This is a genomic window from Rahnella sp. BCC 1045 (assembly GCF_019049615.1).
GTDB classification, from domain to species: domain Bacteria; phylum Pseudomonadota; class Gammaproteobacteria; order Enterobacterales; family Enterobacteriaceae; genus Rahnella; species Rahnella contaminans.
Window position 1 is genome coordinate 1 of record NZ_JAFMOZ010000113.1, and the last position, 57,671, is coordinate 57,671.

Annotated in this window: 46 protein-coding genes (1 of these 46 running past the window's edge); 23 read left to right on the forward strand and 23 right to left on the reverse strand. The window is 53.6% G+C overall.

All coding sequences use genetic code 11. The features are described from left to right. Window positions 1-46 precede the first annotated feature (46 nt). Both J1782_RS07305 and J1782_RS07310 read right to left on the reverse strand, forming a co-directional pair. Window positions 47-1,342, reverse strand: coding sequence for a type II toxin-antitoxin system HipA family toxin (locus J1782_RS07305; RefSeq protein ID WP_165059884.1), 1,296 nt, complete (start codon window positions 1,340-1,342; stop codon window positions 47-49). Window positions 1,343-1,345: 3 nt separating this feature from the next. After that, entirely contained in the window at window positions 1,346-1,597 is a 252-nt protein-coding gene (locus J1782_RS07310) for a helix-turn-helix domain-containing protein (protein ID WP_217152781.1), read from the reverse strand. 207 nt (window positions 1,598-1,804) lie between these two features. Between J1782_RS07310 and J1782_RS07315 the strand changes: the two genes are divergently transcribed. Further along, window positions 1,805-2,515, forward strand: coding sequence for a GntR family transcriptional regulator (locus J1782_RS07315; RefSeq protein ID WP_152326716.1), 711 nt, complete (start codon window positions 1,805-1,807; stop codon window positions 2,513-2,515). Here the strand turns inward: J1782_RS07315 and J1782_RS07320 are convergent. Then, complete coding sequence (locus J1782_RS07320) at window positions 2,512-3,711, reverse strand: enolase C-terminal domain-like protein (RefSeq protein WP_217152782.1); 1,200 nt, start codon at window positions 3,709-3,711, stop codon at window positions 2,512-2,514. The genes J1782_RS07315 and J1782_RS07320 overlap by 4 nt on opposite strands. 322 nt (window positions 3,712-4,033) lie before the next feature. Between J1782_RS07320 and J1782_RS07325 the strand changes: the two genes are divergently transcribed. Continuing rightward, window positions 4,034-5,422 (forward strand): PTS transporter subunit EIIC, encoded by a 1,389-nt coding sequence (locus J1782_RS07325; RefSeq protein WP_217152801.1) that lies wholly within the window; start codon window positions 4,034-4,036, stop codon window positions 5,420-5,422. Between the two features lie 2 nt (window positions 5,423-5,424). Here the strand turns inward: J1782_RS07325 and J1782_RS07330 are convergent, their stop codons facing one another. Further along, window positions 5,425-6,276: a fumarylacetoacetate hydrolase family protein gene (locus J1782_RS07330; protein ID WP_208950722.1), complete on the reverse strand. Its 852-nt coding sequence runs from the start codon at window positions 6,274-6,276 to the stop codon at window positions 5,425-5,427. Window positions 6,277-6,434: 158 nt separating this feature from the next. On the opposite strand from J1782_RS07330, the gene J1782_RS07335 reads away from it, so the two are divergent. Then, window positions 6,435-7,358, forward strand: a complete 924-nt coding sequence (locus tag J1782_RS07335; protein ID WP_165059887.1) for a LysR family transcriptional regulator — start codon at window positions 6,435-6,437, stop codon at window positions 7,356-7,358. Window positions 7,359-7,386: 28 nt separating this feature from the next. Here J1782_RS07335 and J1782_RS07340 read toward each other — a convergent pair whose 3' ends face one another. The 10 genes from J1782_RS07340 to J1782_RS07385 form a co-directional block, all read right to left on the reverse strand. Further along, complete coding sequence (locus tag J1782_RS07340; protein WP_152326818.1) at window positions 7,387-8,352, reverse strand: ABC transporter ATP-binding protein; 966 nt, start codon at window positions 8,350-8,352, stop codon at window positions 7,387-7,389. Window positions 8,353-8,366: 14 nt separating this feature from the next. Continuing rightward, window positions 8,367-9,371: an ABC transporter ATP-binding protein gene (locus J1782_RS07345; protein WP_217152783.1), complete on the reverse strand. Its 1,005-nt coding sequence runs from the start codon at window positions 9,369-9,371 to the stop codon at window positions 8,367-8,369. After that, complete coding sequence (opp4C, locus tag J1782_RS07350) at window positions 9,368-10,315, reverse strand: oligopeptide ABC transporter permease (RefSeq protein ID WP_165059889.1); 948 nt, start codon at window positions 10,313-10,315, stop codon at window positions 9,368-9,370. The genes J1782_RS07345 and opp4C overlap by 4 nt, the downstream gene beginning before the upstream one ends. Next, complete coding sequence (locus tag J1782_RS07355; RefSeq protein ID WP_152326710.1) at window positions 10,315-11,274, reverse strand: ABC transporter permease; 960 nt, start codon at window positions 11,272-11,274, stop codon at window positions 10,315-10,317. Before J1782_RS07355 ends, opp4C begins: the two co-directional genes overlap by 1 nt. Window positions 11,275-11,325: 51 nt before the next feature. Continuing rightward, a complete protein-coding gene (locus J1782_RS07360) occupies window positions 11,326-12,945 on the reverse strand; it encodes an ABC transporter substrate-binding protein (protein WP_244370450.1) in 1,620 nt (539 codons plus the stop codon). A 407-nt stretch (window positions 12,946-13,352) separates the two neighbouring features. Continuing rightward, complete coding sequence (locus J1782_RS07365; RefSeq protein ID WP_104925214.1) at window positions 13,353-14,339, reverse strand: replication initiation protein; 987 nt, start codon at window positions 14,337-14,339, stop codon at window positions 13,353-13,355. A gap of 1,371 nt (window positions 14,340-15,710) precedes the next feature. Continuing rightward, window positions 15,711-15,920: a plasmid partition protein ParG gene (locus tag J1782_RS07370; RefSeq protein ID WP_101078106.1), complete on the reverse strand. Its 210-nt coding sequence runs from the start codon at window positions 15,918-15,920 to the stop codon at window positions 15,711-15,713. After that, window positions 15,917-16,543 carry a ParA family partition ATPase gene (gene parA, locus J1782_RS07375; RefSeq protein ID WP_014341720.1) on the reverse strand — a complete coding sequence of 209 codons (627 nt, stop codon included), beginning with the start codon at window positions 16,541-16,543 and terminating at the stop codon, window positions 15,917-15,919. The genes J1782_RS07370 and parA overlap by 4 nt, the downstream gene beginning before the upstream one ends. A gap of 1,386 nt (window positions 16,544-17,929) precedes the next feature. Beyond that, complete coding sequence (locus tag J1782_RS07380; RefSeq protein WP_165059893.1) at window positions 17,930-19,015, reverse strand: ABC transporter ATP-binding protein; 1,086 nt, start codon at window positions 19,013-19,015, stop codon at window positions 17,930-17,932. 250 nt (window positions 19,016-19,265) lie between these two features. Beyond that, a complete protein-coding gene (locus J1782_RS07385) occupies window positions 19,266-20,822 on the reverse strand; it encodes a PLP-dependent aminotransferase family protein (protein WP_217152784.1) in 1,557 nt (518 codons plus the stop codon). 145 nt (window positions 20,823-20,967) lie between these two features. Between J1782_RS07385 and J1782_RS07390 the strand changes: the two genes are divergently transcribed. The 8 genes from J1782_RS07390 to J1782_RS07425 all read left to right on the forward strand — a co-directional run bounded on the left by J1782_RS07390 (window position 20,968) and on the right by J1782_RS07425 (window position 30,419). Further along, entirely contained in the window at window positions 20,968-22,236 is a 1,269-nt protein-coding gene (locus J1782_RS07390) for a 4-aminobutyrate--2-oxoglutarate transaminase (protein ID WP_217152785.1), read from the forward strand. Window positions 22,237-22,244: 8 nt separating this feature from the next. Beyond that, entirely contained in the window at window positions 22,245-23,699 is a 1,455-nt protein-coding gene (locus J1782_RS07395; RefSeq protein WP_217152786.1) for an NAD-dependent succinate-semialdehyde dehydrogenase, read from the forward strand. A 269-nt stretch (window positions 23,700-23,968) separates the two neighbouring features. Beyond that, on the forward strand, window positions 23,969-24,997 hold the full coding sequence (locus tag J1782_RS07400) for an ABC transporter substrate-binding protein (protein WP_217152787.1): 1,029 nt from the start codon (window positions 23,969-23,971) through the stop codon (window positions 24,995-24,997). Window positions 24,998-25,167: 170 nt separating this feature from the next. Further along, window positions 25,168-26,433: an ABC transporter permease gene (locus tag J1782_RS07405; RefSeq protein ID WP_165059899.1), complete on the forward strand. Its 1,266-nt coding sequence runs from the start codon at window positions 25,168-25,170 to the stop codon at window positions 26,431-26,433. Between the two features lie 12 nt (window positions 26,434-26,445). Then, entirely contained in the window at window positions 26,446-27,285 is an 840-nt protein-coding gene (locus tag J1782_RS07410; RefSeq protein ID WP_371819750.1) for an ABC transporter permease, read from the forward strand. 86 nt (window positions 27,286-27,371) lie between these two features. Beyond that, the gene (locus J1782_RS07415) at window positions 27,372-28,106 is read left to right on the forward strand and encodes an SDR family NAD(P)-dependent oxidoreductase (RefSeq protein WP_152326703.1); all 735 of its coding nucleotides are present in this window, start codon (window positions 27,372-27,374) and stop codon (window positions 28,104-28,106) included. Then, window positions 28,099-29,166 carry a phosphotransferase gene (locus J1782_RS07420; protein ID WP_217152788.1) on the forward strand — a complete coding sequence of 356 codons (1,068 nt, stop codon included), beginning with the start codon at window positions 28,099-28,101 and terminating at the stop codon, window positions 29,164-29,166. Before J1782_RS07415 ends, J1782_RS07420 begins: the two co-directional genes overlap by 8 nt. Continuing rightward, on the forward strand, window positions 29,160-30,419 hold the full coding sequence (locus J1782_RS07425) for an aspartate aminotransferase family protein (protein WP_217152789.1): 1,260 nt from the start codon (window positions 29,160-29,162) through the stop codon (window positions 30,417-30,419). The genes J1782_RS07420 and J1782_RS07425 overlap by 7 nt, the downstream gene beginning before the upstream one ends. Before the next feature lie 2 nt (window positions 30,420-30,421). Here the strand turns inward: J1782_RS07425 and J1782_RS07430 are convergent, their stop codons facing one another. Then, the gene (locus J1782_RS07430) at window positions 30,422-31,093 is read right to left on the reverse strand and encodes a GntR family transcriptional regulator (RefSeq protein ID WP_101078088.1); all 672 of its coding nucleotides are present in this window, start codon (window positions 31,091-31,093) and stop codon (window positions 30,422-30,424) included. A 292-nt stretch (window positions 31,094-31,385) separates the two neighbouring features. Here J1782_RS07430 and J1782_RS07435 point away from each other — a divergent pair, with 292 nt between their 5' ends. Genes J1782_RS07435 through J1782_RS07450 form a run of 4 tightly spaced genes read left to right on the forward strand, consistent with a single transcriptional unit; the run spans window position 31,386 to window position 36,107 of the window. Continuing rightward, window positions 31,386-33,767, forward strand: a complete 2,382-nt coding sequence (locus J1782_RS07435; RefSeq protein ID WP_217152790.1) for a DMSO/selenate family reductase complex A subunit — start codon at window positions 31,386-31,388, stop codon at window positions 33,765-33,767. Next, window positions 33,764-34,384: a DMSO/selenate family reductase complex B subunit gene (locus J1782_RS07440; RefSeq protein ID WP_152326699.1), complete on the forward strand. Its 621-nt coding sequence runs from the start codon at window positions 33,764-33,766 to the stop codon at window positions 34,382-34,384. Before J1782_RS07435 ends, J1782_RS07440 begins: the two co-directional genes overlap by 4 nt. A 2-nt stretch (window positions 34,385-34,386) precedes the next feature. Further along, a complete protein-coding gene (locus J1782_RS07445) occupies window positions 34,387-35,235 on the forward strand; it encodes a DmsC/YnfH family molybdoenzyme membrane anchor subunit (protein ID WP_217152791.1) in 849 nt (282 codons plus the stop codon). Beyond that, on the forward strand, window positions 35,235-36,107 hold the full coding sequence (locus J1782_RS07450; protein ID WP_217152792.1) for a 4Fe-4S binding protein: 873 nt from the start codon (window positions 35,235-35,237) through the stop codon (window positions 36,105-36,107). Before J1782_RS07445 ends, J1782_RS07450 begins: the two co-directional genes overlap by 1 nt. Window positions 36,108-36,140: 33 nt before the next feature. Here the strand turns inward: J1782_RS07450 and J1782_RS07455 are convergent, their stop codons facing one another. Further along, window positions 36,141-37,613, reverse strand: coding sequence for a sugar porter family MFS transporter (locus J1782_RS07455; RefSeq protein WP_152326815.1), 1,473 nt, complete (start codon window positions 37,611-37,613; stop codon window positions 36,141-36,143). 345 nt (window positions 37,614-37,958) lie between these two features. On the opposite strand from J1782_RS07455, the gene fabV reads away from it, so the two are divergent. After that, window positions 37,959-39,155: an enoyl-ACP reductase FabV gene (gene fabV / locus J1782_RS07460; protein ID WP_217152793.1), complete on the forward strand. Its 1,197-nt coding sequence runs from the start codon at window positions 37,959-37,961 to the stop codon at window positions 39,153-39,155. Window positions 39,156-39,516: 361 nt separating this feature from the next. Here the strand turns inward: fabV and J1782_RS07465 are convergent, their stop codons facing one another. The 3 genes from J1782_RS07465 to J1782_RS07475 form a co-directional block, all read right to left on the reverse strand. Beyond that, the gene (locus J1782_RS07465; protein ID WP_152326695.1) at window positions 39,517-39,819 is read right to left on the reverse strand and encodes a TM2 domain-containing protein; all 303 of its coding nucleotides are present in this window, start codon (window positions 39,817-39,819) and stop codon (window positions 39,517-39,519) included. A gap of 197 nt (window positions 39,820-40,016) precedes the next feature. Then, entirely contained in the window at window positions 40,017-40,322 is a 306-nt protein-coding gene (locus J1782_RS07470) for a DUF1471 domain-containing protein (protein WP_165059914.1), read from the reverse strand. Window positions 40,323-40,620: 298 nt separating this feature from the next. Next, a complete protein-coding gene (locus J1782_RS07475) occupies window positions 40,621-40,881 on the reverse strand; it encodes a helix-turn-helix transcriptional regulator (RefSeq protein WP_152326694.1) in 261 nt (86 codons plus the stop codon). 741 nt (window positions 40,882-41,622) lie between these two features. On the opposite strand from J1782_RS07475, the gene J1782_RS07485 reads away from it, so the two are divergent. Continuing rightward, window positions 41,623-42,120: a ferritin-like domain-containing protein gene (locus J1782_RS07485; RefSeq protein ID WP_152326693.1), complete on the forward strand. Its 498-nt coding sequence runs from the start codon at window positions 41,623-41,625 to the stop codon at window positions 42,118-42,120. 48 nt (window positions 42,121-42,168) lie between these two features. Then, window positions 42,169-42,684, forward strand: coding sequence for a ferritin-like domain-containing protein (locus J1782_RS07490; RefSeq protein WP_152326692.1), 516 nt, complete (start codon window positions 42,169-42,171; stop codon window positions 42,682-42,684). Window positions 42,685-42,762: 78 nt separating this feature from the next. Here J1782_RS07490 and J1782_RS07495 read toward each other — a convergent pair whose 3' ends face one another. Then, window positions 42,763-46,485, reverse strand: coding sequence for an autotransporter domain-containing protein (locus tag J1782_RS07495; RefSeq protein WP_217152795.1), 3,723 nt, complete (start codon window positions 46,483-46,485; stop codon window positions 42,763-42,765). 391 nt (window positions 46,486-46,876) lie between these two features. Beyond that, window positions 46,877-49,078, reverse strand: a complete 2,202-nt coding sequence (fhuE, locus tag J1782_RS07500; RefSeq protein WP_217152796.1) for a ferric-rhodotorulic acid/ferric-coprogen receptor FhuE — start codon at window positions 49,076-49,078, stop codon at window positions 46,877-46,879. Between the two features lie 411 nt (window positions 49,079-49,489). On the opposite strand from fhuE, the gene J1782_RS07505 reads away from it, so the two are divergent. Continuing rightward, window positions 49,490-51,133 (forward strand): methyl-accepting chemotaxis protein, encoded by a 1,644-nt coding sequence (locus J1782_RS07505; RefSeq protein WP_217152797.1) that lies wholly within the window; start codon window positions 49,490-49,492, stop codon window positions 51,131-51,133. A 19-nt stretch (window positions 51,134-51,152) separates the two neighbouring features. Then, on the forward strand, window positions 51,153-52,484 hold the full coding sequence (locus tag J1782_RS07510) for a sugar ABC transporter substrate-binding protein (protein WP_254302968.1): 1,332 nt from the start codon (window positions 51,153-51,155) through the stop codon (window positions 52,482-52,484). A 62-nt stretch (window positions 52,485-52,546) separates the two neighbouring features. Here J1782_RS07510 and J1782_RS07515 read toward each other — a convergent pair whose 3' ends face one another. After that, window positions 52,547-53,938 carry an aldehyde dehydrogenase family protein gene (locus J1782_RS07515; RefSeq protein ID WP_217152798.1) on the reverse strand — a complete coding sequence of 464 codons (1,392 nt, stop codon included), beginning with the start codon at window positions 53,936-53,938 and terminating at the stop codon, window positions 52,547-52,549. A 100-nt stretch (window positions 53,939-54,038) separates the two neighbouring features. Between J1782_RS07515 and J1782_RS07520 the strand changes: the two genes are divergently transcribed. From J1782_RS07520 to J1782_RS07530, 3 genes are all read left to right on the forward strand, one after another. Further along, window positions 54,039-54,923 (forward strand): LysR family transcriptional regulator, encoded by an 885-nt coding sequence (locus J1782_RS07520; RefSeq protein WP_152326687.1) that lies wholly within the window; start codon window positions 54,039-54,041, stop codon window positions 54,921-54,923. Window positions 54,924-55,459: 536 nt separating this feature from the next. Further along, window positions 55,460-55,867, forward strand: coding sequence for an H-NS family nucleoid-associated regulatory protein (locus J1782_RS07525; protein WP_217152799.1), 408 nt, complete (start codon window positions 55,460-55,462; stop codon window positions 55,865-55,867). Between the two features lie 216 nt (window positions 55,868-56,083). Further along, the gene (locus tag J1782_RS07530) at window positions 56,084-56,617 is read left to right on the forward strand and encodes a cytochrome b (protein ID WP_217152800.1); all 534 of its coding nucleotides are present in this window, start codon (window positions 56,084-56,086) and stop codon (window positions 56,615-56,617) included. A gap of 342 nt (window positions 56,618-56,959) precedes the next feature. Here the strand turns inward: J1782_RS07530 and panE are convergent, their stop codons facing one another. Next, on the reverse strand, window positions 56,960-57,671 hold the 3' portion of the coding sequence (panE, locus tag J1782_RS07535; RefSeq protein WP_152326684.1) for a 2-dehydropantoate 2-reductase. Its footprint extends 206 nt past the window's final position; only the last 712 of its 918 coding nucleotides appear in the window; the start codon falls outside the window, past its right edge — the gene reads right to left on this strand; it ends in the stop codon at window positions 56,960-56,962.

Consider the following 57,671-nt stretch of genomic DNA (forward strand, 5'->3'; position numbering starts at 1 on the left):
GGTGTGAACTGGCGGGCTTTTTTGTTTGGGGATGTTTATGGGGTGTTCAGGGAAGCCTTGATGCCTGACTCTTTAATCCTGCGAATATTGCTTCGCTGATTTTTACAGGAAAACCGGCGGGCAATAAAGCCGCGACGTCCTTAATCACCTGCGGAGTTTTTTCTTTCATTTCCGCCATCATACGGACCACACTCTCTTGCGGAAAATCGACCCGCTGCGCCGTTGTGCCAAAATGCCGGGGAAGGATCCTGTCCCAGTGAAAATGCCGGTTTTTCCCCAGAACAGCCATCGCCATTTTGGCTTTTTTCGCCGGTATACCTTGCGGATGCATAAGCGGGAAAGCAGACATCACGTCATACAGTGGCGTCATCCGGTATGCGCTTCCGGGTTCAATATACACGCTAAAGTTCTTCGCATGACCGTCAATGGCAGCGAGCATCCAGAACAGAATCTGACTCTTAAAAAACAGTTCCCGATCACGTAAAACCTGCTGTGATCCAAGCAGAAGTTTCATTGCCGCCGCGATGCCCGGACCACCATCAGACTGGTATTTCAGCGCCGGAGCCACGCCCAGCGCCTGACAGAAATCTTCCTGCGGCAACCGCATCAGCCAGGAACCATCCTGTGACCAGCGGCGGTCAAAACGCTCAACGACCAAAACCTTCTGAGCGCCAAAACTGGCAATCTCAGACCGTGCAACCGGGAATCCAAACTTTTCGGCTATCTTCAGGCACAGCCATTCATTTTCAACACTTTCGCTTAAATCGATTCCATTGTTTGCTATATAGCCAATGGGAAGTTTAAGAATATGGCTCGTCGGCGTGCTCCCCTGCGGACGATGCCACTGGTCGCGATACCATAACAGGGCTGTTTTTTCCTGAGCTCCGGCCAGCGAAATACGAAAGTCATCGACTTCCGCTTCCATGCCCAAAGGGGCTTCTTTATAGCCCTGAAGAAGATGTTCCACTTCTTCATCGCTTAGCGGTTGGGCATGAATTTCAGTTACCGGCGTGACCTGGCTGTTCTCCGGATACAACTGAACTGCACCGACACAATCGCCCCCAATGCGAGAAAGCAAATCGAAAGGCTGCTTCGTCGGAATGGCAAAACGCGCCTGAATACGGCTTCGGATTTGCTCATTATCGGGGAGAAGGTTATCAAAAAAGTTGTATACCACGGCACCACGAAACTTTGCAGTTTGCAGCGGAAGCGATAACGAAATAGCACGAGCTCCCGCCCGGTTCAGCCAGCTTTCGTGATACACAAATGACATTTCACCGCCACTGGCTTTCTCTAACGTCCCCACCGTAATGCCATTTAACGCGAGCGTTAACTTATCCATGTATTACCACTCCTGATCCCACGACGTTTTGTCCTGTGGATCACTGTTTCTTGGTGCTATCTGCAGCTCTAAATCCAGCGCAGCGAGCAGTTTAAACAGTGTTTCCAACCGCGTTCCATCCGGGTAATTTTCAAATTCAGAAACCGTGGACTGTTTCAGGCCTATTGTCTCAGCGGTTTTACTCTGGCTCAGTTTGCGCTTTTTACGCTCATTCCGCAGTGCATTGGCCAACATTTTTGTTGAAGTTATATTCATATTATCCTCCCTGGCGGATATTTTCAGTATATCCCCTGTAAGGGATAAATCAATTTCTATCCTCTAAAGCGGATAATATTAAAATATCCTCTACACCCTGTAAGCTGTAAAAATCTAATACAGCCTTCAGGCTGTAATTTGCCCTTTCTGCCTGTCGTATGTTTCAATGCGTTCCCGATCTCCCTGTCTCAAATAAGCCAGACGCCCATGAAAAAAAGTGAATTTATCGCTCAGGATTTACTGAGCAAAATTTATCAGAACAGCGGATCGTTGCCGGAAAAGCTGCCACCGGAACGCCAGCTGGCGGAAGAATACGGGGTTTCGCGGTTTACCGTGCGCAAGGCGCTGGAAAAACTGGTGAGTATCGGTGCGGTCCGCATCGTGCAAGGCTCGGGGATTTATATCAATGCGGGCGTCAGCAGTAATCCGCTGGTATACAACTCGATTACCGAGAAGAAATTCACCGAAATCAGTTTCAAAATGCTGGAGTTACATAAGCGGCGGCCTGACCGCGAAGAACAGCAGGTTTTCGATATAACCGCGGATGATTTTATCTGGGCGTTTACTCGTCTGCGACGCATCAGCCAGCGCAACGTACAGATTGAGTATTCGCGGATGCCCGCCGAAGGTTTTTCGGATCTGAATCAGAAAACGATCGAGCATTCCATTCAGCAATACGTTCTGAATAAAGGCTTCGCGATTTCGCATTCCCTCACCCGTTATCAGGCGGTCAGCGTCAGCAAAGAGCAGGCGCAGCTGCTGGGCTGCAAGAAAGGCATCGCCGCCATGCAGATCACCAACAGAGGGATTTTGCAGGGCGGCCGCGTTTACGCGTTCAGCGATATCCTCGACATCGATTATTCATGTACTTACGTCATCCCGTTTAATCAGGATAATCTGGCGTTTCGTCAGACTTAAGGCGTGTGGATCGCGCCGTCGGGCAGGCGGCTTTGCGTCCATTCATGCGGGCGATACACCACCGGAAATTCATTCGCCGCCTCGCTGTTGAAATCCACGCCGATCCCGGCTTCTTCACACGGATAAAAATACCCGTTCTCCGGGGCCTGTGCGCCGGGGAAAACCTGCTGCGTATTGGCCGGATACGCGACAAATTCCTGAATAGCCGCATTATGCAGATGAATATTCAGGTGCGTATTCACCGCCGCGCCGACCGGCGTCATGTCCGGCGGGCAATGCCAGGCCAGACGCACGCCAAAACTCTGGCAAAAATGCGCCAGTTTTAAAGCCGGTGTGATACCGCCGATTTGTGAAACGTGACAGCGTATAAAGTCGATCCTGCGATTAATGATCAGATCCTTCCATTCCGCCGGATTATTGAATAATTCGCCGGTTGCCAGCGGCACGGCGGTCTGGCTGCGGATCTGCGCCAGCCACTCGTTCTGATCGGGCGGCAAAATATCTTCAATAAAGTAAGGCCGGTATTGTTCCACCGCTTTGGCAAACTGCACCGCCTGTTGCGGGAACAGGCGCTCATGAACGTCGTGCAGAATGTGGAACTGATTGCCGTACCTTTCACGCAGCGCTTTAAACATGGCGAGCGTGTTATCCATGTACTGATCCTGATCGTAATACGCGCCCGCCGCCGGTTCGCGCGTGGTGTGGAAATCGCGCGCGTTGCCACCGTAAAAGCCCAGCTGGCAACGGATGTGGCGATAACCTTCGCCCAGAAGACGATCCACTTCGCCGTAGAGATCTTCCAGCGTTTCCCCCGCCGCGTGGCTGTACGCGGTGACCGCATCTTTCGATTTACCGCCGAATAAATGATACAGCGGCATATTCGCCAGCTTGCCTTTGATATCCCACAGCGCCATATCGATGCCTGCGATGGCGTTGTTGATCACTGGCCCGTTACGCCAGTACGCGTTCACCATCATCATCTGCCACAAATCTTCGATGTGATTCGCATCGCGGCCTAACAGCAGCGGTTTGAGGTATTCATCGACCATCAGTTTCACCGCCAGCGGACGCTGCTGGAATGTGGCGCAGCCGAGGCCGAAAACACCGCAGTCAGTTTCAATTCTGACGACCACCAGATTATGGCGATCGGGGCGCGTTATCTGGCATTCAATATGCGTAATCAGCACAGGTTTCATGGAAAATCCTTAATAATGGCCTTCAGCTCTTTTAAGGAAAAGAGTGCGGGAATATTCGTATTGCGGTTATTTCACCGTATTTTACGCCCGGCTGTAAACCTTAATTTCATGCATTTATTTTGGTATGAAAGAACGGTCATTTACTGAAAAAAACCAGACCAATTATCATAAAACCCCGTCTGACCAGGCTTTGAGGGCGGATTGTGTGACCGGGATCCTGTTTTATTGGTTTGTTTTTAAAAACCACGCTCATTACACTCCCTTCCCATCTGAGAATAAAAATACAATTTCCGTCGCGGGGTTCAGGGTGAATACAGAAATAATGCAGTCCGTTATTAAAGGCGTCGGCGGTGCAGAAAATATTAATAAAATCTGGCATTGCATGACCCGTCTGCGTTTTGATTTAGCCGACGAAAATAAAGTGGCGTGGGATGAGATAAAAAATCTGCCCGGCGTTTTGGGTGCGCAAAGCCAGAGCGGTCAGGTGCAGATTATTGTCGGGCCGAAAGTGAATACCTGGTACGAAGCGATTGTTTCGCAGCTGGATCCGGCGTCAAAGCCAACAGGAAATGTTTCCACAAATGCGCGCAAAAGTCTGATCTCGATGTTCATGGATACGGTGTCCGGCGTGTTTGGCCCGATCGTTCCGGCCATTGCGGGCGCGGGAATGATCAAAGGTTTGCTGGCCGGTTTAATCGCCCTCAAGGTGATTTCGGCGAAAAGTGAAACCGTGATGATCATCGATCTGATTGCCAGCGGCGTTTTCTATTTTCTCCCGTTCTTCCTCGCTGTCTCTGCCGCGAGAATCTTCAAAACCAATGAATATCTGGCTGCCGCAGTCGCCGCCTGTCTGATGTATCCGACGCTGATTGACGCCGCAAAAGCGCTCGCCAGCCATACTGCGGATGCGCCAACGGCGTTGTATTTCATGGATATCTTGCCGGTTTCGGTATTTAACTATTCGGCCAGCGTGATTCCGGTGATTTTCTCGGTGCTGGCGCTGAGCTACATTCACCGCTGGGTGGACAAAATCATGCCGGACGTGCTGAAAACCGTTTTCACGCCAACGCTGACGTTATTTATTGCGGCGCTGGTTTCACTGACGGTGATTGGCCCGGCCGGAATTTACCTCGGTAAACTGCTGGCGCTGGGTATTCAGGGGCTGTTTGAAGTGTCATCGGTGTTCGCCGGTTTTATTGTTGGCGCGATCCGCCCGGCGGCGATCCTCACCGGAATGCACCACGCCATGACGCCAATTGCCTTGCAGAACTTCACCGATCAGGGCTGGGACATGCTGATGCCGATGATGTTTATGGCCAACATGGCGATTGCCGGTTCGACCTTCGCGATTTATTTCCATGTGAAAACCCGCGAGCAAAAATCAGTCGTGCTGTCGGCGGCGATTTCCGGGCTGCTGGGGATCACTGAACCGGCGCTGTTTGGCGTGCTGACACGCTATAAAAAAGCGTTTATCGCCACCACGATCAGCAGTTCTGTGGCGTCGGCGTTTATTGCATTCTTCGGGGTGCGGTTGTACGGCTATATTCTGTCGAGCATTTTCAGCCTGCCCGCCTACATCGGTCCGTACTTCATTTATATCGTAATGGGCGTGGTGTTATCGCTGGGGCTGTCATTTACGCTGACATATCTGATGGTCGTTAAAAACAAAGACACCGGAAAATCGGTGCCTCTGGTCAGTCAGGTGCGTTAAATTCAGGCGGCGGCGCTGGCTGCTGCCTGGATTTTATTAGTCAAACGACCGATGTTCTCAATTTCCACTTCAATCGTGTCATTGGCGTTCAGGTACAACGGCGGTACGCGGCTTTTGCCCACGCCGCCCGGTGAACCGGTCATGATCACATCCCCCGGCGAAAGCTGCGTAAACGTGCTGATATAGGCAATCATCTGCGGAATGGTATGCACCATATTAGCCGTGGTGTCGTTTTGCACCAGCCGGTCGTTCAGCCAGGTTTTAATGCTCAGATTCTGCGGATCGCCCACTTCATCCGGCGTCACCAGCCACGGCCCGAACGCGCCGGTGGCAGGCCAGTTTTTCCCGGCGGTGTACCACTTATGCTGCCAGTCGCGCACCGAGCCATCCATATAACAGCTGTAGCCCGCAATGAAATCCAGCGCATCTTCGGCCGGAATATTGCGGCCGGTGCGGCCGATAATGATCGCCAGTTCCCCTTCGTAATCGAACTGGCTGGAAGAGGCGGGTTTGATAATGATGCCGTTATGGCCAACCTGCGAATCGGCGAAGCGGACAAATAACGTCGGCGCGTCGCTGGTTTCATTGAACTCTTTGCGCTTTTCGGCGTAGTTCATGCCGACGCCGAAGATTTTGCCCGGACGGTCAATCACCGGCAGAAAGCTGATGTCGCTCAGCTGAAGATCGGCCGGAAGCTGCGCATAGCGCTGCAATTCGTCAAGCTGATGATGCGCCATGAATTCGTTAATATCCCGGCAACCTGAGTGACGGCCGACATCAATAATGCCGTCTGTCTGGAAGATGCCGAAGCTTTTGGTGTGTTCTTTACTGAGGGTGAAATTAACAATTTTCATAGATGCGCTTAGTTTCTTATTTTACATAAAACAGGTGAATTCACTGGCGTTCAGATTGCGGAGACGCTCACGCCCCTGCAAAGATCGCGAGATTATTGACCGCGCCTCTCATGCCTTCTACTATATTTTTTTACCAAATCGATGAATTTCAGGAATGTATGATTAATAACAGGGACTTAGATTATTTCGTCACCGCTGCGGAGATGATAAATTTGAGACTTGCGTCACAAAATTTAAATATTACGCAGCCCGCGCTATCGAAATCCATCACCCGTTTGGAGAAAGAACTCGGCATTAAATTGTTTAAAAGAGCCGGCCGGGGTCTGGAGCTGACCGAGGCGGGTCGCATTCTTTATCAGCGGGGCTTGGCGCTGCAAAATTCCTATCATGAGATGGCAGAAGTTATGACGGAACTGAGCAGCGGCGCGGGCGGGATTGTGCGTGTCGGCGTGTCGGGTTCCGCGACACAATTTTTACTGCCGGAAATCTGCAAAACGCTGCAATTACAGGTTCCCAACGTAAAACTGGAAATCCAGATCGGCATGAACGACGTGCTGTTTACGCTGATGGAGCGCCACGTCATCGACATTATTATCGGGCCGCTGGTGAACTATGAAAGCCCGGTGGTTCAGGTGCCGGTTACCGCCGATCGCGTGGTCGTCGCGGCGTCACGCGACCATCCGCTGGCGGGCAGGCCGGTTTCGCTGCGCGACATGAGCCGTTACGGCTGGATTTTACCGGCCAAAACCGTGTCGATGCGCCAGTGGCTGGACAAGATGTTCTATGAAAATCATTGCCCGCTGCCGGACGTTAAAGTGGAAATCAGCTCGCTGGCGTCAGTGCCCGGTCTGATCGCCAAAAGTGGCCTGCTCAGTTTTCTTTCTGAAAACATTCTGGTCGAGGAAGAGTTTATCTCCCGCCTGATCCGGATTGATAACGATCAACTGATGATGCCGCGTCGTGTGGGCATTACCTGGCGGGAAGGCGCATTTCTTTCACCCGCGACGCAAAAGGTAATTGAAGTGACGCAAAACGTCGGGAAGAAAATGCAGAGTGAAGCCCGCCGCATGCTGGAAGACTAGGCCAGCCGCGGCGGGAAAGAGCCGGAAATTACACCAGATGGCAGGCGACGCGGTGGCCGCTTTCCACTTCACGCAGTAACGGAATTTCAGCGCGACAACGTTCGGTCGCGCGCGGGCAGCGGGTATGGAAGCGGCAGCCGGACGGCGGTTTTGACGGATCCGGAATTTCACCGCTGACCATTGCCACCGGCTCACTGTCAGGATCAAGCGTCGGCACGGCGGCCAGTAACGCCTGCGTGTACGGATGCAAAGGCTGGCGGAATAAAGCATCGCGGCTCGCGGTTTCCACCAGTTGCCCCAGATACATTACCGCCACGTCGTCGCACAGATGTTCCACCACGCCCAGATCATGTGAGATAAACAGAAACGTCACACCGTGATCGTCGCGTAAATCCGAGAATAAATTGATGATCTGCGCCTGAATCGAGACGTCGAGCGCGGAGATCGGCTCATCGGCAATAATGAATTCCGGTTGCAGGATCAGCGCCCGCGCAATGCCAATACGCTGGCGTTGCCCGCCGGAAAACTCATGGGGAAAGCGGTTGTAATGCAGCGGCGACAGCCCGCAGATTTTCATCACTTCCACCACTTTGCCGTGCAGTTCAGCGCGTGAGCAGAGTTTATGTTCCAGCATCGCTTCGCCGATCGCGTCACCAATACGAATACGCGGATTCAGCGAACTGTAGGGATCCTGAAACACCAGCTGGATTTTCGGTCGCAGCGCTTTAAGCTGTTTCGGCTTGAGCCGGTGCAGGTCTTCACCACGAAACTTCACGCTGCCCGCCGTTTTGTCGTACAACCCGAGAAGCGTTCTGCCGACGGTGGTTTTGCCGCTGCCGGATTCGCCCACCAGCCCGAAAATAGTGCCTTTGCGGATGTTAAAACTGACACCATCTACCGCGCGCAGCTGGCCGGTTTCCTGCCCGAATACGCCGTCGCGGATCGGAAAGTGTTTCTTCAGGCCATCCACTTCTATCAGGTAGTCAGTACTCATCAGATTTTCAGCACTCATGGCTGCAACTCCTTCTGCGTCATTTCATTTGCCGGACTCAGCCCGCTGTAAAAACAGGCCGCCTGCCGCGACCGCCCTTCCAGCGGTGGGATCCCCTGACGACAGCGGTCGGTGGCACGTTCACAACGCTCGGTAAAAGCACAGTACGGCGGCAGCGCAGCCAGATCCGGCACCTGACCGGGAATGGAATACAACCGCCGGCGACGCTCGCCCGGCGTGGGCCGCGACGCGATCAACCCCTGGGTGTACGGATGCAGCGGATTGCGCAGTACCTCCGCCGTTGCGCCCTGCTCAACAATTTTCCCGGCGTACATCACCACCACGTGATCGGCCATCTGCGCGATCACACCCAAATCATGCGTAATGAGCATCAGCGCCATGTGATTTTGCCGCGCCTGATCGCGTAACAGCCGTAAGATCTGCGCCTGCACGGTGACGTCCAGCGCGGTGGTCGGCTCGTCCGCAATCAGCAACTGCGGCTTACAACTGAGCGCCATCGCAATCATGATGCGCTGTAACATGCCACCCGAAAGCTGGTGCGGATAACTGGTCATCAGGCTTTCCGCGCGCGCCAGACCAACGTCGGTGATCATCTTCGTTGCCTTTTCCCAGGCCGATTTTGGCGATTCCCCGAGATGGCGGATCAGCGGCTCAACCAGCTGCTCACCAATGGTCAGCACCGGATTGAGCGCGGTCATCGGTTCCTGGAAAATCATCGCCAGCTGGTTGCCGCGTAGATCCGCCATTTGTGATGCGCGCAGTTTCAGTAAATCACGCCCCTGAAACAGGATTTCGCCGCCATCAATGCGCGCGGCCTGTGGCGGCAGTAATCCCATCAGCGACATCGCCGTGACGCTTTTTCCGCAACCGGATTCGCCCACAATGCCGACGGTTTGCCCGGCCTGAACGTCAAACGTGACGTCCTGCACTGCACGCACACGCCCCTGATCGCTGGAAAAAGACAGCGCAAGCTGATTAAAACGGATCAACGGTTCTGTCATTTTTTACTCCGTTTCATCTTGGGATCGAGCGCATCGCGCAGGCCATCGCCCAGTACGTTAATCGCAATAACGGTGATAAAAATCGCCACGCCCGGTGGCATCCATAACCACGGACGGCGCTGGAAGTCGATCAGGCTGTTGGCCGCGTCCATCATGTTTCCCCATGAAGGCGTCGGTGGCACCACGCCCAACCCGAGATAGCTGAGCGCCGATTCACTGAGAATGGCGTTTGCCACCGCCATCGTCGCCATCACTACCAGAATGGGCACGGTATTGGGCAACAGATGGCCGAACAGACGTCGGCGCGCGGATAACCCGAGCACCTGCGTCGCCAGCATAAAATCACGCTCGCGCAGGGACAGAATTTGCCCGCGCACCAGACGCGCCAGCTTCGGCCATTCCAGCAAACTGAGCATCACGATCACCATGTAGACGCGCGAATCCGGCGAGAAATCCAGTTCCGAGAGCATCGCGCCCATCACAATCAGCAGCGGCAGGCTCGGAATGGTCATCACCAGATCGGCAAAACGCATGATAATTTTGTCAGCAACGCCGCCCAGATACCCCGAAACCGCGCCCATCAGATAGCCGAGTGTCACAGAGAGCAACATGGTAAGCAGGCCGATGATCAGCGAAATACGCCCGGCCAGAAGCAGGCGCGTATAAACGTCGCGCCCAAGAAAATCGGTGCCCAGCCAGTGATCGGCATTTGGCGCTTTATTAATCATCAGTGCATCGGTAGCGTCATCGCGCCATGGCGAATAGTAAGGGCCCACTATGCACCAGACCGCCATGACCAGCAGAAGGATGAGGCAAAACATCGCCAGCCGGTTCTGTCGCAACGATTTCCAGGCCTGCTGCCACGGTGACGGTGTCACCTGCGCCATCGCCGGTATTCCCGCTTCACGAAGCCGGCGGTGTGTTGAAAATAATGATCCAAACATCACGACCTCACACGAATACGCGGGTCAGCCCACGCATAAAGCACATCGGCAATCAGGTTGCCCAGAATGGTGAGAACCGCCAGGAACAGCGTGAATCCCATCAGCACCGGATAATCGCGCGCGGCCAGCGAATCAATATGAATGTGCCCCGCGCCCGGCCAGTTAAAGACCTTTTCGGTGATCAGCGCACCGGAAAACAGCCCCGGCAGCTCGAATCCTAACAGCGTGATAATTGGCAACAGCGCGTTCCGCAGCGCATGTTTGAGGATGACGGTGCGCTCGCGCAGCCCTTTGGCGCGCGCGGTACGGATGAAATCCATGCGTACGACGTCCAGCATGCTGGCGCGGAAATAGCGCGTCAGGCTGCCCGCCTGAAGCATCACCAGCGCAATCACCGGTAATACCAGGTGCGCCGCGACCTGCATCACCCAGGCCCAACCCGTGGCGTCACTGCCGGTATTGGTCATGCCGCCAACCGGCAACCAGTGGAGATCAACCGCAAACCATTTGATCAGCAGCAGGCAAAGGAAAAACGTCGGAAATGACATCGCCGCGAATATCACCACGCTGACGACGTGATCAAACAGCGAATAGGGTTTCATGGCAGAAACAATACCCACCGCCAGCGCGATACCCCAGTACAGCACCATGGCGATAGTCGCCAGCAGGAAGGAGTTCCAGATGTACTGATTCAGCAACTGACTCACCGGGATCTGATATTGCAGCGAAAAACCCAGATCGCCCTGGAGCAGGTTCCCCAGCCAGTGCAGATAGCGGCTAAGCAGAGGCTGATCGAGGCCGTATAACGCTTTGAGTTCGGCGGCACGCTGAGCGGTCAGGGTAATATTGCCGTCGATAAAATCGCCCGGCGTTTTGGCAAACAGCATAAAGATGAGCAGCGAAGCGAGGAACAACATCGGGATGGTTTGAAGCAAACGACGCAGAATGAAATTTCTCATGACTTTCTCATTGAAGCTGCCGGTAAGAACCGGCAGCAACGTGATTTCTGATTATTTGACGATTTTGACATCCGGCAGGCTGCCGGTCAGGCCGTTGTAAATATCCGGTTTGAAACCGGTCACGCGGGCACTGCTGGCCGACAAAATTTTACGGTTGCCGAGCAGGATCACCGGCGGATCGTTCGCCAGAACTTTGTACAGTTCGTGGTAAACCGGCTTACGTTTTTCGATGTCGAGGGTCGCATTACCTTCGTTGATCAGCTTATCCACTTCCGGATTGTTGTAACCCTGCTCCGTGGCCTCTGTGCTGTAGTAATCCCAGACGCCGTCGTGCGGATCATTGAGCGTGCTGGTGCTGAATGACGCCAGATCGTAATTCCCCGCTTTACGTTGCGACATCAGCGCGTTGAAATCCACAACCTGTGGTTTCAGCAGCACCCCAATCTTCTGGTAGTCCTCTTTGGCGATAGGGATCAGGGCGTCGTTCAGTACTTTTTTGCTCACCAGCAGCGTCAGTTCCAGACGTTTGCCGTCTTTCACACGAATGCCGTCAGCGCCGGTTTTCCAGCCCGCTTCATCCAGTAATTTACTGGCCTGCGCCGGATCGAATTTGTACGGATTCACGCCTTCAGTGTTATACGCCCAGGAGATTGGCGCGATCGGCTCGATAGCCACGGAGCCGTAGCCCTGATACACCACGTCGATCAGTTTCTGGCGATCCAGACCGTAAATCAGCGCCTGACGAACTTTTACATCCTGCAATACCGGGCGATGAAGATTGAACTCAATCTTGCTGTAATCGCTGGATCCGTACAGGTTGATGTTCGCAAAACCCAGCAGTTTAAGCTGTTCGATATCATCCGGGCGTGACGTAAAAGCGTCGTAGTCGGTATCGCCGGTCTGGAATAACTGGAAGTTCGTCGACGGATTGGTGACACGATAAATGAAACGTGGCGTCGGAGGCGTACCGCGGTAATAGTTTGTGTTGGCGTGGAAACGGATCTCCTGCCCCGGAATGTATTTGTCGTAAACATACGGGCCGTTACCCAGCGGTTTGCCGTGCAGCGTGCGCAGTGTATCGAGATTTCCACGCTGATAATCTTTGCCGTAATAGGCTTTCGACAGCACCGGCCCGCCGATTTTTTGCAGCGTAGTCGCGCCCGGTTGCGTGGTTGTCACCTGAAGGGTCAGCGGGTCGATAACTTTCAGACCACTGACGCTGTCCGCTTTGCCCTGCTTATATTCATCACCGCCGGCAATGTGTGCCAGCGTGATATCGGTGTCGCCGTCATATTTCGGGTCGTACAACACGGTCAGTGTGAACGCGACGTCTTCCGCCGTCAGCGCTGAACCGTCGCTGTACTTGAGGTTCGGACGCAGTTTGATGGTATACGTTTTGCCGTCCGGGCTGACCGTCCAGCTCTCCGCCAGACCCGGAACCAGTTTGCCCTGACTGTCCCAGTCAATCAGGCGGGCGAAGATCACGTTGGTGACGTTTTCATCCCAGCCATTCACGAAGAAGTAAGGGTTAAAAATGCCCTGCGGTTCGGAGATCCCGGCGATCACGGTGTCCGTACGCAGTTTCGCGGCAGCAGGCACCTGGCTGGCGTCTGTGGCCGGAGTGATGCCTTCTTTAAGAACATCGTCCGCAAAGGATAAAGAAGAAAACATCACGGCGCTGGCCAGCAATGCGATTTTAAAAGAAGCGGTGCGGCGCGCGCGGGAGACGGATTGCGCGGGGGCAGAAGTGAGTAACGTAGCCAAGTGACATCCCTCATCAATAAGTGTGCAATAGGTTTACAAAACATGACGAAGAGTAAGGTTGGGGTTTGTCCTTGTCTAACAACGAAAAAATATGGCTTATAGCTTTTGGGCAGTACGCTGAAAAAGCCGCCAAAACGGGTAATGTGGAATGATTTCCTGCCCATACCCAGTAAGCACTCACTAACCATTCAGGTCAGGATAATCAGTAAGTTAACTGTTATGGACGTCGGAATCCTCCGGATCCGTACAAAGAAAAACGGCGTATCTCATCGAAGATACGCCGTTCATTTCGGAATGCTTTCCGGCCGGGACTGTCAGGCAGCGGTTTTCTTACTGCGGGAACTGACCTCAGAGAGGATCTCTTTTTGTTTGCTCTTCTCGCCGATCAGCTTGTACCAGCCTGAAAGCTTGCGCAGATCCGGCAACGTCGCCTTTTCTTCAACGTCGTAAGCGCTTAATTTCTCACGATACTCTTCGAAGATGGTGATACAGCGGCGTGCCCACTCGCCTTCCAGCGCCGAACCTGCCACTGCGCGCGGACGGCGCGGTAAGCGCGGGCGCAGTGGTTTACTGGCTTCTGGCGCTGACTCATCGACATACGCGAACTTGATCGAAACAACGGTTCTGCCCTGCTTCACAGGCTCCCAGACCACAGAGATATCGGTATTGGCGTTGATCCGGTTGATCGTCGGTTCAAGCAGCTTCTGGCGGAAGTCACGGTAATCCTCGTATTTGCCTGCCAGACCGGCCTTCTCGCGCATCCAGTTGAGATCCAGGGTCACTTCAATGGCTTTACCGCTGCGTCTGCCGTAGAGGTTCTTGGCTTTGATTAACCAGCCATACAGACGCACGGAGAACGGCGTATCCAGTTTGGCGATATTAGCAAAATTGAGTTTGGTAAAAGACTCTTTTAATTCATATAGATACGGTGCAACGTCCTGACCAAATCTCAGTACAACGGCGCTGTGATCATCACTGCTGACGTATTCCAGCCGCGAGAACCACGAAAGCTGAACGGTACGCACCTTTCCGGTTTTCGTATCCGGTTTGTAGATGGTGACCGGCTTTTTCATCAGGCTTTCTGCAGCTTCACGCAACTGGCGGTGGCTGCTGGTCGGGTTTACCCCGTAGATCCGCTGGTAATCCTGAGGGAAAAGTCGATATAGCGTGTCCGGCTGAGGTTTCCTGCTATCAATTTGTGCCAGCGCCAGGTTAAGCAAGCGCATTTCATCCAGAGTAACGCTGTAGGCGCCTTCAAGAAGATCGTTCCCCTGAACTACGGTGAGTTTATTCAGTTCCATGTAGCAGGATCCATAAGTGGAAAGTAGGTAAATTATTCCACATAAAAAATACTGACGTAAAGTAAAAACAAGGCTTATTTATTCCTTTACTTTCAAATTGTTATAAGAGGATCCTAAAACATCGATCAGGAAAAACTTCCACATATGATTTTCCACCGACTCCGGGATCCTTTTTTTAACATGCTGGATCGGCTCGCTTTTTACAGGAAATTACTCCACTTATCGGACTGAAGATCTCCAGCCCGGAATGTCTGAGATACTCGCTGCTCTCCCCTGCCGATCAGAAAATTCTTCCACATATAAGTCCATACTGCACGTTAACTGACCGTAAACGGCTTTGTGATCCCGTTATCATTTCAACATACCGGCCCGTTCCCTGTCTGAATCGGGATCTACAGGAAAACTTTCCACATATATGTGCCCCGGCGATCAGAAAATGTCTCCACATTTAGGGATACACGATCGGCGATCAGGAAATAACTCCACATATAGGGGGCGTTCCGATCTCAGGAAATCTTTCCACGTATAGCAATGCGCGGGATCAGGAAATACTTCCACGTATTCCATCGTAAGGTGTTAACTGACGGCACAGTTACCGTGAATTCACGCACGTTTGATCAGATAATTCTTCCACATATAGGCAAGTGACAATGTCACATATTTTCTAACCCACTGTTTACAAAACATTATATTTCCAGAGATCGTTTGAATAGCGTTAATCAGATCAGAAAATGTCTCCACATAACCGCTGATTGGATCAGGAAAATCTTCCACATATGCCCTGCTCTGCTGCCCGGATATCGATTTCTGAAGCCGATTATGCCTGACCAGGATGATCCTCTCCCTGCTGCGTGACACAACGTGACGCTGTCACAGGAAATGTCTCCACATTAGGGCTCGTTCTGGGATCAGGAAATTACTCCACCTGTCATAAAAATGAGTTGTGGCAATTTGTTAGTGTTAAATCTAAGCTGATGTTCATGACATGGGTTCCCAATGGAAACTGTCCACAGAAAAAAGCTCCACGTATCCAGTGGACTGATCTGTAAGGGAATTATCCACAGGAAAAAGCTCTACATTCATCATGAAAAGGATCCACATCCAACAGGAAGGATCTCCACTCCGGGCAGGAAATATCTCCACAAGACGCGTTGTATTCTGCTGATTTACTTAATAAAAAACCTCTCTTAAAGAGAAAGATCTAAACTTATAAATAAAAACAAAACACTATTTGATCTTGGGATCCTGATAAGGACTGGCGACGTTAATACGTAAGGGATTAGGAAAAGGAAACACCAGAAGGGACAAGGTTGTGCAGGCTTCAGAAACAAAAGCGGGCCAGAAAAGGCCCGATCCAGACGGAACAAACGATCAGGAACGTTCGTTGGTGATTAGCCAGGCATTGATCAGCTCTGTCAGAACGTCTTTCATCTCGCGATCTTGCAGGAAGCAGCTGGTTTTGAAACGGCGATGCAGCTCTTCATCGATGTTAGTCTGTAACTTCTTCACTGAAGCGGGCGGCTTTGCTACAGCGTCCAGTGCTGTAGTCAGTTGTCTGTGCTGGCCAAGTTTCATTTTCATTTCAACAACTCCGTAATTTCTTTGGTCATAATTTCAATCTCGCCTTTCGCATTACCGTCCGTTGTATCGAAGACTGTTCCGCCATCCATCATGGTACGGATGTATACCTGGCGCTGAGTGGTGCCTGTGCGCAGTGCCGGAACGCCTGTATCAGCAATCGATTCTTTCAAGACTTCCAGCATCTTAGCGGATGCGACTTTCTTGGTGATCAGAAAACGCGCGATGACAGGCTGTAAATTTTCACGCGCCTCAACAACGGCAAGTATAGCGCCACAGGCTGCAAAATCTAAAGGTGACGGTGTCACGGGGATCAGGACTAAATCACTGACCATCACCGCTGCTGATGAAATTGCCGAGATTGCTGCTGCACCGTCGATGACTACGTAGTCATATTCTTTCAACTGCTTACGTACGGTATAAACTTCTTTTTCTGATGCGGCTTCCGCCAGGTCGAACTGGCATTTGCTTTCGTCGTACCAGTTGCTGATGCTTCCTTGTGGATCGGTATCGACCATCACGACTTTATGACCTTGTCGTGCAAGACAGGTTGCGATGTTAATAGAAGTCGTGGTTTTCCCTACCCCGCCCTTCCCGTTCAGGAAAGAAATAATTTTCGCTGCCATAACAACCTCTTGGTGAAGCGCTAAATGAAGATTATTGAATCCCGTAATCATAAGGTTTCGGGATTCATTATTTATGTAATCATAGGATTCTGGGATTTAAAAATCCATGAATCACAGGATTGAAGCACTACTATAAAGTTTACATCCGATGATTTCAATATTTTAGGATTACCGAATTATATTATCCTGTGATTTCAGGATTACGTGATTACCGGTTGATTGATTACGGCGGTAACATAATGTTCAGGATGTTATGATTTTTGAATCCCATCATCCCAGGGTTTTGGGATATCAGGATTGCAGGCGGATAAGGCTGAAGTATCGATCTCAGAGAATAAGGGTGCTAAATGGAGCTACAAGGATTTCGCTATCTTGTGATTTTATGATTCTGCGTTCTTGGGATTTTCGCGGGGATGCATCATGCCAATGAGAGCGCCAAAAAGTTTCGGCTGGTGTTGACGTTCAAAACAGTAGCCATGAAAATCTCACCATCTCACCATCTCACCATCTCACCATCTCACCATCTCACCATCTCACCATCTCACCATCTCACCATCTCACCATCTCACCATCTCACCATCTCACCATCTCACCATCTCACCATCTGATGATTCCTGTATTCAGGGATTTGTGCATCTTTGGATTTCAGAATCATGTGATGCCAGATATGTATCTTATGATTACAGGATTAGATGATTCTTAGACGCCTGAGATTACAAAATCCTGAAACATGCGTATATGAATCGTAGGATTACGGGATTAAGTAATCTTTGAATTATTAATTATCAATTGAAGCACAAACAGGTATGTACGGCACGAAAGGATTACAGGGTTACATGATTCCGTAATCTTGAAGAGGATCACAGGAGTATAAGATTACACGTTGGTGAGTGCTCAATGGACTTAACTTATTATGTGTATCACGTAATCCTGGGATGTAGAGTGAATCTCAGGATTGCATGATACTGTTTTGGATTCTGTGATTCCATAATCATTTTAATAAAATCAATTATTTATCAACACGAGGTGGAGCTGTGTATAATCAGCCTTCAGAGGATGTCAGGATTCAATGATTTCCACTAGGATTTTGAGATTACAGGATATCCATAATAAATCACGGGATTATAGGATTATCATGATGCGCTGGGATTCGGCGATTCCATGATTATGGAGATAATGAATGCAGAATATTAAGATTCAAGGATTCTGGGATTTATGATTGAATAAGATTACAGAATCTTAAGATTTCAGGATTGTCACGGCTTGTGATGACAAGATGACAAGATGACAAGATGACAAGATGCAGGAAAAGCAAATCCCAAGATTATAATATCTCGGGATTTGGGGATTTGGGGATTGTAAGATTCAGAGATTTTAAAAGCAGAATTAATGAGTTACCACATCCAGTGCGCGCAGGTGTTCGGGCAACCAGGAAAGCAGAACTTCTGATCCGGCTTTCCAATCCGGATTCATGTGTGCGGCAGAAAGCTTAACCATGAAATTATCCTGACCAGCAACTTCAGTCATCATACGGACATGGTCGCCGAGATAGATGAACTGTTTAATCCGCGCTTTGACCTGTTCCATACCCGGCTGAGGATTGTTGATACTGATCCGCTCGGGGCGGATTGAGAGCAAAATTTTCTTACCGGGTGAACTCGGGCGAATTTTAACGGCGCGAAGAATTGTGCCGTCATCGAGAGATGCGCGATAAAAATCACCTTCGGCTGCCGTATTGGTTGCCAGCAGACTGTTATTTTCTCCAATGAACTGTGCAACAAACGCATTATCCGGTTTTTCATAAATCACACTCGGGCTGTCCATCTGCTGGATAACGCCGTCGTTAAATACCGCAACGCGGTCAGACATGGTCATCGCTTCGCTTTGATCGTGTGTCACATAGACAATCGTCAGATCCAGCATCTGGTGCAATTGCTTGATTTCCATTTGCATATGTTCGCGCAGTTGTTTATCCAGCGCCCCGAGCGGTTCATCCATCAACACCAATTTCGGTTCGAACACCAGAGCGCGGGCGAGGGCGACACGCTGCTGTTGCCCGCCGGACATTTGCGCCGGATAGCGATCTGCCAGCGGTTTAAGTTTGACCATATCCAGAATACGGTCAACTTTCTCCTTGATATCCGTCTTGTTAAGACGACGTATCGTCAGCGGAAACGCCAGATTTTCGGCCACCGTCATGTGCGGGAACAAGGCGTAATTCTGGAAAACCATCCCGATATCACGCTGATGCGGAGGCAAATTATGCAAAGGTTTATCGCGTAGCAGAATTTCTCCCTGAGTCGGCGTTTCAAACCCTGCAAGCATCATCAGGCTGGTTGTCTTGCCGGAACCTGACGGGCCAAGCAGCGTCAAAAACTCACCCTCATGGACATCAAGATTGAGGTTTTTAACGACCAGTTTATCGCCGTCATAGCTCTTCTTGATATTTTTGAAGCTGACATACGTTCTCATAACAGGTACTCCGCGAAGAAAAATACTGGAAAGTGGATGACGTAACCCGGCACAAATCATGCATAAAACATCCTCAGAAGGAGTGTTTGTGTGGCGTTATTAAAAATCTTTACCACCCGTCCGAAACGCTAACAAGCATTTTTTAGCAAAAAACCACAAAAAAGGAGCCTGAGAGAAATCTCGCAGGCTTATGAATTTTATTGCTATTTTTAAAAGTCTTCTGCTTATTGCTAGCAATATGGAAGGGGGATTACGCAGGATCAGGCAAGTCGTCAGCTTCCGATTCGGTGAGCTCAATCATCGCCTCCTGCGCACTACAAGATTGCAGCCTGCGCCGTAAACAATCCACGATATGCCCAAACGCGGGCACAATTTCTTCCTCCGAAACACCGCCATAACCGAGCAAAAGCCCGCGCCGCGGGGCCGGACGCAGGTAATAAGCGGAAAGCGGGCGGGTCAGCACACGCTTTTGCTCCAGCTCAGCGCTCAGCGCTACGTCATCAATCGAATCCGGCAACGACAAAATCAGATGCAATCCGGCATTGCTGTTTTCGCTTAAAAACTCCGGCCCGAGCTCCTGCTCAATCAGCTTCGTCAGCACATTACGCCGCTTGCCGTAAATCAGCCGCATCCGGCGGATATGTGCCGCGTAATGACCTTCGCGTATAAATTCCGCCAGCGTAAGTTGCGTCAGTCCGTTACCCGCCCGGTACAACTCGGAATGTGCAATCTTGAGGCGCGAAGCCAGAGGGCGCGGCAAAACGACGTAACTGATTCGCATCGCCGGGTACAGCGTTTTGCTGAACGTCCCGATATAAATCACAGGTGCATCGCTGCTCAGGCCTTGCAACGCGGGGATCGGACTGCCGGAATAACGAAATTCGCTGTCGTAATCATCTTCCACCACCCAGCTGCCTTGCTGGCTGGCCATCGCGAGAATTTTTTGTCTGCGCGCCAGACTCATTACCGCACCCAGCGGATAGTGATGTGACGGTGTCACGCATATCAGTTTAGGCGCGCGGCTTTCTGGCGGATTTTCAGGCGGATCCATACCGTTTTCATCCACCGGAATTGGCTGAATATCCACGCCGTTGATGGTTAGTACATTGCGAATGCCCCAGTAGCTGGGTTCTTCAATCCAGGCGACATCGCCCGGATCGCAAAGCATTTTTGCCAGTAAATCCAGAGCCTGATGCGTACCGGCGGTGATGAGGATCTGGTCGGCAGTGCAGTCCACCGAGCGTGCAATACGCAGATAATCAGCGAGCGCATGCTGAAGTTCCGGGCAGCCACCGTGGCGCGAATAGGTGAGATATTCCGGATGCAGACGGCGGCTCAGGCGGTTTTGCAGCTTGCGCCAGATGTCATGAGGAAACTTTGTTACATCCGGTACGCCCGGCATAAACGCGCCCCACTGGTGCGACGCCACGCCGGTGCGCGTCAGCAAATTTGAACCGCGTTTGGAAAGTGAAACATGGCTGCGGAGCGGGGCACAGCGTGTGGTGTTTTTGTCGGCGATCACGCCGTCTTCCGGTAAATCGGATGTGACGAAGGTACCACTTCCGGTACGCGTCTGAATGTAGCCCTCAGCCTGCAATTGCTCGTAGACCGCCAGCACCGTATTGCGCGAAATATCCAGTTCTTTGGCCAGGTCCCGGGATGCGGGTAAACGGCTGCCGGGGCTGATGCTGCCGTCAAAGATAGCCTGTTGTAATGCCTGATAAACGCGCCTGTTCAGCGTGCCTCCTGAAGATTCAGAAAGCCCGGTGAGACGCTGAAAAATGAGGTCAGAGAGCAGTGAGCGCAAAAGTGGATCCTCAAAATAATTAAAACTGGTTCTGGATTATAGAACCGCTGACAGGATAAAAAACAAGGACAGATTGCTATTTCGACAAATTGTTCACCTTGCAACCGGCAATCTCCAAAACATAACCCTCAGGCAGGAGCGAAAGATGAGTCACAGCGAACTGGAAAAACGCCGTAAAGAAGCGACACCGCGTGGTGTCGGCGTCATGTGTGATTTCTATGCAGCGAAGGCGGAAAACGCAACGTTGTGGGATGAGCAGGGTCGGGAATATATCGATTTCACCGCCGGGATCGCCGTGCTCAATACCGGTCACCGCCATCCGAAAATTGTCGAAGCGATCCGCAAACAGCTCGACCTTTTCACGCACACCGCCTACCAGATTGTGCCTTATGCAAGCTTTGTCACGTTGGCCGAATGCATCAACGAAATCGCTCCGGTGACAGGAAATGCGAAAACCACCTTCTTCAGTACCGGTGCCGAAGCGGTAGAAAACGCGGTGAAAATTGCCCGCGCGGCCACCGGTCGCCCCGGCATTATCACTTTCTCCGGTGCATTCCACGGCCGCACCTTACTGACCATGGCGCTGACTGGAAAAGTCGTGCCATACAAAGTGGGTTTCGGTCCATTCCCGGCATCAGTATTCCACGGTCAGTACCCGAATGCGCAACACGGCGTCAGCACCGAAATGGCGCTGGAAAGCATCGAACGAATTTTCCGCAGTGATATCAGTCCGCAGCAGGTTGCCGCCATTCTTTACGAACCGATTCAGGGCGAGGGCGGTTTTAATATTGCGCCGGAAGATTTTGTGAAAGGTCTGCGCGACATCTGCGACCGTCACGGCATCGTGCTGATTGCGGATGAAGTGCAGAGCGGCTTTGCGCGTACCGGCAAAATGTTTGCATCTGATTACTACCCGAATTCCCGACCGGATTTAGTCACCATGGCGAAAAGCCTGGGCGGCGGGATCCCGATTTCAGGCGTGACCGGTCGCGCTGAACTGATGGATGCGCCGGAACCGGGCGGTCTGGGCGGCACTTACGCGGGCAACCCGCTGGCGGTGGCGTCGGCGCTGGCGGTTCTCAAAATCATCGAAGAAGAAAAACTCTGCGAACGCGCGAGTCGTCTGGGTGCGGAATTGGTTGAAACGCTGGAAAAAGCCAAAGCGAAATGCCCGGCGCTGGTTGATGTGCGTGCGCGCGGTTCCATGGTCGCGGCAGAATTCAACGATCCGGCGACAGGCAAACCGTCGGCAGAACTGACAAAACAGTATCTGCGTAAAGCGCTGGATGCCGGATTGCTGATGCTGAGCTGCGGCGTCCATGGCAACGTGATCCGTTTCCTGTATCCGCTGACCATTCCTGATGCGCAGTTCAAAGACGCACTGGCTATTTTGTCCCGTGTGCTGGCTGACTGAGGAACGCTATGCAACTCAAACATACTGAACTCCTGCGCCAGCAATGCCTGATCAACGGTGAATGGGCCGACAGCGAAAATGGCGAACGCGAGGACGTCGTCAACCCGGCAACGGGCGCGGTAATCGGCAGCGTACCGCAGATCACCACCGCGCAAACGGCGCAGGTTATTGCTTACGCCGAACAGGCGCAGGCGGTCTGGCGGGAAAAAACTGCCAAACAACGTGCCGCGCTGATGCAGAAATGGGCGCAACTGATGCTCGAAAATGCGGACGACCTGGCTGCGTTGCTGACTGCTGAACAAGGCAAACCGCTGACGGAGGCAAAAGGCGAAATTGTTTATGCCGCATCGTTTATCGAATGGTTTGCCGAAGAGGCGAAACGCGTGGAAGGCAGCGTGCTGGCACCGGTTCAGGCGTCACAACGCATGCTGGTTCTGAAACAACCGGTTGGCGTTTGCGCGGCCATCACACCCTGGAATTTCCCGGCGGCGATGATCACCCGTAAAGCCGCACCGGCGCTGGCCGCAGGTTGCGCGATGATCGTGAAACCCGCAGAACAAACGCCGTTCAGCGCTTTAGCGCTCGGGCAACTGGCGGTCGAAGCGGGCATTCCGGCGGGGGTATTGCAGGTGATCACCGGTTCCGCGCAAAAAGTCGGCAAAGTGCTGTGCGCGAGTCCGGTGGTTCGCAAACTGAGTTTTACCGGATCCACGGAAGTCGGGCGCATCCTGATGGCCCAAAGTGCGCCGACGGTGAAAAAACTCTCTCTCGAACTGGGCGGTAACGCGCCGTTTATCGTGTTCGATGACGCCAATCTCGAGCGCGCCGTGGCCGGTATTATGGCTTCGAAGTTTCGCAACAGCGGGCAAACCTGCGTCTGCGCTAACCGGATTTATGTCCAGCAGGGGATTTACCCGGCGCTGGTGAAACGGCTGGTAGAAGAAGTGGAAAAACTGAAAGTGGGCGAGGGTTCTCAAACCGGCGTCACGCAGGGGCCGCTGATCGACGACGCAGCCGTCAGCAAAGTGCGTGAGCATATCGACGATGCGCTCTCACACGGGGCAACAATACTGACCGGCGGCGAGCCGCACGCGCTGGGCGGCACGTTCTTCCAGCCTACCGTGGTCGGCGGTGTGACATCTGCGATGAAATTTGCGCGCGAAGAAACCTTCGGGCCGGTCGCGCCGGTTTTCAGTTTTACCGATGAAGCGCAGGTGGTGGCGATGGCGAACGATACAGAATTCGGGCTGGCTGCTTATCTCTTCACGCGTGACGCTGCGCGCCAGTGGCGGGTATCGGAAGCCCTGGAATACGGCATGGTGGGCATCAATACCGGTCTGATTTCCAACGAAGTCGCGCCGTTCGGCGGTATTAAACAGTCCGGTCTGGGGAGGGAGGGGTCCCGCCACGGTATGGACGACTATCTGGAAATGAAATATCTGTGCATCGAACTGGGTGAGTAATCCTGACGCACAACGTCCCGATAGGGTGCAGAAATGCACGTCAGCTGTGCAAGGTTCATTAATAAAAAGAAACTGAGTGGTCATGAGGCACAAAAAAATCACATAACGCCTCTGCAAAACCTGTCCGCCCGTCATTTACGGCGTGGCGGACGGACTCAACAGTAATGGCATGGTTTATGCTTCGTTATAAAATATGATGCATCATATTTTTAACAATGCCGTTACCTTAGCGCTTTCATTACTTTTTTAGTTAACCCAGGAGTCACAGCATGTTTAAAAAGATTGCCCTTACCACTCTTCTCGCCGGGTTGGTGTTTCAGGCTCAGGCTGAATCTCTGACAGTGATCTCTTTCGGCGGTCTGAATAAAGACGCTCAGGACAAAGCGTTTTACAAACCTTTCGCAGCAGCCGGTAAAGGCACCATTGAGCCGGGCGAATACAACGGTGAAATGGCCCGTATCCGCGCCATGGTAGAAACCAAACAGGTGGGCTGGGACGTGGTGGAAGTCGAAAGCCCCGAACTGATCCGTGGCTGTGATGAAGGGCTGTTTGAACCGCTGGACTGGAGCAAACTGGGCGACAAAACGCAGTACGTGCCGGGCGCGGTAACCGAGTGTGGTGCGGGCATTTTCCTGTGGTCAACTGTGCTGACGTATGACGCCAGCAAACTGAAAAAAGCGCCGACCAGCTGGGCTGATTTCTGGGATGTAAAAGATTTTCCGGGCAAACGTGCGCTGCGTAAAAGCGCGAAATTCACGCTGGAAATCGCCTTACTGGCCGATGGCGTGAAGCGTGAAGACATCTATAAAGTGCTCGCCACGCCAGCCGGTGTGGAACGTGCCTTCAAAAAACTTGATCAAATCAAACCGAACATTCAGTGGTGGGAATCCGGCGCGCAACCGCTTCAGTGGCTGGTGTCCGGGGACGTTGTGATGACTTCTGCCTACAACGGCCGCGTGAGCGCCGCGCAGGGTGAAGGTCATTACTTCAAAATGGTCTGGGACAACAGCCTGTATGACCTCGACAGCTGGGCTATCGTGAAAGGGTCCAAACATAAAGATCTGGCCGAACAGTTCATCGCTTTCGCCAACAAACCTGAAAACCAGAAAGTCTTCGCCGAAACCATCCCCTATGGGCCGACTGAAAAATCAGTCACCGGCATGATTGACCCTAAATATGCGCAGAACTTGCCAACTGCCGAGAAAAACCTGGCAGGCGCTTTGCAGGTAGATACTAACTTCTGGATTGAGCATGGCGAAGATCTGGAACAGCGCTTCAACGCCTGGGCTGCTAAGTAAATACCCGTCATCCTTCGGTCTGACTCTGCTTTGGCTTCGCTCACGAACCCCGGTCACAGTCTTTTGTGTGCTCCCGGGGACTTGCTCACTCGCCGCCTTGATTCAGACCGAATGATTTTGTGCTCAGCACCTGTGAAAAAAGAAATCAGAACCCGCAGCGGGAGAAAATTATGAGCCAGACCGAAATGCTGACGACACCGGTGCCGGACGACGCCGCTTCAGGGCCGACGCTGCGTCAGCGCCTGCGCAAAGTAGAAGCGGCGTATACGCGACGTTCTTTGTTGCTGATTGCGCCACTTTTGTTATTTGTGATTGTCAGCTTCCTGTTCCCGATTGCGTCCATTTTGGGTAAGAGCGTGACCAACCCGGAGCTTGGCGAAACCCTGCCGGAAACCGTGGCGCAGCTTGCGCATTGGGAAGGCAAAACTGTGCCGGATGAAGCGACGTTTTCCGCGCTGGTGACGGATCTGCGCAACGCCCGCAACAGCGGGCAGATGGCGACTATCGCCAAACGTCTGAGCTATGAGGATAACCGCTACCGGAGCCTGATCACCGGCACATTACGCCATGTGCCCGAAGGTACCGCGCCGGTCAAAGAGGCGCTGATCCAGAGCATGCCGCTGTGGGGCGAAATGAGCACCTGGCAGACGTTGCAGCGCGCGGCGAAACCGCTGACTTCCTATTACCTGCTGGCTGCGTTTGACCGCAAAGTTGACGTCGATACCGGCAAAATTACTGCGCTGCCGCCGGACCAGGCGCTGTATGTTAACGTTCTTCTTCGCACCTTGTGGATGGCGCTGGTCGTCACGCTGTGCTGCGTTGCACTCGGTTATCCGCTGGCGTACTGGCTGGCGAAACAACCGGCCGGTCGCGCCAATCTATTGATGATTTTGGTGTTACTGCCGTTCTGGACATCGCTGATTGTCCGCACCGCCAGCTGGATTGTTTTGCTGCAATCCGGTGGTCTGATCAACCGCGCGCTGCTTTCCACCGGCATCATCGATCATCCGCTAGTAATGGTGTTCAACCGTCTCGGCGTTTACATCTCGATGACGCACATCATGCTGCCGTTCATTGTTCTTCCTTTATATGCCGTGATGAAAAGTATTTCGCCGAACTATGTTCGCGCGGCGATTTCACTCGGCGCGCATCCTTTCTCCGCGTTCTGGCGGGTGTATGTGCCGCAGACCTATGCCGGGGTCACGGCGGGTGCGCTGCTGGTATTCATGATGGCAATTGGTTACTACATTACGCCCGCGCTGCTCGGCGGGCCGGGCGATCAGATGGTCAGTTATTTTGTGGCGTTCTTCACTAATACCACGATGAACTGGGGAATGGCGGCGGCGCTCGGGAGCCAGTTGCTGGTGATTGTTGTGCTGCTTTATATCGTTTATATCCGCGTGACGCGCACCAAAGCCGAAGTGGCTGCGAACTAAAGGGGCCTGACCATGAAACACAGTATGAAACAAAAAGGGGCGCTGATTTTGCGGTTGTGGCGCTGGTGTTTCAACTTCTACAGCGCGGCAATCTTGCTGTTTCTGATTGTGCCGGTGCTGATCATTGTGCCGCTGTCGTTTAATTCCGGCTCGTTTCTGAGTTATCCGCTGACCGGTTTTTCGCTGCGCTGGTATCACACGTTCTTCCACTCGGATGAATGGCTGAGTTCGCTGGGAAACAGCCTGCTGATTGCGCCGCTGGCGACGATCCTGGCCACCGTATTGGGTGTTCTGGCCTCTGTCGGATTAGTGCGCGGGGAGTTTCGCGGCAAATCTCTGGTGATGGCAATTCTGATTTCGCCAATGATTGCGCCGGTGGTGATCATCGCCGTCGGGATGTTCTTCTTCTTTGCCCGCGTTTCCCTGCTCAACAGTTATCTGGGGCTGGTGCTGGCGCACGCGCTGCTCGGCGTGCCTTTTGTGGTGATTACGGTTACCGCAATCCTCAAGAACTACGACCGTAATTTATCGCGCGCCGCCGCCAGTTTGGGCGCTTCGCCGTGGCGTGTATTTCGCAAAGTGACGCTGCCGCTGATTGCACCCGGCGTATTTTCCGGTGCGCTGTTTGCGTTTGCGGCCTCGTTTGACGAAGTGGTAGTGACATTATTCCTCGCCAGCCCGCGTCAGCGCACATTGCCGATCCAGATGTTCGCCGGTATCCGCGAAAACCTTGACCCGACGATTGCCGCTGCGGCGTCGCTGATGGTCGGCGCATCGCTGATTTTACTGCTGGTGATGGAACTGCTGCGCCGCCGGGGCGAACGCCTGCGCCATTCTTTCGCCGCACATTAAACATAAATGACTCAGAGGACTTTACAGGTCCTCTTTTTTTGATTATTCCTGATGCATCAAATATCAAAACGACAAGGACCTTCATCATGACAGAGAAAAAAACGTTACTGCTGACCGGAGCAAGCCGCGGTATCGGTCACGCAACGGTGAAACATTTTTATGCTGCAGGATGGCGGATTTTCACCGCGTCGCGTCAGAACTGGGTGGATGAATGTCCGTGGGCAGAAGGTTTTCTTAACCATATTCATCTGGACCTGGAAGACATCGACAGCGTGCAAAAAGCGTTGCCGATGATTAAAGAGCGCCTCGGCGGACGGCTCGATGCGCTGGTAGATAACGCCGGGATTTCGCCAAAAACGCCGGCGGGCGGGCGCATGGGCGTGCTCGGCAGCGATTACGCCACCTGGTTGCAGGTGTTCAACGTAAACCTGTTCTCGACGGCGATTCTGGCGACCGGATTATTTGATGAACTTAAGGCCGCGCAGGGCAGCATCATCAACGTTACGTCGATTGCGGGCAGCAAAGTACATCCGTTTGCGGGCGTGGCGTATGCCTGTTCCAAAGCCGCACTTTCCACCCTGACCCGTGAAATGGCGCATGAGTTTGGCCCGCACGGCGTGCGCGTTAATGCGATTGCGCCGGGGGAAATCGATACCGCCATTCTGTCGCCGGGCACGCAGGAAATCGTCGAGCGCAGCGTGCCGTTACAGCGTCTGGGCAAAGCCGAAGAAGTGGCGTCGCTGATTTATTTCCTCTGCACGTCGGGCGCGTCTTATGTGAACGGCGCGGAGATCCACGTAAACGGCGGTCAGCATGTCTGAAACACCGTCACTGCTGACTACCGAAGTGCCGCGCGTCAGCCCGTTGCAGGCCGAAAACATCGCCGCGCAAATCTACGGGCTGGAAGGTTCCGCGCAGGTTTTGGGCGGAGAGCGCGACAGCAATTTTTGCCTGACCACGCTTTCAGGCCGCGCTTACATGCTGCGGTTTGTGAATCCGGCGGAAGTGCCGGAAGAAGTCGATTTTCAGACCGCTATTCTCAGTCATCTTGCCCGGCGCGACAGCCAGCTGCCGGTTCCGCGTTTGCAGGAAAGCCGCAGCGGCGAACTGACGCCTCAGGTCAGCGTCGCCGGGCAGAACCTGACTTTACGCGCCGTCAGTTATCTTCCGGGCACTGCGCAATTTCAGGTTCCGCGATCTCAGACACTGATGCGCGAACTTGGCGATACGCTGGCGCGTCTCGACATTGCGCTCAGCGATTTTGAACATCCCGGCGCAAAACGGGATTTATTGTGGGACATCAGCGATATGTCACGCCTCGAAGGCTGGATCCCGCATCTGACTGACCCGGAGCAGCGCCACACCATCAGCCGCGTGCTGGATATCCATCAGCAAAAAGTGGTGCCTGCCAGCCGCTTTTTGCGCAAGCAGGTGATCCACAACGATTTGAACGCGCACAACGTGCTGGTAAAAAGCGCAGACCCGCAGCGTCTGGCGGGGATTATCGATTTTGGTGATGCGCTGCGTGCGCCGCTCATCAACGAACTGGCAACGGCGCTGGCGTATCAGCTCGACAGCCAGGGCGAAAATCTCTTCCAGTATTGTCGCCCGATGATTGCGGCGTACACCGCCCGTCAGCCGTTGAGCGAGGCAGAACAACACGTTTTGCCTGAACTGGTGGCCTCGCGTCTTGCGCTGAGTCTGCTGATCGCCCAGCACCGCGCCGTGTTATACCCGCAAAATCGTGACTATATTTTGCGTAATCAGGCGCACGCGTGGGGCAGCTTATCGCGTCTGATGGCGCTGTCGTTTTCGCAGACTGGCGAGATTTTCAGTCAGTCTTGTACCTCTGATTGGCCGTATAGGGAGCAAAAATGCTGACTCAGCAACAGGTTCTGGAAGGCCGCCAGCAGTGGCTGGGCGGCGGTTATCGTCTGTTTTATCAGGAACCGCTGCACGTCGTGCGTGGCGAAGGCGTCTGGTTGTACGACAGCGAAGGGCGTCGCTATCTGGATGCTTACAACAACGTGGCGTCCGTGGGGCATTGCCACCCGGCCGTTGTCGAAGCGATTGCCACGCAGGCGGCGCAGCTCAACACGCACACGCGGTATCTTAATGACGCCATCGTAGAGTTTGCTGAAGATTTTCTGACGGAATTTCCGCCGGAACTGCGCAATCTCACCATGACCTGCACCGGCAGCGAAGCCAACGATCTGGCGCTGCGCGTGGCGCGGCAAATCACCGGCGGGCAGGGCGTTCTGGTCACGCGCTGGGCGTATCATGGCGTCACCAGCGCACTGGCCGGACTTTCGCCTTCACTCGGTGACGGTTTTGAGCAGGGCAAAAATGTCTGGCTGATTGATGCGCCGGATACTTTCCGCCGCAAGGGCGCTTTCGCCGATGGCGTGGAACGGGCGCTGGAAGAAATGAAACAGGCTGGCGTAAAACCGGCTGCGCTGCTGCTGGACACTATTTTCTCCAGCGACGGCGTTTTCAGCCCTGAACCAGCCGAAATGCAGCGCGCGGTGGCGCGGGTGCGTGCGGCGGGTGGATTATTTATCGCCGACGAAGTGCAGCCCGGTTTTGGCCGTACCGGCAGCCAGCGCTGGGGCTTTGCCCGTTACGGCGTGATGCCGGATCTGGTGAGTCTGGGTAAACCGATGGGCAACGGCCATCCGGTCGCCGGGCTGGTTGGCAGGCCGGAACTGTTCGCGGAATTTGGCCGTCGTCAGCGTTATTTCAACACCTTCGGCGGCAATCCGGTTTCGTGCCGTGCGGCGCATGCGGTTTTGCAGGTTTTACGACGTGAAGAGCTGCAACAAAACGCGCAACGGACGGGGGAAATTCTGCGGGAAGGGCTGCTGAAACTGGCGGCGCGTTATCCGGTGATCGGCGATGTGCGCGGTGACGGTTTGTTTATCGGCGTGGAACTGGTGAGCGATCAGCACAACACGCCCGCGCCTGAGCTGGCAGCATTTGTCGTTAACCAGATGCGGCACAAGCAGATCCTGATCAGCGCTACCGGCCCGGCGGCGAACGTCCTGAAAATTCGCCCGCCGTTGGTCTTTCAGCCCGAACACGCCACGCTGTTGCTGGAAACGCTGGCGGGCGTACTCGCAGATATCCCGCTCTAAAATCACCTTTCCCGGCTGGCGGCCAGGAATTCGACCATCTTCTGGCTGCCGTCGAGAATGTCTTCCTGAATGGCTTTTCTTGCCGTTGCGCTGTCGCCTTTGCGCAGTGCGCGCAAAATTTCTTCGTGATGTTCGATCGCCATCCGCTCGGAAAAATGTGCGTACGCCTGGGCAATCAGCGGGCCAGTGCGCATCCATAAACTGTCGATGAAATTACTCAGCAGCGGCATGCGCGCGCTTTCGGCCAGCATCAGATGAAATTCACTGTTGAGGCGCAGCGCCTCCGGCAAATCTTCACTGCTGATGGCTTTGCGGTTGTTTTCAATGTTCTGTGCGATGCGCTGTAACTCATATTCGGTGACTGTCTGCGCCGCTTTTTCCGCCCCGAGACCTTCGAGATCTAAACGCAACGTGCGGATTTCCTGATACTGCTGTTCATCCAGCTGCGGAACACGAATATCTTTCGGTGTGCGCATTTCCAGCGCCTGCTCTTTTGCCAGCTGCAAAATCGCATCACGCACCGGCGTCACGCTGGTGCCGACCTGTTCCGCAAGTTCGCGGATCCGCAGGCGGTCATTGGGTTTCAGGCGGCCGGTAATCAGGGCTTCGCGCAAGGTGGCGTAGACGCTGCTGCCCAGATAGGCGTGGTTAATTGAGCTGATGGGATAATTCAAAGTTCACCGTAGCAATAGAGTGCGCGCACCCGGATTAAGGAAGAATTCGTGGAAGCCGATTATACAACATGATGCATCAAATGTGACGGGCAGAAATACTCCGAAGTTTGATACCTATTCCGGGTGATGAGTAATGTGCGATACATCACGGTAATTAATACATAACCTTATGAAATTAAAAAATAATGGGCGTATACCCCGAAAGGAGAGGCCACCTGCGTGCGCGTTGATATCACACAAGGAAAAATTTGACTTAAGCATGAGATGATTTTTTCTTTTGCGAGCTAATGTTATGAAAAATAATGAAGATTGTAAGGATCCCTCAGGCGTTAACCGCCGGGATTTTGTCAAACTCAGCGGCATGGTGGCTGCACTTCCTCTGATCGGCTTTAAATTTGCACATGCAGGCGGGAAAATCTCCGTCGCCTCTCAGGAATTCCCCTCCTCACCGGAAAACATCGTTCCCACCTGTAGTTCATTCGACTGTGGTGGCAAATGTGATATCCGCGCCCATGTTCAGGAAGGTGTCGTTACCCGCATTTCCACCCGTCCGGATGCCGATCTTGACCCGGAAATGCCCATCATGCGCGCCTGCGTGCGCGGGCGCAGTTACCGGAAGTTTGTCTATCACCCTGACCGGCTGAAATACCCGATGAAGCGCGTCGGCAAGCGCGGCGAAGGCAAATTCGAGCGGATCAGCTGGGACGAAGCCACGACGCTGATTGCGGATAATCTCAAACGCATCACGGAAAAATATGGCCCGGAATCGCGCTATGTTCACGTCGGCACGGCGGTCAGCGGCAGCCCGTTCTCCGGCGATACCATGGTGCGCCGGTTGCTGAACCAGACCGGCGGCTATCTCAATACTTATCACTCGGTGAGTATGGGCAATACGGCGGCGGCGACGCCTTACACCTATGGCGCGGCAGCCAGCGGCAATACGCTGGATACGCTGGCGGACACGCCGCTGGTGATTTTGTGGGGACATAACCCGAACGAGACCATATTCGGGCATACCAACCACTATTTTCAGAAAATGAAACAGAACGGCACACGGTTTATCGTGGTGGATCCGCGCTATTCGGATACGGCGGCTTCTCTGGCGGATCAGTGGATCCCGCTGCTCCCCTCCACTGACAATGCGCTGATGGACGCGATGATGTACGTCATCATCACGGAGAACCTGCATGATAAAGCGTTTGTTGAGCGTTACACCCTGGGTTTTGACGAACGTTCGATGCCAGAAGGCGTTCCGGCCAATGAGTCGCTGGTGGCGTACCTGACCGGCGCGAAAGACGGCGTGAAAAAGACGCCGGAATGGGCGGAAAAAATCACGCATGTGCCTGCGCAAACCATCCGCCAGCTGGCGCGTGATTACGCCACCACCAAACCGGCGGCGCTGATCCAGGGCTGGGGCCCGCAGCGTCACAACTGCGGCGAACGCACTGCGCGAGGTTCGACATTACTGGCGACGATCACCGGAAATGTCGGCGTGAAGGGCGGCTGGGCAGGCGGTTATGGCGGTGACAGCAGCCGTAAATTCACCGCCGGCGTGGAAATGCCGGACAATCCAGTAACGAAGAAAATCTCGGTGATGAACTGGGTGCAGGCGGCGGATGACGCCAGTAAAATCACGCCAGCGGACGGGCTGACCGGAGGCGACAAACTGGACAGCAATATCCGCATCCTGTTTTCGCTGGCGGGGAATTATCTGGCAAACCAGAACCCGGATATCCATCAGGCCGTCAAGGTTCTCGAAGATGATTCCAAAATTGAATTTATTGTGGCCAGCGACCTGTTCCTCACGCCCAGCGCGAAGTATGCCGATCTGCTACTGCCGGAAACCAGTTTTATGGAACGCTGGAATATCGGCGAGTCGTGGGGAACCGGCAACTACCTGATCCTTTCTGAAAAGCTGATAGAGCCGCAGTTTGAAAGCCGTACCGACTACGACTGGTTACGGGAAGTCGCGGGCAAACTAGGCGTTGAAAAAGAGTTCAGTCTCGGACGTACGGAAAAAGACTGGATCGTCAGCATCTGGGAGAAAACCCGTGAATCGATGCCGGATGAAAAACTGCCGAACTTTGACGAGTTGCTGATCACCCGCCGTTATCTTTTTAAAGACAAACCGCATATCGCATTCGAAGCGAATATCCGCGATCCGCAAAACAATCCGTTCCCGACGCCTTCGGGCAAAATCGAGATTTTCTCAAAGCGCCTGTATGACATGCAGCACCCAGAAATCCCGGCGTTGTCGCATTACGTTCCGGCGCACGAAGGCCCGGAAGATGAACTTTCTGCCCGCTTCCCGTTGCAGCTGATCACCTGGAAAGGTAAAAACCGCGCGAACTCGACGCAGTACGCCAACCCGTGGCTGAAAGAAGTCCAGGAGCAAAAACTGTGGATCAACCCGGCTGATGCCATGCAGCGCGGCATTGTGCAGGGTGACAGCGTGCGCATTCACAACGATCGCGGCGTGACGCTGATCCCGGCGGAAGTGACGCAGCGCATCATGCCCGGCGTGGTGGCTTTACAGGCGGGCGCGTGGTGGCAGCCGGACGAAAACGGCGTTGACCGTGGCGGTTGCGCCAACGTGCTCAGTTCGGCGCGCATTACCGCGCTCGCAAAAGGGAATTCTCATCAAACCATGCTGGTGGAGGTTGTTAAAGCATGAGCCAATTTATAGATTACGCGCCGGTCAGTGACCGCCAGCTGGGTTTCTTTATCGACTCTTCCCGTTGTTCTGGCTGCAAGGCCTGTCAGGTTGCCTGCAAGGATAAAAACAATCTGGAAGTGGGCCGCCGTTTCCGCCGTATTTACGAAGTGAAAGGCGGCGGATTCGTACCCACCGGGCAGGGTGGCGTTTACAACAACGTCTACGCCTACACGCTGTCGATTTCCTGCAACCACTGCAAAGACCCGATCTGCACCAAAAACTGCCCGACTACCGCCATGCACAAACGTCCTGGCGACGGCATTGTGCGCGTCAATACCGACAAATGTGTCGGCTGCGGCTACTGCGCGTGGTCGTGTCCGTACGGCGCGCCGCAGTTAAATCAGGAAACCGGCCAGATGTCGAAATGCGATTTTTGCGTCGATCTGCAAGCCGCCGGAGAACAACCGGTTTGCGTCGCGACCTGTCCGCTGGGCGCGATCAAATTCGGGCCAATTGACGAGTTACGCGCGCAATACGGCGACCTGTGCGACGTTCAGGGATTGCCGGAGTCCACGCTGACGCAGCCCAGTCTGGTCATCAAACCGCATCAGGGCGCTGAAAAGGGAGGTAAATAATCATGCACGAATGGCCACTTATTATTTTCACTCTGCTGATCCAGAGTTCCGTCGGCATCACGCTGTTCACCACGCTGATCCTGATTTCCGGCGCGGACAAACTGAGCGCCAGAGAAAAGCATCGTCTTGCGCAACCCGCCATGCTGACGGCGTTTATTGCCGGTGCGCTCGGGCTTATCGCGTCCACCGCGCATCTCGGGTATCCGCTCAACGCGTTGCATGCACTGAGCCATTTCAGCAGTTCGTGGCTGAGCCGTGAAATCGTGTTTGCCAGTGCGTATCTGGCGGCGCTGGGATTGGCGACGCTGATTGCGCTTCTGACCAAACGGGTGATCGCGCTGTTAATGGTGATTGCCGTTGCGATGGGCGCGGTGGATATCTTCTGCATGAGCGCGATTTACGTTAACGCTTCCGTTGTCACGTGGATGCACTTCAACACCTACGTGATGTTTGGCGGCACCGCGCTGACCCTCGGCGCGGTCAGCGGAATGTGGACACTGGCGGCGCGTCCGATGCTGGCGTGGGGAACGGTGCGCAGGCTGGCGGTGATGTCGATTGGCGTGCTGATCGCGATCACCGTTTTGCGCCTGCTGGTTCAGCCGGTTTACGGCAACTATCTGGCGAGCCTGGGCGGCGCGGATCTCATCACGTTCCCGCATCAGCCCCTGGAAGCTTACGGGCAGATGGCGGTCACGCGTTTTGCGGCCTGGGCGTTACTGATTGCAGGTGCGTGCGTGACGGCATTGTCTCTGCACACGCAGCGGTTCAGCCGCCTGCGGTTGCTGGCGGGCGCGGTGCTAATCCTTATAGCCGAAGTGATGTTGCGCTTTAACTTTTTTAGCATTCATTAATGAAACTGTTTTCGCTCAATGCCCGTCCGCCCGAAGCCGGTGCCGGACGGGCCTGCGTTCGTAACCAGCTTCCCCTCAACCCTTGCCAGGCCTGCGTGGATGTCTGCGGCGCGGGCGTCATAAAGGTAAACAACGTAAAGATTGAAATAGAAACCGCAGGCTGTACGGCCTGCGGGGCCTGTCTTTTTGCCTGTCCGGCCGGTGCGATTGAAGGCATTACGCCGCCGGAACGTGCTTACCGCGACGGCTGTCTGACGATGCCGCTGAGCCTGAGCGCGCCGTCAGTTAACGAACTGCTGATGTGGCACGTGCAACACCAGATACGCGGCGTCGAGATGGAGGCCGGTGCGCATTCCGGCTGGCTGATGGCGGTTGCCGCGCTGAATATCTGGCTGAAAAAAACCGGTGAACCGCTGTGGAATCTACAGCCGCCTTCTGAAGAGACTCAGCAGGGATCGCGCCGTCACTGGCTGCGGATTAAAGATGATTCCCGCCAGACCGGCTACGTTACACCGGGCGGCAGGGCAAGACGCGCCAGCTTCCCGCAGGTCACTGAATATCGCATCGTGCTGGATCGCGAAAAGTGCTCGTTGTGCGGCGCTTGTGCGCGGGTTTGTCCCGAATCAGCGATGCATATCAGCAACACGTCTTTTACGCTGAACGCGGAGAAATGCACGGGTTGCGGCAACTGCGAAACCCTGTGCTTCGAAAAAGCGATCGGCGCGGAGAAAGATATCGCGGCGGGTTTAGAAATTTTGGAAACAACGGGCGCGGTGTGTACGACATGCCGCCGCCCGTTTACGGCATGGTCAGCAGATGAAAAACGGTGCCCGGTATGCCGGAAGCACCTATTTTCTATGCGCGAGGCGTGAGTGAAAGGCGCATCCCTGCGCCGGTGAAAAGGTTTAAACGCCTGCCTGCTCTGGCGCAGGGTCATCCTGTAAATGCTTTTTGAAGTGTTTCTCGATCTGTTCCAGCGTTTTACCCTGGGTTTCCGGGGCGAAAATCACCGCGAATATCCCGCCCGCCACGCCGATGGCGGCGAACGTGAAGAAGGACCAGGTCAGCCCGATGCTTTCGAGCATGATCGGAAACATAAACGCGATGGAGAAGTTCGTCATCTGCATGGCAAATACCGAGACGCCGTTCGCCATACCGCGGATGCGCATCGGGAACATTTCCGACAGCAACAACCAGGTGACCGGCGACAGCGCGCCCTGCTGGAAGCACAGGAAAATCAGCATCCCGCCGAGCACCAGATAACTTCGCACCGCATCAGGATGGCCGTTGACCGTTTCCGGCATCAGCCAGGTCACCAGCCCGATGGCAAGCAGCGTACAGGTGCAACCAATTTGCCCGGTGAGCAAGAGCGGACGCCGTCCGAAACGGCTCAGCAGCATGATCCCCACGAACGTCATGATCACCGAAATTACGCCGTTCGCGATGGTCGCCATGAGCGACGCATTGGTGCTCAGCCCGGTGGCCTGCAACATCGTCGGCGCGTAGAACATAATCGTGTTCACGCCCGACAGTTGCTGAAGCATCGCGACCCCGATCCCCAGCGCGACCAGCCGCTTCATCCATACGGAAATGGTCTTCTGGCGGCGTGAGTGTTTCTCACTTTTAGAACTCATGGAACTGCGGATTTCGCTCAGTTCTTTCTCGACTTTGCCCGCTTTACGGGTGCGTTCCAGCACGTCGCGCGCCTCGCGGTAGCGGCCATGCATGGCGTACCAGCGCGGTGTGTCTGGCAGGAATAACATGCCCACCCACAAAATCACCGCCGGAACGCATGCCACGCCGAGCATCCAGCGCCACGTCGTTTCGCCGCCCCAGACTTCGTTAATCGCCGCATTACTGGTGTATGCAATCAGCTGGCCGGAAACAATCATCAGTTCCTGCAAGGTTACAAACTGCCAGCGACGGTTAGACGGCACAATTTCGGCGATATAAATCGGCACAATCGCCGCTGCGCCGCCGACGGCCAGCCCGAGAATGAAGCGGAAGATAATCATCAGCACGACGTTCGGTGCCAGCGCACAACCCAGCGAACCGAGCATGAAAATCAGCGCCATTACGAGGATGATTTTCTTGCGGCCAAACCGGTCAGCGACACGTCCGGCGCAGATGGCTCCGATGGCGGAACCCAGTATCAGAAAACTGGTGACCATCCCGGTGGTCACCGAGGTCAGGTGAAGGTCGTGCTTCATAAACAGCAGCGCGCCCGCGATCACCCCTGTGTCGTAGCCAAAAAGCAAACCACCGAGGGTGGCGATGAACGCTATTACTTTTACAAGCGGTTCGGTCGGCTGCGGCGTTTTCTTCGCCTCGCTTTCCTGTCCGTCTTTGAGTTTGTCAGTCACAAGTGCTCCCTGTATTTCATTATTGTCGTTATGGAGTGTGATGCAGATCACACAACTATTAAACGTAACGCATGTTGAGGATTTTGGTAGGAAAAAGGGAAAATGAGGGGTTTGTGGCACGCCGGATGCTGAAATTTCGGAAAATACTGAACAGCGCGCAGGAGCGGGACGTGAACTGGATTACACTTGCTCACAGAGGATAGTCCGGTGGTTTTTTTAACCATTCGGGTAAAATTGAATCAGTTTTCACTTAAGAGAAGTCTGTTTACGATGGGATAAAGCAGCAGGTTTTGCCTGAAACGGCGCAAACCTATATTCTATCGGCCAATTTACTGAGACAGTTGCAACAATGAGGTCTATATGATTATCAAACCACGCATCCGTGGCTTTATCTGTGTTACTGCCCATCCGGAAGGTTGCAAGGCGAACGTTAAAGAACAAATCGATTACGTGACCGCACAGGGTAAAATCGACGGCGGCCCGAAAAAAGTCCTGGTGATCGGTGCCTCCACCGGTTACGGCCTCGCTGCCCGCATCTCCGCTGCTTTCGGTTCTGACGCTGCCACGCTGGGCATCTTCTTCGAACGTCCGGGCGATGAATCTAAAACCGCCACTGCGGGCTGGTACAACTCTGCCGCATTCGAAGAATTCGCTGAAGCAAAAGGCCTGTATGCTAAAAGCATCAACGGCGATGCGTTCTCTGATGAAGTAAAACAGAAAACCATCGAACTGATTAAACAGGATCTCGGTCAGGTTGATCTGGTGGTTTACAGCCTGGCAGCGCCACGCCGTACCCATCCGAAAACCGGTGAAGTGTTCAACTCCACCCTGAAGCCAATCGGTAAGCAAGTGACTATCCGTGGCATCAACACCGATAAAGAAACCATTAACGAAACCACGCTCGAACCTGCAACGCCGGAAGAAATCGCCGGGACTGTTGCGGTGATGGGTGGCGAAGACTGGCAGATGTGGATTGAAGACCTGAAAGCAGCCGGTGTGCTGGCGGATGGCGCGAAAACCACGGCCTTCACCTACCTGGGTGAAGAAGTGACGCAGGACATCTACTGGAACGGTTCTATCGGCGAAGCGAAAAAGGATCTGGACAAACGTGTTCTGGATATCCGCAGCTCACTGTCAGAACAGCACGGCGACGCACGCGTTTCCGTTCTGAAAGCCGTTGTCACTCAGGCGAGTTCTGCCATTCCTGTGATGCCGCTGTACCTATCCTTGCTGTTCAAAGTGATGAAAGAGAAGGGCACCCACGAAGGGTGTATCGAGCAGGTTTACGGCTTGTACAAACAGAGCCTGTACGGCGCTTCTCCGCTGCTGGACAACGAAGGCCGTCTGCGCGCTGACCTGAAAGAGATCGCGCCAGAAGTGCAGGAAGAAGTCGGTAAACTGTGGGACGAAGTCACCAACGATAACATCGCTGAACTGACGGATTTCGCAGGTTACAAAAGCGAATTCATGCGCCTGTTCGGCTTCGGCCTGAACGGCGTTGATTACGCCGCCGACACCAATCCGGACGTGAAAATCAAACATCTGATCCAGATGTAATCTGATTTAACGCGCAACGATTGCTGAAAACCCGGTTCTGCCGAATGGCGGAGCTGGGTTTTTTTATAGCGAATAACTCAGTGCTTTATGGCTTATTTATTTCAGTGCGGTATTACCCGTCTGGAAATCAATTTGTTGTCCCGCCGCAAAAGCACTTCTGATTTCAGCGGCACCTGCTTGCCCATTGTATTTAAATTTTAATTTTCCGGTTCACACGTCTACCGAATGAAAGCTGAGCATAATCCGGGGGGTTTGTGTTAGACACAAAACTACGTCTCACGATGAATTTCATAAGCTGACTGGCGTAGAACATAAAAAAAGCCACTTAATCAGTGGCTTTTGTCGCGACGGATGAGACAGTTCAGCCGTATTTCTTGGCAAAATTCTCATCTGAATCGCATAAGTAAATAATGAACTCAATGAATGCGATTATTGACGGAATAAACGTCCAGCAGAAAATGAGGTATAAGAAACCTTGCCCGATCTTGCCTAAGTAAAACTTGTGGACGCCGAAACCCCCTAAAAAGAATGCTAATAAAGCTGCCGCAATTCTGCTTTTAGTCCCCTGCGTATTAATGCCTTGAGTGGCTCCGCAGTGAGGGCATGCTTTGGCAGATTCGTGGATCTCCTTTCCGCATCCTCTACAAAAAACCATCGATCCCATTTCCTATCCCTTTCCTTATTTGTTGTTATTCGGGCTAATCTTACCCGTTCTTTACATTAAGAAAAAGAGAATGATGGGCGTTGATGGCGCAGAGTGTTCCCTTCAGTTGATGGCAAATAGCCATTCTGAGAATTAAAAAATGCCGCAAACCTTCCCGGTGTGCGGCATTTTCATTTCAACACTGCTGTTGTAATCCATTAGCCATAAGCCACTTTGTGGTTGATATGGTAGAAGGTCGCCGTTGCGGTCATAACGTGCTGATCTTCCTTGCCCGGTTTGTGCGATTCCACATTGGTGATGTGGTAGCCGACGGCACCGGCGTCTAACGCTTTTTTAACAAACGCGCTGTTGAGTTCTTCCATGGACGTAGCCCAGGAAACCGTGGTCACGCCGACGGCTTGCAGGGAGGCTATTTCACGATGCGATAATCCGGCGCGCACCAAAACAGGCTTAACAGCTTTTGGATAGAATATGGATAAAACATCATTTACTAAGCCTTTCATGGATTTACTCCTCACTAATACAGTCTCTATACCCGGATGATTCGGGTATTCAGAATGTGCCGTAATAATCAGAGGCGATTGCGCACTTGAGATATTTATCCGGCACAATGCCAATAAACACCTTTTCATGTTGCGACCTTTAGCTTTAATTGCTAATTCATTGTTAAGCAAACTTCCGCCACAATTAACGCAGTATTTAAAGAGGATATTTACAGTGGGTTACAGGTTCAGTGTTTTTGACATGAACAAATAAAAGGGCGCATTTAGCACCCTTAATCTTATTTCCTCAAACCTGTTTTTAAATCCGGTTCGCCGCGCGCGGTGGTCGCTGCATCAGCTCATGGGTGACAGGATGGTAATAGCGACCCGGCCAGATGACGGAAGGGGGAATACCCAGCGCCTGACCAATCAGCATTTCACCTTTGGGCCACGGTCTGGAAAGCGCATTTGAAAGCGTCGAGGAACTCAGACCGGCAGCGCGGGAAACGGCGGCAAGCGTGGTGCCTTTCTTGCGTAACGCGGCAATGATATCGGCCTGATGCCAGTCCTGATTAGTCATAACGGTTTGCTCCTGTGTTGGCTTGCGCAGGAACCGCGGTGCAGAAGGGCAGAAAAGTGGGGCTATGCGATAGTTTCATTGTCTTACTCTCTGGTTTGTTAATTTAACCACCGCTAGAGCTGCGAAACTCTTAATGGTGGTAGCTCAGACAAGGTTCGCAGTACCGGTACAAACCAGAAACCCGGCCAACCCGAGGGTTGCCCTGCCTGAGCCACCATTGAATGTGCAAACACGAAATCGGTGTTTGACAGGTACAAGGAAGCCCAACACATAATTATCACATATGTGTTACTGGTTTAGTATTCAGGCTGCGAAACCCGGCTGCGGATTTTGCCGCAGCGGGCGCACTATAGCGTAATACAAAGAAGTAAACCAACAGGCTTAATGCGAAATTGAGGTTTGCTTTCCAGAGAAATTTCAAGCGTTGCAGTGAGTTACATTCTGTACTTCCCATAGCAGAAAATGCGTTTGACGGTGAACAAACAAAACGAACGCACTTCCTGAATTCATGACGTCATAAATGGAAGTTTGCTTTTTAATATAAAAGCAATGTTATTTTTTTCTGTTGTCGGTAAATAATATTATCGTCATAGCAGGCAGGGAGTTAGCGTATTTAGGGATGAATAAAAAACGATTTTTATTTTATATTTCTGATGAGATAAGTCTCAAACAAAATTTACGGGGCTCAAAGGGGCTACGCTTAATGAGTTAATAAATTCGCCTCCATAAAAAGGAACTATAATGTCTATTACAACCTTAAAAGAATTATTTATTCATGATTTATCTGATGTTTATAGTGCTGAACGTCAGATAACCAAGGCGCTGCCTAAAATGGCCCGTGCCGCCACTGACCCTAAACTGGTCGATGCTTTCAAAACACACCTTGAAGAAACGCAGGGACAGATTGAAAGATTAGATCAGGTCGTTGAGTCTTCTGATGAAATTCGCCTTAAACGTATGAAATGTCATGCGATGGAAGGGCTGGTAGAAGAAGCGCAGGAGCTGATTGATTCTGTTGAAAAAGGCGAAGTGCTGGACGCCGGGCTTATCGGTGCTGCCCAAAAAGTTGAGCATTATGAAATTGCGACTTACGGAACCTTAGCCGCGTTGGCGAAAAAACTGGGATATTCTCAGGCTGCGAAATTACTTGAAGAAACATTGCAGGAAGAAAAAGACACCGATAAAAAATTAACGGTTATTGCGGGTTCACAACCCGTGACTAAAACTGCAAAGAGTTAATTGCGCACGAACTATTACGTAACGTCCCCTATAATGAAAGGAATAACAATGAGCAAATCTAAAGCGCAGGAAAATTATATTGACTGGGTGCGTGACGCGCATGCAATGGAAAAACAAGCAGAAACCATGCTGACTAAAATGGCGGACCGGCTTGAACATTACCCGCTTTTACAGCGCCGCATCCAGGAGCACATTGTGGAAACACAGGGCCAGCAGAAACTGGTTCAGGATGTGCTGGATCGCCTCGATACTTCCCATTCGGTGATAAAAGACGTAGCCGCAAAAGCCACGGCGATGGGACAGTCGCTGAGCGGAATGTTCGTCAGCGATGAAGTGGTGAAGGGCGGGATCAGCGGCTATGTGTTCGAGCATTTCGAGATTGCCTGTTACAGCGCCCTGATTGTTGCCGCCGAAGCCGTGGGTGACCTGCAAGGCGCACAGACGTTTAGGACGATCAAAGTTCAGGAAGAGCAAATGGCGAAATGGCTGGAGGAGAATCTTCCTGCAGTAACGCAGCGTTATCTCGCCCTGCTTGAAAACCCGGACGTCGATGCAAGTCGCTAGTTCCCGGCCTAAACCACGCACCCAATCCCGCATAAAAAAAGGGCGCTTTCGCGCCCTGTAACTCTTTTCTTAAACGCCTCAGAATCCGATATTCACCCTTACCATGATCATCTGCGAACGGCTGCGCGCATCATCCAGCCCCAGCGTTCCCTGATACGCGATGCCCGGCGTAATGTTGTGTGGCAGCAGGAAATCCAGCCCCATGCCCAGCATGATATTTTCCTGACTGTTGCCGAAAACATCTGCGCTCCAGCTGTCATTGCCGCTGTCCGCATACCCCAGACGGGCGCGTCCCTGATCGCTGAAGGCGTGCGTGTATTCGACACGACTTTGCCAGCGCAACATCGACCAGGTCAGCGGCAACGCGTACTGCGTCCGGATCCCAACGGCGCCGGTGACGTCATTCAGCACTTGTGAGGCAAAGGCTAAATCATAGGCGTCGGCGTTCGATTCGGTGTAGCTGTTCAGACGGGTGCGCGATAATTGCAGACGTCCGTAAGGGGAAATAAGCAGGTCTGGCAGGCGGTAATCGTAACCTGTGGTGACTGCGCCAAATACCTGATAACCACCACGGTCGCCGCGTGCGTAGTGATCCATTTCTGTTACGTAGCGGCGGCTGTCATAGTCCAGACGGCTATAGCCGAGCAGGCCATCGATAAAGTAGTTGTCCGGATGATAACTGCCATAAAACGCTGAACTGACGGAGCGCCCGTTGCTGCGGGAGCCGCTGTCCCCAATGTCGCTGACGTCCCGGCCAAAACCCATCCCCATACCTGCGGTAAATGCAGGGGTGAACTGATAGTCTGCGCCGGTGCTGATCCCCACCAGCGTATGGCTGAAACTCACGCCGTCTTTGCCGGAATGACCAAAGTCGACAAAGCCACCGGTCCAGTAATTGATGCGTGAATTATTGCGGTTGAGCGGATGCTGTGCGGAGGTTTTATCTGTCAGCTGGGGCAATTCGGGGGTCTGACGGTTATTTTCCCAGGCAGAATTCCACAGCGTATCGTCAAGTCCGCGTTCTTTTTTAGACGACGGCATGTTGAAACGGATGCCGTTCATCCCGCTGTGAACACTGGCCGGATTGTGCAGGGTTTCCAGACGATCGCTGAAGTTACGGATCTGAGCGCGCGCAAAATTCTGCGCCGACTGAATCTGGGCACTGACCAGACCGAGAACATCTGGATCTTTTGACGGATCAGGGCGTCCTGCGATGGTGAATGTCACTGTCGCAGGCGCAGATTGTGAATCTTGCCTCAGCAGCACATAACGCAGAGCCACGGTGCCGGAAGCCTGACTTGCAGCATCAAAATCCAGATAGACGCTGTTTTCACTCTGTCCGAGCGTGGCGTTACCTAATGTTTTTGGGGGTAAATCAACCAGGCGCGCGCCGGTGAACGGGCCGCCTGTGGCGCTTTCGGTCAGGTTAACGCGCACTGATTTACCGGCCAGTACGGAAGCGGCATGGCTCGCACCCACCGGCTCCGCAGTGATGATATTGAGTGTATACGTGACCTGACCGGTTACGCCGCTGGCATCCGTTGCCGTCAGCGTGAAATTGCTGTTGCCTGCGGCGGCTGGCGTCCCGCTCAGGGTATCGCCAGCCAGCGCTAATCCGGCCGGTAAAACCCCAGAAATGCGGTACTGATAAGGCGCTGTGCCGCCGGAAGCGCTGAACGTCTGACGGTAACTTGTGCCTGCACGACCCTCCGGCAACGCCCCGCTGGCGGGCGTAAATGCCAGCGTCGTGGCGGTAACGTTAAGTGTGACCGTCGCCTGTGCCGCGCCAAAATTGTTGGACGCGCTGTAGATGAAACTGTCGCTGCCGGAATATCCCGCGACAGGCGTATAGCGGATTTTCAGGCTTTGGATCCGCGCAGTGCCGTGTGCGGGTTGTTGCACAATGGCAAGCGACGTTACTGCGCCGCCGGATAACACCGGTTCAATCAGATTCTCACGGGTATTGGCGACCACGGTTGATGACACCGCGCTGACGACCGGTGCCTGACCGGCAACGATAAGCTGATAACTGACCGTGCCGGTGATCCCGGAGTTATCCGCAGCGCTGACCTGAATTGTATAGCGACCAGATACCGTCGGCGTTCCGGAAATTTCGCCGGTGCTGGCGCTGATTGTCAGGCCGGCGGGCAGGCCGGACGCGCTGTAGGTGTAAGGCGAAGTGCCGCTGCTGGCCGTGATGGTCTGTGACCACGGCGTGCCCGCCGTGGCAGAAGACAATGTGCCGCTGGCCGGTGTGAAGCTCAGCGTCACGTTGGTCACATGGAGGCTGACGGTGGCTGGCGCAGAGGTTCCCCAGTTATTGCTGGCGGTATAGGTGAAGGTATCCGTGCCTGAATATCCGGCAACGGGCGTATAACTCAGGGATGTGCCGGAAGCGACCGCCGTACCATGAAGGGGGGCGGTGGCAACGGTAACCGACGCCGCCGCTCCGCCGGAAAGTGAGGGCACAATGGCATTATTGCTGCTGTTCCCGGTGACGGTCGTGCTGACCGCATTGGCAACCGGCGCCTGCCCGGAAACCGTTATTGTGTAGTTTTGCGTCCCCGACGCGGCGTTCGCCGTATCCTGCGCAATAATCGCAAAATGATAACTTCCCGCCGCTGCCGGTATTCCCGAAAGTTCGCCAGCCGGTGTGAACGTTAAACCCGGCGGTAATGTGCCTGATATCGAGAAACTGTAATTGCCCGAACCGCCGCTTGCCGTGAATGTCTGGGCGTAAGCGGTGCCGGAAATCGCTGCTGCGAGCGTCGCGGGGGAAAGGGTTATCGTGGGCGCAGAAATCGTCAGGCTGATGGTCGCCGGAGTGGACGTTCCCCACGAATTGCTGGCGGTATAACTGAAACTGTCCGCGCCAGAATAGTTGTTTGCAGGTGTGTAAGTGGCGGTGGTTCCCGTGATGGCAACGGAGCCGTGTGCGGGCGGAGACGTTACCGCCACCGATGTGGCTGTTCCGCCGGAAAGGGGCAGGGTGATGGCGTTATTGCTGCTGTTAAATACCACGCTGGCGCTGTTCGAACCTGCGACCGGTGGCAGCCCGCTGCGTTGCACCACTACGGTATAGGCGGAAGTGGTTGTCCCGTCTCCCGCCGTAACGACCACGCTTAATGTGTTATTACCTTCGCTTAACGCAACCGCACCGGATGCGCTGCCCGATGTGACGGAAACGCCGTTCACGGTGACGGTTGCCGTGTTATTGCTGGTGGTTGGCGTCAGAGAAATGCGGGTGACGCTGTTGGCCACAACCACGTTGTAAGACGAGGTGCCGGAGGAAAACGCCGGAGACAGTGAACCCTGAGAGGCCGAAAGCGCCGAAAGGCTGGCGTCTGTTGATACGCTGGCCGCAGAGGTACAGGAAACCGTGAGCGGGCTGAGGTAGCCGTGGCTGGTCGTCATGCGAAACCGGAGTCCGGCACTCACCAGTTGCGAGCCCGTGACGGTATAAGTATGTGTTCCCGCCGTACCGCCGGAGCCTGCTGTGGGGTAATAGGTTGTGAACGTGCTCATCCCGTAGTTCGTCAGGCCGAAACTGTCGGTGTTCGTGTTGTCACTGTTCACGCCAGCACCGGAGTCGGTAAACGTCAGGGTCAACGTATCACCGGCGTCAAACTGGCTGGCCTGATAAGCCTGTGCAGCGAATGTCGCGGAGGAAAACGTTGCGTTATTCAGTGCGGTACAGCCTGCGGATTGTGCGATGGCCGATGATACCGAAACTAAAGACAACAGAAGAAAAGTGCAGACAAAACGGGCACAGCCGCCTGTTGCGCGATGAAGGCGAGTCATGGTTATTCCCTGAGATAATCAGACGTGCAGGCGTCGTTTTTGTTGGTTTATTTCAGGGATGTTATCGGAATATTCCGAAAGCCAATCGCGCAATTACCGCATCAAAAGGGGGTTAATTGCGCGATGGCGTTCGAAAGGTGAAAGCAGTCTTAGTACTGAAATCTCATTATTTCTTTGGCCGGTATTTGTGGATCATTTTGCGGAGAGTGAGTTTTTCACGGGCGATGCGTTTACCGGTCATAGACGTAACCTGAAAATTAAGGTGTATCTATTAGACCTGTGCAAGTTTTTTCCGCAGACGACCTGACTCAATAATTCAGTTCATGGATGCTTTCTGGAGAACAGAAAGCCGCAGGCACAACACCTGCGGCAAAACGTTCATCGGGTCAAATCAGAACGCGTAAGAAAGGCTGACGGAATAACTGCGCGGCTGGCCGTAAACGGCGTAATCGCTCAGCCATGAGTAATAGCTGCGGTCAAAGAGGTTATCGATATTCGCCTGCACCGCGAGCTGACGGGTGACCTGATAACGGGTGAACAAATTAACCAGCGGAACGCTGCCCTGATACACGCGCACTGTGTTGCCGTCTGGCCCGGTGGCATCCTGGAAGGTACGGTTTTGCCAGTTCACGCCTCCGCCGACGGTGAGATCCGGCATCCACGGCAACTGATAACGGCTGAACAGTTTGAGCTGCGTCTGCGGCATATTGCTGTTGAGACGCCCGCCGGTGTTATCGCGCGCAACGTAGCGTGTGGCGCCGAAAGTCATTTGCAGGTTGTCGGTCACTGCGCCGTTAATCTCGAATTCTGCCCCTTTGCTGACCGTGCCCTGCGCGGCGTAGTAGGCCTGTTCACTGGTGTCATTGACGAAGTTGTCGCCGTCTGCTTCTGCGACATTATCCTGTTCGATGCGGAAAACGGCGAAAGTGGCGGTCAGGCGGTCGTTCATCCAGCTGGATTTCAGGCCGGTTTCGTAGTTTTTCCCGGTGGCCGGTGCCAGATAATGGCCGTCGCGGGTGCGGTAGGTTTGCGGCTGGAAGATGGAGGTATAACTGGCGTAAGCCGACCACGTATCGTCAATGTCGTAAACCAGCCCGCCATAAGGAGTGAGGTTATTTTTACTCATGTTGCCGCTGCTGCCAACGGTGCTCCACTGCGTATAACGCGCGCCGATAATCAGTGAGAGCGGGTCGGCCAGCGAGAACCGGGTCGCCAGGTAGCCCGCTTTCTGGCGCACCACGTCGTCGGCGTTCAGATACCAGTCGTCCCATTCCGGTTCCGCAACATCGCCGTTCCAGTTGTTGAAACTGCCCATGGTGTCGCTGTCGATCGGGCCGTTGGCGCTGTATGTCGAGTTGTGCTGGCGGCTGTAACTGACGCCCGCGACCATTTCATGCTGGCGGCCAAAGAGCTGGAAAGGTCCGCTGGCGTAGGTATCCACCGAGTCCAGTTTACGCGTTCCGCGGTCTTTACTGCCGAACCCGGAAATCCCTTCGCCCGTCGTCGCGTCCGGGAAGTCTTCGATATACAGCAGCTTGTCGTCGAATTTCTGTTCGCCGTGCGTACCGTTGATGCGGAATGTCCAGCCGTTATCGAAATCATGTTTCACATTGGCGAACACTTTGCGCGATTGTGTGTTGTAGTGCGTCCAGTCCGCGGAAGTGTTGGTGCTGCGGTCAAAATGCGTGCGTGCGCCGTTGCTGTACCAGGTCGGCAGCCCGCCCCACGTCGGATTGCCGGTATTGTTTTCCTGATAATCGTAGCCGAGCGACACCGTGGTGTTATCGGTCACGTCGGCATCGACCACGCCATAAATGAATTTCTTGGTTTTATGGTAACGGTCGAGCCAGCTGTCCTGATCCTGATAACCGGCCACGACGCGGCCGCGCACCGAGCCTTCTTCGTTGAGCGGGCCGGAAACGTCGAGCACATAACGCTGCTTATTCCAGCTGCCGTAGCTGGCGCTGATATTGCCGGTGAACTGTTTGCTGTCCGCCTGTTTGCGCACCATATTGACGGACGCTGCCGGGTTACCGGCACCGGTCATCAGACCGGTTGCGCCGCGGACCACTTCGATGCGGTCATAAATGGCGGTGTCTTCGGCGGCATCGCCAAAGTTCCAGGTATCGCTGACGGAAGAAGGAATGCCGTCGTAGGTGTAATTATTGATGTAAAAGCCGCGTGAGAAATAGGAAACGCGTTCGCTGTCGATCACTTCCGTCGAGATGCCGGTGGTGTTATCCATCACGTCGCCGACCGATTGCAGGTTCTGATCCTGCATGCGCTGTTTAGTGATCACGCTGACGGACTGCGGTACGTCACGCGGCGTCAGCAACATTTTCGTGCCCGCGCGCGTGGTTTTGACGTTGTAATCCTGTGACTCATCGGCGGTTCCGCCCGTTGTTCCTTCCACAACCATATTCTCATCGGCGGCGGGCGCGGCGGCTGTCGCTGTGCTGGTAGCGGCTGCGGCGTGAGCCGCGGAGGAAGCCGTCATGACCAGGATCGCCAGTGCCGACAATGAGGTTGAAAGCTTACTTTTGTTCTCCGGCGCAGACGTTTCCGCGCCGTAATCCCTGCCACTGAAAGACATAATGTATCCCGTAAAAACCACATTAATAGAAAGCGCCGCCGCTTCTTTTCATTGTCTTTAAACAGGATCTTCTGACCGCAGTCATCAGCCCGAATCGCAAATTTTAAGAAGAGCACGCAATGAGAATGTGAATAGTAATCATTTGTGTTTTATCCGTCCCAAAATCTTTTGCCATCGTAAAGTAACAAAATATGTTTGCGTCTGACCGGCAGCATAAATCCCTGATTAAACGTAAACCACTGCCATCTAAAATCGCCAAAGTCGTCATTGCGACGCAGGCACAGGCGACTGAAATAACTGACTAAACATTCTTCAAGGCCTGCCGATAAACCGTGCAAAGGGCGATCACCCATTTGCCATCTGGTGCTGACGCCTTCCTGTTGGATTACCGCTGTTATCAGAGGAATTGATATGGGATTTACCATCAAAAGCCGGTTGATTGGCATCGTGGGATTGTTGTGCGTCTTGCTGACTGTCGCCGCCGTCTGGGCCATTTTAGGGTTACGCGCCGCCGATCAGCGTGCGATTTCGACCTACCGCACCGAGTTATTACCGTTACAGCATTCTGCAAAATTATACCGTCTGGCACAGATGCAATCGGCGACGCTGTTTGAATCGCTGCGCTACTGGACCGATCCGGCAGAAGTCGATCAGCGTGTCGCGCAGATTGATGCTTACGGCAGGCAAATTGCCACCGAGCGCAAGGCGTATGAAGCCACGTTTGCCGTGCCCGGCAGCGAAAAACTCCGCACCACTTTTCTCGATGACCTGAACAGTTATCAGGCCGCCATCAGCCATGCTGCAAAACTGGTCGCCGGAGGCAATCCGTCCGGTGCGCTGGTCATTATCGAAACGCGTTTGAAAAATGGCAGTCAGGCATTGCAGCAGGATATCGACGGGCTGGATAACCTGATGCGAAGCCACGCCGAAAACAATTACGCCACCAGCTCAGCGGCGTACGCCACGATGCGCAACAGTATGGCGGCGATCCTGGCCGTCGGTTTACTGGTCGCCGGGATAGCGGGCTGGTTGCTGGTGCGTTCGATTACCGGCGCAGTGTGTCGCGCACGTCGTCTGGCTGAATCCATTTCCGAAGGCGGCCTGAATCACCGTCTGGGCGCAATCCCGAAAGATGAAATGGGCGAACTGATGCAGGCGCTGGCGAAAATGGACGCCCGTCTGAGCGGCATTGTGCGCGAAGTCGGGGAAAGCGCGCTGGCGCTGAGCAGCGCAGCCGGGCAAATGGCCGACGGCAACAATGATTTGTCCTCGCGCACGCACGCGCAGGCCAGCTCGCTCGAACAGACAGCGGCGAGCATGGAACAAATGACCGCCACGGTGAAATTCAACGCCGATAATGCCGCGCAGGCCAGCGAACTGGCGCAGACCGTCCGCAAACAGGCGCAGCAAAGCAGCGGAATTCTGGACGATGCGGTGACCGCAATGCGCGACATCGAAGAATCCAGTAATAAAATTGCCGATATTAACCGGGTGATCGACGAAATTGCCTTCCAGACCAATCTGCTGGCGCTGAATGCGGCGGTGGAAGCCGCGCGGGCAGGCGAACAGGGGCGCGGTTTTGCGGTGGTCGCCTCAGAAGTGCGTCAGCTGGCACAACGTTCTGCCACGGCGGCGCAGGAAATCAAAACCCTGATCCAGACCAGCGTCAGCAAAGTCGATGCGGGCAGCAAACTGGTGCTTCGCTCCGGCGAAACGCTTCAGGAAATCAACGGCGGCATGGCGAAAATGGTGGAGTACGTGGCTGACATCGCCGTCGCCAGCCGTCAGCAGTCCAGCGGTATCGATCAGGTTAACGTCGCCATCGTACAGATGGACAGCGCGACGCAGCAAAATGCGGCGCTGGTGGAAGAGGCCAGCGCGGCCAGCCATACCGTGAACGAACACGCGGCGCGGCTGGTTGAGAAAATGTCGTTCTTCCATCTGCGTCCGTCAGCACAGTTTGCGCCGGGTGCCGTGGAAGGCGTGCTGGAACCGCTGCCTGCGCTGAATTCGCCGGAAACAGCGCCCCGTCAACCGCGTCTGGCGAATGCCTGAGCCGAAAAGGAGCACGAACATGTCAGGTCTCATGCCAGGTCTTTTTCAGCGACGAGTCTTCAGTATTTGGCTGCCGCTGGCCTTTTGCGCCAGCGCGCAGGCGCAAACCGTGGTCAAAATTGCCACCATCGCCAACGGTGACATGACGATCATGCAGCAGATGTCCGGTGAGTTTGAGAAATCACATCCGGACATCAGACTCGAATGGCACGTCATGGACGACGGCGAGCTGCGCAAACAGGTGCTCAGCTACATGAACAGCGGGCAGGCGAATTTCGATGTGATCACGGTCGGCACGTATGAAGCGCCGTTGTGGGGCAAAAAAGGCTGGCTGCAACCGCTCAACAATTTGCCCGCTGATTACAATGTCGATGATCTGCTCAAGCCCATCCGCAGCGCGCTTTCCTGGCAGGGCACGCTGTACGCGTTGCCGTTTTACGGCGAAAGCAGCATGACGTATTACCGCAAAGATCTGTTCGCGAAAAAAAATCTGACCATGCCGAAAAATCCGAGCTGGGATGAAGTGAAAGCTTTCGCGGCGCAGCTGACCGATAAATCACAAGGCGTTTACGGCCTGTGCCTGCGCGGCCTGGCGGGGTGGGGCGACAACGTGGCGTTTATCACCACGATGGCCAACGCCTATGGCGCGGAATGGTTTGATGAAAACTGGCATCCGCGCCTCGACAGCGACGAGTGGCGTGCAGTGCTCACTGATTACGTACAGATGATGCATGATTACGGCCCGCCGGATGGGACATCCAACAGCTTTGGTCAGAACCTGAAACTGTTTGCGCAGGGCAAATGCGCGATCTGGATCGACAGCACCGTCGCCGCCGGAATGGTAATTAATCCGCAGATTTCGCCTGTCGCCGACAGCGCCGGTTTCGCACCCGCGCCGACGGCGCTTTCGAGTAACGGTTCGCACTGGCTTTGGGCGTGGGCGCTGGCTGTTCCGCAACGCGCCAGCCATAAAGACGAAGCGCAGCAATTCATCACCTGGGCCACATCGCAGGCATATATTCAGGACGTCGCGAAAACCGTGGGCTGGGGCGCTATCCCGCCGGGCAGCCGCTATTCTTCTTACGCGCAGGTGAAATACCAGAAACTCGCGCCTTACGCAGACGGCGTAAAACAGGCGGTGGAAACCGCGACGCCGGAACAGCCGACATTATATCCGGTGCCGTATCAGGGCGTGCAGTACGTGAGTATTCCGGGCTTTGATCAGATGGGTGATGCGGTCGGGCGGAATATTTCGGATTTGCTGGAAGGGAAGAAAACGCTGGATGAAACGCTGAGCGCCAATCAGCAGGCGGTCACCACAATTTACGCCGAGAGGTCGCAGGGGAATTAAATGCAAAGAATCACAGGATGATGGAATCCTGTGATTCTTGTTTTGACCACACGTTTCTGTGATTACGTGCGGTCAGTCCAGACCGTCTGCACGTTGCAGAATTCACGCAGGCCGAAATGCGACAACTCGCGGCCATAGCCACTTTTCTTCACGCCACCAAACGCCACACGCGGATCCGATGCGCTGTATCCGTTAATGAACACGCCGCCGGTTTCCAGCTCTGCGGTCATCTGTTTTGCACGTTCTGCATCAGCGGTGAAAATCGTGGCGCTCAGGCCAAAATCGCTGTCATTGGCTAGTTCGACCGCGTGATCTGCATCGCGGGCAACCGTAATCGCGGCGACCGGCCCGAACAGTTCCTGACGAAATGCCGTCATTTCCGGTGTAACGTTGCCGAGAATAGTCGGTGCATAGAAGTTACCGTTTCCGGCCATTTTCTCACCGCCCAGCAGCAACGCCGCGCCTTCGGACAGGCTGTCCTGAACTTGTTTATCCAGCTCATCGCGTAAATCGAAACGGGCCATCGGGCCGATATAAGTGGCGTCATCCAGCGGATTTCCTACGACCAGCGCCCGGGTGGCCGCCACAAATTTCGTCGTAAATGCGTCGAGCACGCCTTCTTCAACGATCAGACGTTTTGCAGCGGCGCAAACCTGCCCGGTATTCTGATAACGCCCGGCGACGGCGGCTTTCACCGCTTCGTCAAGACTTGCGTCGTTCAGAACGATAAACGGATCAGACCCGCCGAGTTCCAGCACGCATTTTTTAACCTGTTTGCCCGCCAGTTCCGCAATCGCCGCACCGGCACGCACGCTGCCGGTGACCGTCACCGCCACCACGCGCGGATCGGCAATCAGCGTGGCAACGGCCGGAGTACCGACATTGATCACGCCAAATGCACCCGCCGGGAAACCGGCTTTCAGCACGGCCTGCTTCACCAGATATGTGGTGCCCATGACGCCCGGCGCAGGTTTGAGCAGGAACGTATTCCCCGCCAGCAAGGCCGGAACCGCGCCGCGCAGGATCTGCCAGACCGGGAAGTTCCACGGCATAATCGCCAGAATCATGCCGGAAGGGCGGTAATGAATGTGCGCTTCGCCGTTATCGACCCGAGCCGGTTCCGGTGCCAGCATCGCCGGGCCATATTCGGCATACCATTCGCACAAACCGGCGGATTTCTCCACTTCGGCGCGCGCCTGTTTCACCGGTTTGCCCATCTCAAGAGAAATGCTGCGGGCGATGTCTTCACTGGTTTCGCGCAGTGCGGCTGCCAGGCGGATCAAAAGGGCAGCGCGTTCGCTGACGTCTGTTTTGCGCCACTGTTTGAAGGCAGAAAAGCCCTGCGCAACGGCGGCTTCAAGTGCCAGATCGGTGTCGTACGCATAATCTGCGATACGTTCGCCGTTAAACGGATTGACTGAGATTGCATGTGTGTTCGAAGTTGCTGTCGTCATTTCGGTGTCCTCGTTAAGCCAGTTCATTAAGAATAGAGGCTTGCGCGATTTAATAAAAATGAATAAAAATAAGCAAACCGTTCACTTTTTGAGAATCACTATGAACCTGTCCCAGCTTGAGATGTTCCGTGCCGTGGCCGAAACCGGCAGTATCAGCGCCGCCGCGCAGCGCGTACACCGCGTGCCGTCGAACCTGACGACCCGCATTAAACAGCTTGAAGCCGAGCTGGGTGTGGAGCTGTTTATCCGCGAAAACCAGCGTTTGCGGCTTTCTCCTGCGGGCCGCAATTTTCTCAGCTATAACAACCGCATACTGGATTTAGTCGAAGAAGCGCGCTTGTCGGTGTCCGGCACAGAACCGCAGGGAATTTTCTCGCTCGGCGCGCTGGAAAGCACGGCAGCAGTGCGCATTCCGGCATTACTGACGCGCTATCATCAGCAGTTTGGCAAAGTCGAACTGGCGCTGAGCACTGGCCCTTCGGGCGAACTGCTGGATAAACTGGTGGAAGGTGAACTGGAAGCGACGTTTGTCGACGGGCCGGTTTTGCATCCGGTACTCGACGGGATCCCGGTTTATCAGGAAGAAATGGTGATTGTGGCACCGCTCAGTCACGCGGCGGTGATGCGGGGGAAAGAGGTTAACGGCGAAATTATCTATGCGTTTCGTTCGAACTGTTCGTATCGCCGTCATTTCGAAAGCTGGTTTGCCGATGACGGTGCCGCGCCGGGCAAAATCTACGAGATGGAGTCATATCACGGGATGCTGGCGTGTGTGATTGCGGGCGGCGGGCTGGCGCTGATGCCGCGCAGCATGCTGGAAAGTATGCCGGGCAGCACGACGGTCAGCGTCTGGCCGCTGGCGGATAACTACCGCTTTCTGACGACCTGGCTAATCTGGCGCCGGGGAACGCTGACGCGCAATCTGTCGGAATTCATCAGGATGGCAAAAGTCGCTGCGGTCAGCCCTCAACCGTCTGTAAAATAACCTGCCAGTCGAGCGCCAGTTTGAGTAACACGCAGGCGGCGCACACGAAAATAATGGTTTTGAACATAATATGAGGGAAGTCCTGTTTGTGACCGAAGTCACAGTCTAAGGCGAGAATTGTTAAATTACGCCCTATTTCTTGTGCAGAAAACGCGTTGAGGCGTAGAAAAATCGGATGATTCTATCAAAACGCTATTTTCCCCGCAGCGGTTCGCACGAAAAGAAAAGAACTTGCGTCAATTGTGCATAATAGCAACATCGGTTATTCACGCTGCGATACTATTAAGAAGATGCCTAAATTTAGGTTAATAATTCGCAACCTATTTCAAGGGGGTAAAGCGGAAAGTGGATAACTTTATTTATTCTCATGCGGCAAGCCCTTATAAAAATAGCATATTAACATTCAATGAAACTAAACGGCAGGCAAAGGAATTGTGTAATCGCTTGTAATATTATCCTGGCGCAATTGATATCATTATTTGTTTGTGTAGAATCAGTGTCACTAATTTAATGATACCCCCTAAAGTGAGCACATCATGGACAACGCGTTAAACGTTTTGAATAATATCCGTACACTTCGGGCTCAGGCTCGTGAAACGCCATTAAGCACTCTGGAAGAAATTCTGGAAAAACTGACCGCTATTGTTGAAGAATCCCGCGAGAACGTGAAAGCACGCAGCGCGCAACAACAAGAACGTGATGAGAAATTACTGAAATATCGTGAAATGCTGGCAAATGACGGCATCGCAATTGATGACCTGCTGGGGCATCAGGCGGCAAAAGAAACCACCAAAGCGAAGCGCAAGCCGCGCCCTGCGCTGTATGAGTACACCGACACCGACGGTTCCAAAAAAACCTGGACCGGTCAGGGTCGTACTCCTTCAGCCATCAAAGCCGCTCTGGATAAAGGCGCTGCGCTGGAAAGCTTCATGATCGCGCGTTAATTAAATCGTGATGTGTTGGGGCGTTACCTGTCAGCTTGTGAAACGGGCAGGTAGCGTTATCCAACTTCTCAGCTTTTAAAGCCCTTATTCATTCACCGCCAAAGCGGTTAATTTTTCTTTCCACACAATCTTCTCCCCGGCGCGTTTACCGCCGTCTTAATGTAAGCTTAAGTCTCAACAAGTAAGATAACGGTAACTTTGTTTACCGGAACTTCTATGCGTACCCGATATTCTTATCCGCAAATTGTGCTGCACTGGCTGGTGTTTGTTTTGGTCGTTCTGACCTATACGACGATGGATATAAAAGACGCGTTCGCCAAAGGTTCCTTTGTACGAGAACTATTAACTCTTACGCATTACAGCCTGGGTTTCTGCGTATTATTTCTGATGTGCGTACGCCTTTTTATCCGCGCGATGTACGTCACGCCTGCCATTAAACCTGTTCCACCGCGCTGGCAACATTGTTTGTCGCTCCTCACGCATGGTTCTGTTTATCTGATGTTTATGGGTTTACCGGTGCTGGGCATTTTGTCGCAATATTTTGGCGGCCATGACTGGACGATGTTTAACATCAGAATGCCCAAAAGCTATCTGGCCGATCTGACATTACAAAAACAGTTAAAAACCCTGCATGAATGGCTGGCGAATGCCGGATATTATCTGATCGGATTACACGCTTTCGCTGCGCTCTGGCACCATTACCGCCGCCGCGATAATACGTTGATACGCATGTTGCCTGGGAAGAATTAGCAGACATTAAAAAGGCAATCCCGAAGAATAAAATTTCCCGGGGTGGATTTTGTATTGGATATCACGCCAGGCGGTTTTATTGAAACAACCTGTTTGATTTTTGCAAGCGACTGAATTTATGGCTCAACTTAACTCAAATTAAACCCATGAAAGATATGCCAGAACAATGAGTTCGCGCGATTTGTAGCCGGGTGCGTGAATTTGAGTTAATCACCTCCCCGCAAGTCGTCTGTTTATTGTCAGACCGCTAATCGAAGCACCACAAAAATCCCGCCTTTTGGCGGGTTTTTTGTTTTTATCGTTTGAAGATCCTCTGGCCTTCAAATTTGGCAAAATCAGATATTATTCGCGGTTCTTCTGATACACACACAAATGCGTATACGCTGCCTGTAAAAGTGGAATGCTGATCCCCACACGCGTTGCGCGTTCTACCAGGTCACCAATAATCTGCTCCGCTTCGATAGGATATCCCTGCGTCATATCGCGATACATAGATGACGTCTGCGGCGAATTTTTGTCGGTCACGGCTTCCCTGACTTTCGCCACCGCCGCCGCGCGTTCCGCGTAGCCAAAGGCTTTCATGGTGGTTAATGCTTCGCTCACGATGGCCTGTGCGAACTCCGTTCCGCCAGGCGCAGAGGCGACCTGACCGATGTTGCCGCGCATGGTGCAGGTGATGGCGCCGAAGCTTGACAGCAGCAGCCACTTCTCCCACAAATCGCTGATGATGGTTTCCGAAAGGAGGGCATCGATACCGGCGCTCTGAAATGCCTGATCGACGCTAAGAATGCGCTCGGTTTTCTCGCCGGAGAGTTCGCCATAGATAATCTGATGCAGCGGCGTCATCTGGTGGATATGGCCGTCGGCATCCAGCGTGGCGTTGATTTTGCACAGTCCGCCAATCAGCGCGTGCTCACCAAACCGCTGGCTGAGCGTTTCCATGTGCTTCATGCCATTAAGTACCGGCATGACCAGCGTATTTTCGCCAACGACCGGTGCGATATCCTTAATGGCCGCTTCCAGCCCAAAACTTTTCACCGTCAGCAAAATCAGA

Bases quoted from the DNA above. Each gene is read 5' to 3' on its own strand.
- J1782_RS07305 (WP_165059884.1), bottom strand. From the start codon at position 1,342: ATGGATAAGTTAACGCTCGCGTTAAATGGCATTACGGTGGGGACGTTA.
- J1782_RS07310 (WP_217152781.1), bottom strand. From the start codon at position 1,597: ATGAATATAACTTCAACAAAAATGTTGGCCAATGCACTGCGGAATGAG.
- J1782_RS07315 (WP_152326716.1), top strand. From the start codon at position 1,805: ATGAAAAAAAGTGAATTTATCGCTCAGGATTTACTGAGCAAAATTTAT.
- J1782_RS07320 (WP_217152782.1), bottom strand. From the start codon at position 3,711: ATGAAACCTGTGCTGATTACGCATATTGAATGCCAGATAACGCGCCCC.
- J1782_RS07325 (WP_217152801.1), top strand. From the start codon at position 4,034: ATGCAGTCCGTTATTAAAGGCGTCGGCGGTGCAGAAAATATTAATAAA.
- J1782_RS07330 (WP_208950722.1), bottom strand. From the start codon at position 6,276: ATGAAAATTGTTAATTTCACCCTCAGTAAAGAACACACCAAAAGCTTC.
- J1782_RS07335 (WP_165059887.1), top strand. From the start codon at position 6,435: ATGATTAATAACAGGGACTTAGATTATTTCGTCACCGCTGCGGAGATG.
- J1782_RS07340 (WP_152326818.1), bottom strand. From the start codon at position 8,352: ATGAGTACTGACTACCTGATAGAAGTGGATGGCCTGAAGAAACACTTT.
- J1782_RS07345 (WP_217152783.1), bottom strand. From the start codon at position 9,371: ATGACAGAACCGTTGATCCGTTTTAATCAGCTTGCGCTGTCTTTTTCC.
- opp4C (WP_165059889.1), bottom strand. From the start codon at position 10,315: ATGTTTGGATCATTATTTTCAACACACCGCCGGCTTCGTGAAGCGGGA.
- J1782_RS07355 (WP_152326710.1), bottom strand. From the start codon at position 11,274: ATGAGAAATTTCATTCTGCGTCGTTTGCTTCAAACCATCCCGATGTTG.
- J1782_RS07360 (WP_244370450.1), bottom strand. From the start codon at position 12,945: ATGTTTTCTTCTTTATCCTTTGCGGACGATGTTCTTAAAGAAGGCATC.
- J1782_RS07365 (WP_104925214.1), bottom strand. From the start codon at position 14,339: ATGGAACTGAATAAACTCACCGTAGTTCAGGGGAACGATCTTCTTGAA.
- J1782_RS07370 (WP_101078106.1), bottom strand. From the start codon at position 15,920: ATGAAAATGAAACTTGGCCAGCACAGACAACTGACTACAGCACTGGAC.
- parA (WP_014341720.1), bottom strand. From the start codon at position 16,543: ATGGCAGCGAAAATTATTTCTTTCCTGAACGGGAAGGGCGGGGTAGGG.
- J1782_RS07380 (WP_165059893.1), bottom strand. From the start codon at position 19,015: ATGAGAACGTATGTCAGCTTCAAAAATATCAAGAAGAGCTATGACGGC.
- J1782_RS07390 (WP_217152785.1), top strand. From the start codon at position 20,968: ATGAGTCACAGCGAACTGGAAAAACGCCGTAAAGAAGCGACACCGCGT.
- J1782_RS07395 (WP_217152786.1), top strand. From the start codon at position 22,245: ATGCAACTCAAACATACTGAACTCCTGCGCCAGCAATGCCTGATCAAC.
- J1782_RS07400 (WP_217152787.1), top strand. From the start codon at position 23,969: ATGTTTAAAAAGATTGCCCTTACCACTCTTCTCGCCGGGTTGGTGTTT.
- J1782_RS07405 (WP_165059899.1), top strand. From the start codon at position 25,168: ATGAGCCAGACCGAAATGCTGACGACACCGGTGCCGGACGACGCCGCT.
- J1782_RS07410 (WP_371819750.1), top strand. From the start codon at position 26,446: ATGAAACACAGTATGAAACAAAAAGGGGCGCTGATTTTGCGGTTGTGG.
- J1782_RS07415 (WP_152326703.1), top strand. From the start codon at position 27,372: ATGACAGAGAAAAAAACGTTACTGCTGACCGGAGCAAGCCGCGGTATC.
- J1782_RS07420 (WP_217152788.1), top strand. From the start codon at position 28,099: ATGTCTGAAACACCGTCACTGCTGACTACCGAAGTGCCGCGCGTCAGC.
- J1782_RS07425 (WP_217152789.1), top strand. From the start codon at position 29,160: ATGCTGACTCAGCAACAGGTTCTGGAAGGCCGCCAGCAGTGGCTGGGC.
- J1782_RS07435 (WP_217152790.1), top strand. From the start codon at position 31,386: ATGAAAAATAATGAAGATTGTAAGGATCCCTCAGGCGTTAACCGCCGG.
- J1782_RS07440 (WP_152326699.1), top strand. From the start codon at position 33,764: ATGAGCCAATTTATAGATTACGCGCCGGTCAGTGACCGCCAGCTGGGT.
- J1782_RS07445 (WP_217152791.1), top strand. From the start codon at position 34,387: ATGCACGAATGGCCACTTATTATTTTCACTCTGCTGATCCAGAGTTCC.
- J1782_RS07450 (WP_217152792.1), top strand. From the start codon at position 35,235: ATGAAACTGTTTTCGCTCAATGCCCGTCCGCCCGAAGCCGGTGCCGGA.
- fabV (WP_217152793.1), top strand. From the start codon at position 37,959: ATGATTATCAAACCACGCATCCGTGGCTTTATCTGTGTTACTGCCCAT.
- J1782_RS07465 (WP_152326695.1), bottom strand. From the start codon at position 39,819: ATGGGATCGATGGTTTTTTGTAGAGGATGCGGAAAGGAGATCCACGAA.
- J1782_RS07470 (WP_165059914.1), bottom strand. From the start codon at position 40,322: ATGAAAGGCTTAGTAAATGATGTTTTATCCATATTCTATCCAAAAGCT.
- J1782_RS07475 (WP_152326694.1), bottom strand. From the start codon at position 40,881: ATGACTAATCAGGACTGGCATCAGGCCGATATCATTGCCGCGTTACGC.
- J1782_RS07485 (WP_152326693.1), top strand. From the start codon at position 41,623: ATGTCTATTACAACCTTAAAAGAATTATTTATTCATGATTTATCTGAT.
- J1782_RS07490 (WP_152326692.1), top strand. From the start codon at position 42,169: ATGAGCAAATCTAAAGCGCAGGAAAATTATATTGACTGGGTGCGTGAC.
- J1782_RS07495 (WP_217152795.1), bottom strand. From the start codon at position 46,485: ATGACTCGCCTTCATCGCGCAACAGGCGGCTGTGCCCGTTTTGTCTGC.
- fhuE (WP_217152796.1), bottom strand. From the start codon at position 49,078: ATGTCTTTCAGTGGCAGGGATTACGGCGCGGAAACGTCTGCGCCGGAG.
- J1782_RS07505 (WP_217152797.1), top strand. From the start codon at position 49,490: ATGGGATTTACCATCAAAAGCCGGTTGATTGGCATCGTGGGATTGTTG.
- J1782_RS07510 (WP_254302968.1), top strand. From the start codon at position 51,153: ATGTCAGGTCTCATGCCAGGTCTTTTTCAGCGACGAGTCTTCAGTATT.
- J1782_RS07515 (WP_217152798.1), bottom strand. From the start codon at position 53,938: ATGACGACAGCAACTTCGAACACACATGCAATCTCAGTCAATCCGTTT.
- J1782_RS07520 (WP_152326687.1), top strand. From the start codon at position 54,039: ATGAACCTGTCCCAGCTTGAGATGTTCCGTGCCGTGGCCGAAACCGGC.
- J1782_RS07525 (WP_217152799.1), top strand. From the start codon at position 55,460: ATGGACAACGCGTTAAACGTTTTGAATAATATCCGTACACTTCGGGCT.
- J1782_RS07530 (WP_217152800.1), top strand. From the start codon at position 56,084: ATGCGTACCCGATATTCTTATCCGCAAATTGTGCTGCACTGGCTGGTG.